This window comes from Citrobacter sp. Cu231 (assembly GCF_030332265.1).
Classification (GTDB): domain Bacteria; phylum Pseudomonadota; class Gammaproteobacteria; order Enterobacterales; family Enterobacteriaceae; genus Citrobacter; species Citrobacter meridianamericanus.
The window spans coordinates 57672-115342 of the sequence record NZ_JAOWIE010000032.1 but is presented as its reverse complement, the minus strand read 5'-3'; the positions used below and the strand labels follow the sequence as shown (position 1 = coordinate 115342).

Sequence of the window (57671 nt, the reverse complement as noted above, 5' to 3'; positions counted from 1 at the left end):
TTCGCGCCGCTGACGCCGATGATCAAAATAACCGAGGTCAGGATCAGGTTCTGTGCTTTGTTGTAATCAACTTTTGACTCGATTAGCACGCGAATACCGGAAGCACCAATCACGCCGTACAGCAGCAGAGATACGCCGCCCATGACCGGCAGTGGAATGATTTGGATCGCCGCAGCCAGTTTACCCACGCAAGAGAGCAGAATGGCGAAAATCGCCGCGCCACCAATAACCCAGGTACTGTAAACGCGGGTAATCGCCATAACGCCGATGTTCTCGCCGTACGTGGTGTTCGGCGTAGAACCGAAGAAGCCGGAGATCACCGTCGACAAGCCGTTAGCAAACATAGAACGATGCAAGCCTGGATCGCGAATCAAATCTTTTTTTACGATATTCGCCGTTACCACCAGGTGCCCGACGTGTTCAGCAATAACCACCAGCGCCGCAGGCAGAATGGTCAGAATAGCGACCCATTCAAAGCGCGGTGTGTAAAACGTTGGCAGAGCAAACCAGTGAGCCTGCGCTATCGGCGTGGTGTCCACGACGCCCATCACGAAGGAGAGCGCGTAACCGGCCAGCACCCCAATCAAAATCGGGATAATCGCCATAAAGCCACGGAACAGTACGGAACCAAATACCGTCACCGCCAGCGTCACCATTGAGATGATGATGGTTGTTGAGTCTGGCGCTTGTCCTTCAGCAGGCAGTAATCCCGCCATGCCCGCAGCGACCCCTGCCAGCTCCAGACCGATGACGGCAACGATTGCGCCCATAGCCGCAGGCGGGAACATTACATCCAGCCAGCCAGTACCGGCTTTCTTAACAATGAATGAAACCAGGCAGAAAAGGATGCCACACATAATGAAACCGCCCAGCGCCACTTCATACCCTAGCGGCAGCAGCAGCAGAACCGGGGAAATAAACGCGAAACTGGAACCGAGGTAAGCCGGAATTTTACCTTTACAAATAAAGAGATACAGTAACGTACCAATGCCGTTAAACAGCAGAACGGTAGCAGGGTTGATATGAAACAGGACTGGCACCAGTACCGTTGCGCCAAACATGGCGAACAGGTGCTGCAAACTAAGCGGGATTGTCTGTAAAAGCGGCGGTCTTTCACTCACCCCGATAGCACGGCGCGTCATAGTGTTTTCCTCTGAGTGTTGTTTGTTATTAGCGATTGGGTTGTTTTATTCAAAAAAAAGCCGACTCTTAAAGTCGGCTTCTTTTTATTTATTCATTTACTTGGTACCAAAAATCTTATCGCCGGCATCGCCGAGCCCAGGAATAATGTATCCGTGCTCGTTCAGTCCCTGATCGATGGAGGCGGTGTACAGCTCGACATCCGGGTGCGCTTTTTCCAGCGCCGCGATACCTTCCGGCGCGGCAACCAGTACCAGTACTTTAATGCTGCTGCAGCCTGCTTTTTTCAGCAGGTCGATGGTAGCGATAACCGAACCGCCGGTTGCCAGCATCGGGTCAACGATCAGCGCCATACGCTCATCAATGTTAGAAACCAGCTTCTGGAAGTATGGAACCGGCTCCAGCGTCTCTTCATTGCGGTACATACCTACCACGCTGATACGCGCGCTTGGAACGTTTTCCAGTACGCCTTCCATCATGCCCAGGCCCGCACGCAGAATTGGCACAACGGTGATTTTTTTACCTTTGATTTGGTCAACTTCAACCGGACCATTCCAGCCTTCAATGGTCACCTTTTCGGTTTCCAGACCAGCGGTTGCTTCATAAGTCAGCAGGCTGCCAACTTCCGAGGCGAGTTCACGAAAGCGTTTAGTGCTGATGTCGTTTTCACGCATCAGTCCCAGCTTGTGTTTGACGAGTGGGTGTTTGACTTCCACGATCTTCATACTCTTCTCCTTTCCTCAGACGAGTGGCAACCACAAAAAAAATCGCCGGATTATACCGCTTTTCGTCTCTGGCGCAACACTGCATACGCTTGATATGGATCAACCAAAATCGTTTGCGTCCGGATGATGAGTATAAAACAAGCCCCGCTTTGAGGTCGGGGCTTATTGTCAACACTATGAATTTTAAATATTTTCAGCGTTGCTCTGGATGACGTTTCGATACCAGGAAAAAGATTTCTTCGGCGAGCGTGCTAATGTCCCACTCCCGTCATTATTTTTATCAACATAGATAAAACCGTAGCGTTTTTTCATCTCCCCCGTCCCGGCCGAGACTAAATCAATACAGCCCCACGGGGTATAGCCCATCAGATCCACGCCATCTTCCACCACCGCTTTTTTCATTTCGCGGATATGCGCGGCCATATAGTCAATACGATAGGAATCATCCACCGAGCCGTCGGCCTGCTGCACGTCAATCGCACCAAAGCCGTTTTCTACAATAAACAGCGGCAGTTGATAGTGATCCCAGAACCAGTTCAGGGAATAGCGCAAACCGACCGGATCAATCTGCCAGCCCCAGTCCGACTTCTGCACGTACGGGTTAGAAACCAGGCTTTTCGACTCATCGTAATCCAGCTGTGGATTATCTGCCGTAGCCTGCGTCGCGAAAGACATATAATAACTAAAGCCAATGTAATCAACGCAGCCTTCAGTCAGTACCTGGCGATCTTCCTCGGTGATATCAAGTAAAAAGCCACGGCGTTCGAAATAGTTCATCAGATGCTGCGGATACTTGCCGCGCACGTGTACGTCAGTGAACCAGTAGCGGCAGTGCATGGCGTTCATCGCCATCATCATGTCATTCGGCGCACAGGTCAGCGGATAAATTGGGCACATCGCAATCATGCAACCAATTTGCAGCGCCGGATTTATCTCACGTGCGGCCTTTACTGCCAGCGCGCTCGCTACCAGCTCATAGTGCGCCGCCTGGTACATGACCGGTTCGCGATCTTCACCGGGCAGGTATTTCAGACCAGAGTTAGTAAAGGGCGCGAAGTCTTCGTGATAATTTGCCTGATTGTTAATCTCATTAAACGTCATCCAGTACTTCACTTTGTGCTGGTAACGAGTGAAAACCACCCGGGCAAAACGGACAAAAAAGTCGATCAGCTTACGGTTGCGCCAGCCGCCATATTCCGTCACCAGATAGTAGGGCATCTCGAAGTGCGACAACGTAATCACCGGCTCAATGCCATATTTCAGACATTCGTCGAACAGATCATCATAGAACTGCAGGCCAGCTTCGTTGGGTTGCGCTTCGTCGCCTAAGGGAAAAATCCGCGTCCAGGCAATAGAAGTACGAAAACATTTAAACCCCATTTCGGCAAACAGCTTTATGTCGTCTTTATAGCGATGATAAAAATCGATGGCATCGTGGTTAGGGTAATTTTTACCGGCAATGACACCGTCAGTAATTTCACGCGCCACACCATGCGCCCCCGCCGTCATGACATCGGCAACGCTAATTCCTTTACCGCCCTCCTGCCAGCCACCTTCCAGTTGATGAGCAGCGACAGCGCCACCCCACATGAAATCTGCTTTAAATCCTGACATCCCCTTCCCCTATCGTGATGAGTCTGCGCAAAACGCTCTATACCCGTCATACTTCAAGCTGCATGTGCGTTGGCTTTTCTCGCTCACTCCAGTTACGTACTTATGTACGCTCCTGGAGATTCGCTGCGTCGCCGCCTTCCTGCAACTCGAATTATTTAGGGTATAAATGAGGTTCGTAACAGAAAACAGAAACCGGTTTCAGTACGATACTGTGCATTCGGCTGGCAGGTTTCAAGCACAAGACTGTACCCGGTTTCATTTTCGTGGCGCAGTTCAAACAAATAGATAAATGATTGTAAAATGCTGAAAAAATCAGCAGATAAAACTTGATGCAGAGCAGGCTCGCAAACGTTTGCTTTCCCTGTTAGAATTGCGCCGAATTTAACTTTTACTGCAAGTAAACATGTGGGGAAGCAGGCAGTGACCGATAAAACCTCTCTTAGCTACAAAGATGCCGGTGTTGATATTGATGCAGGTAATGCTCTGGTTGATCGAATCAAAGGCGTAGTAAAGAAAACGCGTCGTCCGGAAGTTATGGGTGGTCTGGGTGGCTTCGGTGCGCTGTGCGCATTGCCGCAAAAATATCGTGAACCGGTACTGGTTTCCGGCACTGATGGCGTTGGCACAAAACTGCGTCTGGCAATGGATCTGAAACGTCACGACACTATCGGTATTGACCTTGTCGCTATGTGCGTGAACGATCTTGTCGTTCAGGGTGCTGAGCCGCTGTTTTTCCTCGACTACTATGCGACCGGCAAACTGGATGTAGATACCGCAGCCAGCGTCATTAACGGGATTGCCGAAGGTTGTCTGCAGTCTGGCTGTGCACTGGTCGGCGGGGAAACGGCAGAAATGCCGGGGATGTACCACGGCGAAGATTACGATGTGGCGGGCTTCTGTGTTGGCGTCGTCGAAAAATCAGAAATTATCGACGGTTCTAAAGTGGCTGACGGCGACGTACTGATTGCGCTCGGCTCCAGCGGTCCGCATTCCAACGGCTACTCTCTGGTGCGTAAAATTGTTGAAGTCAGCGGTTGTGACCCGGAAACCACCGAGCTCGAAGGCAAGTCGCTGGCCGATCACTTGCTGGCCCCGACCCGCATTTACGTAAAATCCATTCTGGAACTGATCGAGAAGGTTGATGTGCATGCCATTGCCCATCTGACCGGCGGCGGTTTCTGGGAAAATATTCCACGCGTTCTGCCAGACAACACGCAGGCCGTGATCGACGAATCTTCATGGCAATGGCCAGCCGTCTTCAACTGGCTGCAAACGGCGGGTAACGTTAGCCAGCATGAGATGTATCGCACCTTTAACTGCGGCGTAGGCATGGTTATCGCCCTGCCAGCTCCGGAAGTGGACAAAGCCCTGGCTTTGCTCAATGAGAAAGGTGAAAACGCATGGAAAATCGGTATCATCAAAGCTTCTGATTCCGAACAGCGTGTGGTTATTGAATGAAAAACATTGTGGTGCTCATTTCCGGCAACGGAAGCAATTTGCAGGCGATAATTGACGCCTGCGAACAGAAAAAAATCAATGGCACCATACGTGCAGTATTCAGTAACAAGGCCGATGCGTTCGGCCTTGAACGCGCACGCGAAGCGAATATTCCGGCGTACTCGCTGGAAGCCGCCCAGTTTGCCAGTCGCGAAGCCTTCGACCGTCAACTGATGCAAGAGATTGACGCCTGGGCACCCGATGTGGTGGTGCTGGCCGGTTATATGCGCATCCTCAGCCCGGCGTTTGTCGCACACTATTCTGAACGATTGCTGAATATCCACCCGTCTTTATTGCCGAAGTATCCAGGCCTGCACACGCACCGTCAGGTGCTGGAAAATGGCGATGAAGAGCATGGGACCTCCGTCCACTTCGTCACCGATGAACTGGACGGTGGACCGGTTATTCTCCAGGCCAAGGTTCCGGTATTTGAAGGCGACAGCGAAGATGATGTCACGGCACGGGTTCAGGCCCAGGAGCACACCATTTATCCGCTGGTGGTAAGCTGGTTTACCGATGGTCGACTGAAGATGCGTGATAACGCTGCATGGCTGGACGGCGTTCGTCTGCCGCCACAAGGCTACGCCGCCGACGAATAATAAAAAAACCTGTAAACCGGATCTCACCCTCCGGTCTACAGGCATAAATACCTTTTCCGGTTAACATCTCCGGTATTCATCTATGCTCCCCCTTTCTCTTTGCTATCAGACGGTTTATTGTCATATTTTTCTGGCACAGTTGGACATCTGAGAGCAATGCTCGCCATAATAAATCGGTAGTGTCCCGTGAATGAAACGGAGTAAAAGTGGTAATGGGTCAGGAAAAGCTATACATAGAGAAAGAACTCAGTTGGTTAGCGTTCAACGAACGCGTACTCCAGGAAGCTGCTGATAAATCAAACCCGTTGATCGAACGGATGCGTTTCTTAGGCATCTATTCCAACAACCTCGACGAATTTTACAAGGTTCGCTTTGCCGAACTGAAGCGCCGAATCATTATTAGCGAAGAACAGGGTTCAAACTCTCACTCCCGCCATCTGTTGGGCAAAATCCAGGCTCGCGTATTAAAAGCCGATCAGGAATTTGACGGACTGTACAACGAGTTGTTGCTGGAGATGGCGCGCAATCAGATTTTCCTCATCAACGAACGTCAGCTGTCGGCCAATCAACAGAGCTGGTTACGCCATTACTTCAAGCAATATCTCCGCCAGCACATTACGCCGATTCTGATTAATCGCGAGACGGATTTAGTTCAGTTTCTGAAAGATGACTACACCTATCTGGCGGTGGAAATTATCCGTGGCGATACAATCCGCTACGCGCTGCTGGAAATCCCTTCTGATAAGGTTCCCCGTTTTGTGAATCTGCCGCCGGAAACTCCGCGCCGTCGCAAACCGATGATCCTCCTGGACAACATCTTACGTTACTGCCTTGACGACATTTTCAAAGGATTCTTTGATTACGATGCACTGAACGCCTATTCGATGAAAATGACCCGTGACGCTGAATACGATTTGGTGCACGAGATGGAATCGAGCCTGATGGAGCTGATGTCATCCAGCCTGAAACAGCGTCTGACCGCAGAGCCTGTACGCTTCGTCTATCAGCGCGACATGCCCAATGCGCTGGTTGAGGTACTGCGTGAAAAACTGACGATTTCTCGCTACGATTCGATTGTGCCCGGCGGGCGTTACCATAACTTCAAAGACTTTATTAACTTCCCCAACGTTGGCAAAGCCAACCTGGTAAATAAACCGCTGCCACGTCTGCGCCACATCTGGTTCGACAACGAGAAATTCCGTAACGGATTTGATGCAATCCGTGAACGCGATGTACTGCTGTATTACCCATATCACACCTTTGAGCATGTTCTCGAACTATTGCGTCAGGCCTCCTTCGACCCAAGCGTACTGGCGATAAAGATCAATATCTACCGTGTAGCAAAAGACTCGCGCATCATTGACGCGATGATCCATGCCGCGCATAACAGTAAAAAAGTGACCGTGGTCGTGGAATTACAGGCGCGCTTTGATGAAGAAGCCAATATCCATTGGGCCAAACGTCTTACCGAAGCGGGCGTTCACGTTATCTTCTCTGCGCCGGGTCTGAAAATTCATGCCAAACTGTTCCTTATCTCACGTAAAGAAGGTGATGAAGTCGTGCGCTATGCGCATATCGGGACGGGCAACTTCAACGAAAAAACGGCGCGACTGTATACCGACTACTCGTTGCTTACCGCTGATTCGCGCATCACCAACGAGGTTCGCCGGGTTTTCAACTTCATCGAAAACCCGTATCGTCCGGTGACGTTCGATTATCTGCTGGTTTCTCCGCAGAACTCACGCCGTCTGCTGTACGCGATGATCGACAAAGAGATCGCTAATGCACAGCAAGGCCAGCCTTCTGGTATCACGCTAAAACTGAATAACCTTGTCGATAAAGGCCTGGTTGATCGTCTCTATGCGGCCTCAAGCTCAGGCGTACCGGTTAATTTGTTGATTCGCGGTATGTGTTCTCTGATCCCAAACCTGGAAGGTATCAGTGACAATATTCGCGTGATAAGCATTGTTGACCGCTACCTTGAACACGACCGGGTTTATATTTTCGAAAACGGTGGCGATAAGCAGGTATACCTCTCCTCCGCAGACTGGATGACCCGCAATATCGACTATCGTATCGAGGTCGCCACTCCGCTGTTGGACCCTCGTCTTAAGCAGCGCGTGCTGGATATTATCGATATCCTGTTCAGCGACACGGTGAAGGCTCGCTTCATCGATAAAGAACTCAGTAATCGCTACGTACCGCGCGGAAACCGCCGTAAAGTTCAGTCACAATTGGCGATTTACGATTACATCAAATCACTCGAGCAACCTGACTAACGCTATGCCAATACACGACAAGACTCCACGGCCGCAAGAATTTGCTGCGGTCGACCTTGGTTCAAACAGTTTCCATATGGTCATTGCCCGCGTGGTTGATGGCGCAATGCAGATAATCGGACGACTGAAACAACGCGTTCACCTGGCGGATGGCCTCGGCGAAGATAACAAACTGAGCGAAGAGGCAATGGAACGCGGATTAAGCTGCCTGTCGCTATTTGCCGAACGTCTGCAGGGCTTTCCCCCGTCAAGCGTATGCATCGTGGGAACCCATACTTTACGTCAGGCGCTAAATGCGACCGATTTTCTCAAGCGAGCAGAAAAAGTCATCCCCTACCCGATTGAGATTATTTCCGGTAATGAAGAAGCCCGACTGATTTTTATGGGTGTGGAACACACCCAGCCGGAAAAAGGCCGCAAGCTGGTTATTGATATCGGCGGTGGCTCAACAGAACTGGTGATCGGCGAAGATTTCGAGCCCAGGCTGGTCGAAAGCCGCCGTATGGGCTGCGTCAGTTTTGCCCAGATGTATTTCCCAGGCGGTGTCATCAACCGGGAAAACTTTCAGCGTGCCCGCATGGCAGCAGCGCAGAAGCTCGAAACCTTAACGTGGCAGTTTCGCATTCAGGGCTGGAATGTCGCAATGGGCGCGTCAGGCACGATTAAAGCGGCACACGAAGTGCTGCTGGAGATGGGTGAAAAAGACGGTTTTATCACCCCCGAACGCCTGGACAAACTGACATCTGAAGTGCTGAAGCATGCCTCATTTGATGCGCTCAGCCTGCCGGGGCTGTCAGAGGAGCGAAAGGCGGTATTTGTTCCCGGGCTCGCGATTCTGTGCGGCGTTTTTGACGCACTGGCGATCCGCGAACTTCGCCTTTCTGATGGCGCGCTACGCGAAGGCGTGCTGTATGAGATGGAAGGACGTTTTCGCCACCAGGACGTTCGCAGCCGTACCGCCAGCAGTCTGGCGAATCAGTACAACATCGACAGCGAACAGGCCCGGCGCGTGCTGGAAACGACGATGAAAATGTACGACCAGTGGCATACGCAGCAGCCAAAACTGGCCAATCCTCAACTGGAAGCGTTACTGCGCTGGGCAGCGATGCTGCATGAGGTTGGGCTGAACATCAACCACAGCGGTTTACATCGCCACTCTGCTTATATCTTACAAAACAGCGATTTACCGGGGTTCAATCAGGAACAACAGCTGATGATGGCAACATTAGTTCGTTATCATCGCAAAGCGGTGAAACTGGATGACTTGCCTCGCTTTACGTTGTTCAAGAAAAAACAGTTTCTGCCGTTAATTCAGTTGTTGCGCCTGGGCGTGCTGCTGAATAATCAGCGCCAGGCGACTACTACGCCGCCATCCCTGACTCTGATAACCGACGACAACCACTGGACCTTACGCTTCCCGCATGACTGGTTTAGCCAAAATGCGCTGGTGTTGCTCGATCTGGAAAAAGAGCAGCAATACTGGGAGGGCGTAACCGGCTGGCGTCTCAAAATTGAAGAAGAAAGCTCACCCGATATCGCCGCATAAACTCTCAGCAGGTGCCAGTTCAACTGGCGCCTGTTCTTCCAGCGTTTCATGCAATGGCAGGGGTTTTCCAATCAAATATCCCTGCATGTAATCAATTCCCAGCGAAATTACCGCACTGCGTATTTCTTCACTTTCAACATACTCTGCAACCACCTGCATTCTTTTCATCCGCGCTAGATGGCAAATAGAAGCCACAATTTGGTAGTCGAGGCTGTTCGAAACGATATTGCGTATAAAGCTGCCGTCAATTTTCAGGATATCGGCATTCACATTCTTCAGCCGCGCATAGCTGGCGTATCCGGTGCCAAAATCATCAATCGCAATCTGACAGCCCATAGATTGCAGCTGCAGTAACGTTGCCTGTGCCTGTTCCGCATTGGTTAAGGCGTTGCTTTCCGTAACTTCAAAGATCAACTGCCATGCTTCAACCTTGTACTTAACCAGTAGCTGGTTGATGTCATGCGGAAGTCGGGCGCGACATATCGACGTGGGTGACAAGTTAATGGCAAACCGACGGGCGGGCATTTTTTCCCGATTCTGCGCCATAAACTTCAGCGTATTTTCAATCACCCATAGATCAATACTGGACGACAAGCCAAACTCATGCGCGACCGGCAAGAAGCAATCAGGGGCGACGGTTTCACCGTCATCCCCCTCAAGACGTAGCAGGATTTCATGATAAACATCGCCGCGTACGCCAGAAATCGGCTGCGCCATCAGGAAAAAACGATTGTGCTCCAGCGCCTGCTGTAGACGATTCATCATCGCAACCTTATCTTTCAGATCACGTTGCAAGTGCATTACGCCCCGGCGCTGCAAGTTCTCTGGCGCATTGGTCGCCAGAGAAAGTTCGGCAATGGTGCTTAACTCACCCAGTAACAGATAGATATGGTTAACAGGAGAACGGACATAGCAAAAACTGATCCCCACCTGCGGCTGTAAAGGCATGCCATCCCAAATAAAACGGAACTGCTTGATATGCCTGTCCAGGGCCTCAATGCGCTCCTGATGAGACTCGGTGTTAAAACGCAAAACTAAGTCATTACCCGATAGCTGATAGACATGCTCATCCTGTTCCAACTGTGGCGTTATCCACTGTGAGAGTTTTTGCTTGTACTGGATACGCAGCATAATGCCGTAATTTTTTACCAGTAACTCCATGCCCGGAACACGCAAAAAGCAGAGTACTGACCATGGCGTTTTTTTCAAATCCCGGTTCAATGCGCGCAAATTTGGCAGATGCACCATCGGATCAAAGAATGCCAGACGATGATTGCGCCGGGTAACAAAGCGTTGGCGCGTTGCCAGTACGGCAATGAAGTTCACGATGAAGGAGAAAACAAGATAACTCGACGAGGTAATGGCAAGCTGGGTATCGTAGCCAGAATACCAGGGCATATAACGCTGGTAATAATGAATTGCGGTAATAAGTACGACAGACCATATCAGCGAAATAAATCTGTAGCCGTAACGCATTGCTCCCCAGAGCATGACGGGTAGCAACAGCGACAGCGTATAATTTGTGCTAAATATTGAGCTTTGTTCATTTAACGGCATACACAGTAATGCCATAAGTACAGCCAATATAATCAGCCAGATCGCAAACTCGGTTTTGGTAACTTTGTTATCAAACTGCTGCTTTAATTGAGAAAAATAGCCTCTGACATGCAAAGGGTTGCGGATCGTGCGAATAATAAAGTAGCACAAAGGAACCCCAACCAAATTCCCGACGAGCATGGCCTGATAGTTGATCAGCGTGCCAGTATTAAAGGGCATAACCCCCACCATGCCGGATTTACTCTCATAAACGCCCACAAACGCGGCAAACTGGAAGAGGATCAGAAACAGCGTCGCCGGGCAGAAGACCTGCCAAAACATGCGCTGAAACATCAGATGAGAGTCACCGTGAGATACGTTGTTCCGCCGGGGAGCAAATACTTTATACCCTCCCCAGCTCAGCACTATCGTAACAATAAAGTGCGAAATTATTGAGAGCGTTTCAAATAACCCAACCTGCGGATATTTGTAGCAGATAATGGAAATGATAATTCCCGGCAATGCCGCCCAGCCAAAAAATAGCATCAGGCTAATCATCAACGCCAAAGGCATGTAGAAAAGAATTACGGTCCCAGAACTAATATGGGCATAGGTATTAGCAGTGCTCAATATAGGCAACAGCAAAGATGGTAAGATGAGAGGTAACGCCCACCATCTATCTCTCATACCAATATAATGTTTTTTGAGTTTCATAGATGCTCAGTAGAATCCCGCACATCCTGCAGGGGGTATTCAGACAGGCATCCCACCTGACTCTAAACGATAAAGTTAAATACATTACGATGTCTCATCGATTTTAGTTATCATCAAACAGTGACGTTTGACATATATCAAAAAAAAGACTCTCATTAATCAATTATTACTCTTTTCATCGTTTCTTATCGTTAATTCATTATTAATGCAAATAATAATATTAATTTTCATAACATATGAGGATGAAACAACTGAAGCAATTTTACATAACGAAAAATTGACCATTGCCCCACAGTATGCCTTAATGTGAATATCGCCCTCAGTTGGGTACACTACAAGGAACCTTTTGTGAGCCAGGTTACCAGCCTACGCAAACGACATCGATTTAATAGTCGCATGATCCGGATCGTACTGCTTATCAGCTTTCTCTTCTTCTTCGGACGCTTCGTCTACTCCGCTATAGGTGCGTGGCAGCACCACCAGAACAAAAAAGAATCTCAGCAGATCACCCAGCCGCAACAGGCATCTCCTGCTCAAACCGACGTGCGCTGATCGCTCGCGCCTGTAGTATCTCAGCATTAAGATTCCTTACCGGATGGCTAATCGCCTGACATTTAACCATCCGGTAAGGGATTTAAGTGATGAAACAAAACGCTGCCTTACCCACCACTCGCACGGAGTTATCGGATGATAAACCGTGTTTTCGCACAAATGCACAATCTTTTAATCCCACTTCACCGCACCATTCGCGCTGATTTTTACGTTCCGATTGACTGGGTATAAAAAAACACACCGTGTTCAAATAGACGTCAATTAATATCGCCAAAAAATATCACAGATGAAAGCATTAATATTATGTATGGAATTAAATGCTTATTTGAATCATTACCATTTTAAATTCTACAGGGTTATACCATGAGTGGTTTTTCGTTATTTCCGAAAATAAGCAGCGGTCTTGAATGGATCGCTGGACACAGCGATGCGGTTATTCAATTCGGGTGGAATATCGTTGCCGCCGTAATTTTACTGCTTGTCGGTAAATTTGTCTCTCGCCTGCTCTCCAGTGGTCTGGAAAAGTTACTGTTAAAACGTAAAGTTGACCGAACCATTATCCAGTTCTTCACCGCGCTGGTACGTTACATTACCCTCGCTTTCGCCGTTGTTGCCGCGTTGGGTCGCGTCGGTATCGAAACATCCTCCATTATTGCCGTCATTGGTGCCGCCGGGTTGGCCATTGGGCTCGCGCTACAAGGATCGCTTTCCAACTTTGCCGCTGGCGTACTATTGGTCTCCCTGCGTCCTTTCCGCGCCGGAGAAGTGGTACAAATTGGCGCAGTCACCGGAACGGTGGAAAAGGTGCATATTTTCTCCACCACCCTGCTCACCGCCGACAGTAAAGAAGTGGTCATTCCAAACGGTAAGATCATCGCTGACAATATCATTAACTATTCCCGCCACCCTTTTCGTCGGATCGATCTGGTGATTGGCGTGGGCTATCAGACCCGGATAGCAGATGTTAAGCGCGTGATTAACCAGATTATCGAGCAGGATAGCCGCATCGATAAGCAACGTGGAGTAACCGTTCGTCTGGGCGAACTGGGCGCTTCAGCATTGAATTTTTACGTCCGCGTATGGGTACCCAACATCGAATACTGGAATACCTATTACGATCTGCTGGAAAACATTAAAGAAGCCCTGGACGCCAACCATATTGCCCTGCCGTATCCGCAGATGGATATCCGCGTGGAGAATGTGTCACCCCAATCTCCTCCCCAGCTACAGTTAGTTGATTAATAAGTTGTTCTCCGGTGTGAGCGCAATAAAAAACCCTCTGTTAAAGAGGGTTTGACATATTACCGTTCAAAAACCGCTAACGGAGAGAGATATTATTCCCACTCAATGGTAGCTGGCGGCTTACCGCTGATGTCATACACCACGCGGGAAATACCGTTAACTTCGTTGATGATGCGGTTAGAGACTCGGCCTAAGAAGTCATACGGCAGATGCGCCCAGTGGGCGGTCATAAAGTCGATGGTCTCAACAGCACGCAGGGAAACAACCCAGTCGTACTTACGGCCATCGCCCATGACGCCAACGGAACGCACCGGCAGGAACACGGTGAACGCCTGACTGACTTTGTTGTACAGGTCAGCTTTGTGCAATTCTTCAATGAAGATAGCATCCGCACGACGCAGCAGGTCGCAGTACTCTTTCTTCACTTCGCCCAGTACACGCACGCCGAGACCCGGCCCCGGGAACGGGTGACGGTACAGCATGTCGTATGGCAGGCCCAGCTCCAGACCAATCTTACGCACTTCGTCTTTGAACAGCTCACGTAGCGGTTCAACCAGACCCATCTTCATCTCTTTCGGCAGGCCGCCGACGTTATGGTGAGATTTAATGACGTGCGCTTTACCGGTGGCGGAAGCCGCGGATTCAATCACGTCAGGGTAGATAGTACCCTGCGCCAGCCATTTCACATCTTCCAGTTTCAGCGCTTCTTCGTCGAACACTTCAACGAATACGCGGCCGATGATCTTACGTTTCGCTTCCGGATCGTTCTCACCTTTCAGCGCGTCCAGGAAACGCTGTTCGCCTTCAACGTGAACGATGTTCAGTCCAAAATGGTCACCAAACATATCCATTACCTGCTGGGCTTCGTTCAGGCGCAGCAGACCGTTGTCAACGAACACACAGGTCAGGTTTTTACCGATCGCACGGTGCAGCAGCATCGCAGTCACGGAGGAGTCCACGCCACCGGACAGGCCGAGGATCACTTTATCATTGCCAACCTGCTCGCGAATGCGGGCAACGGCGTCATCGATAATTTTTGCCGGTGTCCATAGCGCTTCACACTGGCAGATATCGCGCACAAAGCGCTCCAGCATACGCATGCCCTGACTGGTGTGGGTCACTTCCGGGTGGAACTGCACGCCGTAGAAGCGTTTTTCTTCGTGCGCCATAATGGCGAACGGGCAGTTGTCGGTACTGGCGACAGTAACGAAACCTTCCGGGATAGCGGTCACTTTATCGCCATGACTCATCCATACGTCCAGCAGCGGTTTGCCATCGGCGGTCAGGGAGTCTTCAATACCACGCACCAGCGCGCTGTCGGTCTGAACCTCTACCTGTGCATAGCCGAATTCACGTTCGTTAGATCCTTCAACATGACCACCGAGCTGCATTGCCATAGTCTGCATGCCGTAGCAGACGCCGAATACCGGCACACCGGCATTGAAAACGTATTCTGGCGCGCGCGGGCTGTTTGCTTCGGTGGTGCTTTCCGGACCACCGGAAAGAATGATACCGCTTGGGTTGAATTCGCGAATTTGTGCTTCCGTAACATCCCATGCCCACAGTTCACAGTAGACGCCCAGTTCACGTACGCGACGTGCAACCAACTGAGTATACTGCGAGCCGAAATCGAGGATGAGAATGCGATGTTTATGAATATTGTCTGTCATTGACGCTAATTCCGAGGCAAGTGAAACAAATTCGCCCGGCATATAGCCGGGCGCGGAAACTTATCAGGAGCCCATGCGGTAGTTAGGGGACTCTTTGGTGATGGTCACATCGTGAACGTGACTTTCCTGAATACCCGCACCGCTGATGCGTACAAACTCTGCTTGAGTGCGCAGCGCGTCGATAGTACCACAGCCGGTCAGGCCCATACAGGAGCGCAGGCCACCCATCTGCTGGTGGATGATCTCTTTCAGGCGGCCTTTATACGCTACACGGCCTTCGATACCTTCCGGGACCAGTTTGTCAGCAGCGTTATCGCTCTGGAAGTAACGGTCGGAGGAGCCTTTGGACATCGCACCCAGAGAGCCCATACCGCGGTATGATTTGTAAGAACGGCCCTGGTACAGTTCGATTTCGCCCGGGGATTCTTCGGTACCCGCCAGCATGGAACCAACCATCACTGCAGCAGCACCGGCAGCGATTGCTTTCGCGATGTCGCCGGAGAAGCGAATACCGCCATCGGCGATAACCGGAATACCGGTGCCTTCCAGCGCTTCAACGGCGTCAGAAACAGCGGTGATCTGCGGTACACCTACGCCGGTCACGATACGAGTCGTACAGATGGAGCCAGGGCCGATACCGACTTTAACCGCGCTGCAGCCGGCTTCCGCCAGTGCGCGAGCGCCTGCGCCCGTTGCAACGTTACCGCCGATGATCTGCAGATCCGGATATTTAGCGCGAGTTTCACGAATACGCTGCAATACACCTTCAGAGTGACCGTGAGAGGAGTCAATCAGCAGTACGTCAACGCCCGCGGCAACCAGCGCGTCAACACGCTCTTCGTTACCAGCACCCGCGCCGACAGCAGCGCCAACGCGCAGACGACCATGCTCGTCTTTACAGGCGTTAGGTTTACGTTCTGCTTTCTGGAAATCTTTAACCGTGATCATGCCGAGCAGGTGGAAGCTGTCATCAACAACCAACGCTTTTTCAACGCGTTTTTCGTGCATTTTGGCAAAAACAACATCACGCGCTTCACCTTCGCGAACGGTCACCAGACGCTCTTTCGGGGTCATGTAAACGCTCACTGGCTGGCTGAGATCGGTCACAAAACGTACGTCGCGACCGGTGATGATGCCGACCAGTTCGTTATCTTCCGTCACAACCGGGTAGCCTGCAAAACCGTTACGCTCGGTCAGTTCTTTCACTTCGCGCAGCGTGGTGGTTGGCAGTACGGTCTGTGGGTCAGTTACCACGCCAGATTCGTGTTTCTTCACGCGGCGAACTTCTTCCGCCTGGCGCTCGATGGACATGTTTTTGTGGATAAAACCGATGCCGCCTTCCTGGGCCAGAGCAATTGCCAGGCGCGCTTCCGTCACGGTGTCCATTGCTGCGGAGAGCATAGGAATGTTCAGGCGAATGGTTTTCGTCAACTGGGTGCTGAGGTCAGCAGTATTCGGCAGAACGGTAGAATGAGCGGGAACGAGGAGGACGTCGTCAAACGTCAGGGCTTCTTTTGCGATACGTAGCATGGGCAATATCTCACCTGGGAGGTTATTAAATATTGCCGCGGCATTATACAGAGCGTAACCGATTGCATCCACACTTTTTTGCAAAAAAACCTTGCGCTCCTCTGTGGGCATGTTACTTTCGACTGAATAACCTGCTGATTTAGAATTTGATCCCGCTCACATGTTATCCTCTCAGACCACCTCAATTTTTACCGTAAGCCGCCTGAATCAGACGGTTCGTTTGCTGCTTGAGCAGGAAATGGGGCAAGTATGGATCAGCGGTGAAATATCCAATTTCACTCAGCCGTCCTCGGGTCACTGGTATTTCACGCTCAAAGATGACACCGCTCAGGTTCGCTGCGCGATGTTTCGCAACAGCAACCGCCGGGTAACGTTCCGCCCACAGCACGGGCAACAGGTACTGGTACGCGCCAACATTACATTGTATGAGCCGCGTGGGGACTACCAGATAATCGTCGAGAGCATGCAGCCAGCTGGCGAAGGCTTGTTGCAGCAAAAATATGAGCAACTGAAGGCCAAACTGCAGGCTGAAGGGCTGTTCGATCAGCAATTCAAAAAAACACTGCCCTCACCGGCCCACTGCGTCGGGGTTATCACCTCTAAAACCGGGGCTGCACTGCACGATATTCTTCACGTCCTGAAGCGTCGCGACCCTTCCCTGCCCGTTATTATCTACCCGACCGCAGTCCAGGGCGATGATGCGCCAGGACAAATTGTACGCGCCATTGAGCTGGCGAATGCCCGCAACGAATGCGACGTATTAATCGTCGGACGCGGCGGCGGCTCGCTGGAAGATTTATGGAGCTTTAACGACGAACGTGTAGCGCGAGCGATCTTTGCCAGCAACATTCCAGTAGTCAGCGCCGTCGGCCACGAAACTGACGTCACTATTGCCGATTTTGTCGGCGATCTGCGAGCGCCCACGCCATCAGCCGCGGCGGAGATTGTCAGCCGCAACCAACTTGAACTGCTGCGTCAAATTCAGCATGGTCAGCAGCGTCTGGAGATGGCGATGGACTACTATCTTGCCAACCGAACTCGTCGATTTACCCAGCTTTTTCACCGCCTGCAACAACAGCATCCGCAGTTGCGTCTGGCCCGCCAGCAGACCGTGCTGGAACGACTGCGTCAGAGAATGAACTTCGCACTTGAGAATAAGATCAAACAGGCGAATCAGCGTCAACAGCGCATACTACAGCGTCTGAATCAGCAAAACCTGCAGCCGCGTATCCACCGCACGCAAACACGTATTCAACAACTGGAATACCGGCTGGCGGAAAATATTCGCTCGCGCGTCAGCGAGCAGCGAGAACGTTTTGGCAATGCGGTCACGCATCTGGAAGCCGTCAGTCCGCTGGCCACGCTGGCACGTGGTTATAGCGTCACTACCGCGACAGACGGCAAAGTGCTGAAGCAAACCAAACAGGTGAAGGCCGGTGATGTGCTCACCACCCGACTGTCAGATGGTTGGGTAGAGAGCGAAGTGAAAGGCGTAACGGTGGCAAAGAAAACGCGTAAGAAAAAGCCGGATTAAACCGGCGCAAACTCCACGCGTTTCTTCGAAATCAGCCCATGGCCATTCTGACAGAAATAATCCACCGCGCCGCAGGCTTTTAACACTTGCAGTGGCAAATGGCATTCCGGACAACGCGCTTCCAGCTGAATATCTTTGTGACACTGCTCGCAGTGCGCCACACCGTTTTGTGGCTCCAGCTCTGCATGACAATCCGGGCATGTAATCGACATATCGTGTCCTTGTACAGAAAATGTATTCTTGTTTTTATTTTAACACCATGCGCGTAATGTGGCCCACGTAACTGCTGTTGTAACGTTAACAGGCACTCCACTTCTTCCGCACCGCATCGGTCATGGCTGATGATGTTCCCGTCGCGAAGATAAATCCGCAGACCTTTTGTCCGCCATCAGGTCCCGCATATTTGTTGAGCCAGATCGCCAGTGGATTTTCAACCACGGTACATGCGATGGGAAAGGCCTGGACTTGTTCAAACAACTCAAGATGATGCAGGGATTAGGTCGTGATAAACAAGGTATCAAAAGGCTGAGTAAGCAGTTCTTCGAAGGATGTGCAACGCGTCACGCCTGCAGGCTGTTTAGTGGAGCGAACATCAAAACCCGCTCAGCGTAGTGAATAACTAAAGAGGTTATGTAATGCAGGCAAGTATGCCGTTTCAACGACTGCGCCAAGGCCAACAAACCCAAACAGCATGTTCTTACCTCGAAAATTAAATGGCCGGGACACAACGTCTGCCCCGGCACAAACGAGGTGTTATCAGGCGCTGGTCACCGGTTTAGTTTGCGTATTCTCCAGCATGCGACGAATAGGAACAATGAGGACGATCAGTACTGCAGCGCAGATCAGCAGCGCAATCGAACAGCGCGCGAAGAGATCCGGCAGCATATCCAGTTGGTCAGCCTTCACATGACCACCAATCAGACCCGCGGCCAGGTTACCCAGCGCACTGGCGCAGAACCACAGACCCATCATCTGCCCACGCATTCTTTCCGGTGCCAACAGCGTCATGGTTGCCAGACCAATCGGACTCAGACACAGTTCGCCAAGCGTAAGCATCAGAATACTGCCCACCAGCCAGAATGGTGAAACGCCTGCCCCGCCGTTGCTCAGCACGTTTTGCGCCGCCAGCATCATCAGACCAAAACCTGCCGCCGCACACAGAATACCGATAACGAACTTGGTGATGCTGCTCGGACGAATGTTCATGCTCGCCAGCTTCGGCCACGCCCAGCTAAACACAGGTGCCAGCAGAATGATAAACAGCGCGTTGATTGACTGGAACCAAACCGCCGGGATTTCAAAATCACCGATCATACGATTAGTGTAGTCATTGGCGAACAGGTTAAACGAGGTTGGTTTTTGCTCAAACGCCGACCAGAAGAACGCGGCGGAGACCAGCAGGATAAAACAAACCAGCAGTCTGGCGCGCTCTTTACGATTCAGACCAGCAAAGATAAACAGGTAGATGAAGTAGAGAGCAACGGATGCGGCGATCACGTACACCAGCATGCTGGCAACCGCGACCGGGTTTATCACAATCACGCCCTGCGCAATCAGCGTAACGATAACCACCACGCCGACGGCCAGCGCCAGCAGCCACGCGCCCACGCCGTTACGTTTCACAACAGGACTATTCCAGGTGGAATCCAGACCGACTTCGCTATCGTAGCGCTTCATCGACGGAACGGCAAAAACACGGAAAATAATCAGCGCGACCAGCATCCCGATGCCACCAATACCAAAACCCCAGTGCCAGCCGTGGGTTTTAATCAGCCAGCCGGAGATCAGCGGCGCGATGAACGACCCCATGTTGATGCCCATGTAGAACAGCGAGAAACCGCCGTCGCGGCGCGCATCGCCTTTTTTATACAGCGTGCCTACCATGACCGAAATACAGGTCTTAAACAGACCGGAGCCGAGCACGATAAACATCAGGCCGATAAAAAACAGGTTGTTCCCCATGATGGCCGAGAGCGCAATCGACAGATGGCCGAGCGCAATCAGAATGGAACCGTACCACACTGCTTTTTGCTGACCGAGCCAGTTATCCGCCAACCAGCCGCCCGGCAGCGCGGCGAGGTACATTGTACCGGCAAAGATACCCACGATCGCCGAGGCGTTTTCACGCGCCAGCCCCATGCCGCCGTCATAAACGGTAGCCGCCATAAACAGGATCAGTAACGGGCGAATGCCATAAAACGAGAAACGCTCCCACATCTCTGTGAAGAACAGTGAGCCGAGCGGATAAGGATGGCCGAAGAAAGTTCGACTTTCTTTTTGATTAACAGAGGATTGCATAATTCTCCCGAAAGTTATGTCGTCGTGCGTGTAGACACCGCGATGTACGCCAGTCAGTTACGTATCTGACCGATTTTTTACATGCGGCGAAAATTTATTTAACCATTTGATAACCTAAGACTAGTTTTGTCTAGTACCAGACCCCGGACTTTAAGATGAAAACTCGACAAATGTCTACTTTCTTAGATTTAAACTTGGTAAAAAACGAATAGTAATTGACATCGCACGGGTTGAGGCTGGCGATGAATTAACGAAAAAAACCCGCGACAAGCGCGGGTTTTTATCAGCATCAAGCAACGATCACTTGCTTTTTTTAATATGCTTAATCAAACGCTTACGTTTACGCATCTGAGTGGGAGTCAACGTATTGCGTTTGTTAGCAAACGGGTTTTCTCCTTCTTTAAACTGAATGCGGATCGGCGTCCCCATCACGTTCAAAGATTTACGGAAATAGTTCATCAGATAGCGCTTGTACGAATCCGGCAGGTCTTTAACCTGATTGCCGTGGATCACCACGATTGGCGGGTTATAACCACCGGCGTGAGCATATTTCAGCTTAACGCGACGACCACGCACCAGCGGCGGCTGATGATCTTCTACCGCCATGGTCATGATGCGAGTCAGCATCGCGGTGCTAACGCGGCGGGTGGAGCTGTCGTACGCTTCACGGACCGATTCAAACAGATTACCGACACCGCTGCCGTGCAGCGCAGAGATAAAGTGTACGCGCGCAAAATCAATAAAGCCCAGACGGAAGTCCAGCGTCTCTTTGACCTGCTCTTTCACTTCCTGTGTCAGGCCATCCCACTTATTGACTACGATAACGAGTGAGCGTCCACTATTGAGGATAAAGCCCAGCAGCGACAGGTCCTGATCGGAAATACCTTCGCGCGCGTCAATCACCAGCATCACCACGTTGGCGTCTTCAATCGCCTGCAGCGTTTTGATAACTGAAAATTTTTCTACCGCTTCGGTAATTTTGCCGCGCTTGCGCACGCCTGCGGTATCGATGAGCACATATTCGCGTTCATCACGCTGCATTGGGATATAAATACTGTCACGCGTGGTCCCCGGCATGTCGTAAACCACCACACGATCTTCGCCGAGAATACGGTTAGTAAGCGTGGACTTACCTACGTTCGGACGACCAACAATCGCCAGTTTGATCGGCAGATCCTGCGGGTTGAAATCGTCTTCAGGCTCTTCTTCGCCGTTTTCTTTGGCTTCCAGTTGCGCCCAATATTCCGCGTCTTCGTCCACTTCTTCCTGCGGAGCAACGTCATCCATCCACGGCAGCAGAACATGTTCCAGCAGGCTAAGAACGCCACGACCATGAGACGCCGCGATCGGATAAATTTCGCCCAACCCCAGTGAGTAAAAATCAACAACCGCCTGGTCAGGATCGAGTCCGTCAGTTTTGTTGGCGACCAGGAACGTCGGTTTCTGGCGTGAACGCAGATGCTTCGCAATAGCTTCATCTGCAGGCATCAGGCCAGCACGCGCATCCACCATGAACAGCACAACGTCCGCTTCTTCAATAGCCAACAGCGACTGTTCCGCCATACGGGTTTCAACACCGTCTTCGGTGCCATCAATACCGCCGGTATCAATACAGATAAACTCGCGGCCTTCAATTTCCGCACGACCGTACTTACGGTCACGAGTCAGACCCGGGAAATCCGCAACCAGCGCATCTCGGGTGCGAGTTAGACGGTTAAATAACGTGGATTTGCCAACGTTAGGGCGCCCGACAAGCGCGACCACAGGTACCATGTTTAAAGCCTCATTTAAAAAATCATCAGACAACGGGCGCATTTTGCGCCGTTGTTAAAAACAGTAAAACGGCCCCTGCACCAGGAGCCGTTTTTCAAAGCGAGCGGCCGGGACGATTAACGCGTAATAGAGTACAGCGTACCGTCTTTCGCCTGGATCAGCAGTTTACCATCAGCAGAGACCGGCTCAGTCAGGAAACCAGAGCTGTCAACTTTCTGCTGGGCAACAAAACGGCCATCGTCAACGTTGATCCAGTGCAGGTAGCCTTCGCTATCACCCACAACCAGATTGCCGTTATACAATACCGGGGACGTCAGCAGACGGTGCAGCAGATCGCTTTGCGTCCACAGCGTCACGCCGCCGTCGGTGGTCAGCGCCAGTACGCGGTCGTTCTGGTCAACCAGGTAGATACGGTTACCGTCGACGATAAAATCATTCACCGAGCCCAGTTCACGTTTCCACATGATCTGACCGCTACGCAGATCCAGCGCCGTCAGGTTACCATTATAAGCCAGCGCGTAAACAACGCCATTGACGATAACCGGTGTGGTATCAACGTCGCTCAGACGATCGATTTCCGTTGGACCTGTCGCCTGCGAAATGCGTTGCTGCCAAATCATCTGGCCCTGCTGCATCAGCACGGCGCTTACGCGACCATTATCGCCACCGACAATGGCAGCGCCAAAAGCGGTCGCTGGCGCAGATTCTCCGCGCAGTGACAGAGAAGGCATATCGAGGTTAACGGTCCATTTGATGGCGCCGTCAGCTTCGTTCAAGGCTTGCAGTTGGCCGTTACTGGTGTGGATCAACACCATGCCATCGCTAACAACCGGACGAGACAGCGCTTCCCCGGCAACTTTCGTCTGCCATGCGGTGGTACCGTCGCTGGTGTTCAGCGCATAAACCTGCGCTTTCTCACTGCCGATATAAACATGCCCGCCGGACACGGTGACACCGCCAGAAAGCTGTGCTGATGCACGGGAGAACCAGCCGTCTTTCTCACCCAGATTAACAGACCAGACTTCTTTACCGTCGTCTGCATTCAACGCTTTCACGACACCGGCGCGTGAAGCTGCATAGACAACATTATCCGCCAGCGCAGGATGAAGATTGGAATAGAAATCACCAATACCGTTGCCTACAGAGGTGCTCCATGCAGTGGACGGAGTAAACTGGTTTTCAACCACCGGTAATGGGGACATCTTAACGACATCTTCTTCGCCACTAAACAGTGAACAGCCGCTCAATAGGGTAACAGAAAGCAGCCCTGGCAGAAGTAATTTACGCAATTGCATCGGGTCCCTCTCAGATGGACAAATTATTGATTTTCATCTGCATCATTTCGCTCAGAGCAGGAGAGGCATCGCTTTTCACGCCCGCTTCCCATGCGCTACGCGCGCCTTGTTTATCGCCTTTGCTCAGCAACGCTTCACCGCGCAGATCGGCAACAATGGCCGTCCACCCTTCACCCTTAATGGTGTCGAGCGTTTTCAGCGCGGTATCAGCCTGTTTAAGCTGAACCTGAACACGAGCCAGACGCAGGTTAATCACCGCTTTGAGATTTTCATCGCTGGTCGCAGCTAAGCCTTGTTGCAATTGGCTTGCAGCTTTCTCTAGTTCATTTTGGTCAACAAACTGTTGCGCCAGTTCCAGTGAAGCTAACGCGCCGTAAGTATTTTTGTTCTCTGCGGCAAATTTCTCTGCAGCAGGAATGCTATCCGGTTTACCCGCGCTAACCGCAGTCACCGTATTTTGATAAGCCAGAGAAGCAGAGCGTGCGGACTCTGTCTGATGGCTGGTCCAGTAACGCCAGCCAACCAGCGCGCCAACCCCTAAAATGATCCCAACAGCCAGCGCTTTGCCATTTTCAGCAAAGAAGCGTTTTACCGCATCAACCTGGTCGTTTTCGTTCTCGTAAATTTCCACGCTGTCCTTCTCCTTAGCCCAATAGAGTGCGCAAATGCGCGGCAACGCTATCCTGCGCTACTGCCGTTTGCTCACCAGAGCGCAAATCCTTCACTACAACAGTACCGTCAGCCACTTCGGACTCGCCCAGTACTAGTGCAACGCGGGCGCCCCACTTATCGGCGCGGGCAAACTGTTTCTTAAAGTTGCCGCCGCCGTGGTTTGTCATCAGTTTCACACCAGGAACTTCATCGCGCAGACGTTCTGCAAGTCGCATTGCCGCTGACTGCGTGTCTGCCCCTGAAGCGACCAGGTATATATCGACAACAGGATCTGCGTTAAATTCCGGATTAACTGCCTGAACTAACAAAACAAGTCGTTCAAGGCCCATAGCAAAGCCTACCGCCGGCGTTGCGCGGCCGCCAAGTTGCTCTACCAGACCGTCATAACGACCACCTGCACACACGGTACCTTGTGAACCCAGACTGGTGGTGACCCACTCAAATACGGTACGGTTGTAGTAATCAAGACCACGAACCAGACGCTGATTGACGGTGTAGGCAATACCTGCGGATTCCAGCAGTTTGCACAAGCCTGCAAAATGCTCGCGCGAGTCGTCATCCAGATAGTCGCCCAGCGCAGGCGCATCGTTGAGCAGTGCCTGTACTTCCGGGTTTTTGGAGTCGAGCACGCGCAACGGGTTGGTGTACATGCGGCGCTTACAGTCTTCGTCCAGTTTATCTTTATACTGTTCCAGATAAGCGACCAGCGCATCACGGTAGTTCGCACGTGCTTCAAGCGAACCAATGGAGTTCAGTTCAAGTCTCACATGCTGGGAAATACCCAGCGCACGCCACCAGCGGGCGGTCAGCAGAATGAGTTCAGCATCGATGTCCGGGCCTTGCAGGCCAAAAACTTCGCAACCCAACTGATGGAATTGACGATAGCGCCCTTTTTGCGGACGTTCGTGGCGGAACATCGGCCCGATATACCACAGACGCTGTTCCTGATTGTACAGGAGACCATGTTCGATGCCGGCGCGTACGCAGCCCGCAGTCCCTTCAGGACGCAACGTCAGGCTGTCGCCATTACGGTCCTCAAAGGTATACATCTCTTTTTCAACCACGTCGGTGACTTCACCAATCGCGCGTTTGAATAACGGGGTCTGCTCTACAATCGGCAAGCGGATTTCACTGTAACCATAGCTGCCGAGCACGTTTTTGAGAGTGCCTTCAATGCGCTGCCAGATGGCGGTTTCGCCAGGCAGATAATCGTTCATGCCGCGAATGGCTTGAATGTTTTTTGCCACGTTTATTCTCTTTATGAATATAAAAATGAACCCTCAGCGCTAACCCGAACAATGCGGGCGCCATGCGGGTTCAATCATACACGGGAAGCACGCCGCTTCCCATCACGTTGTTATTTTTCAAGCTGCTGCACGTCGATACGACGCGCTTCGTCCAGAATACTTGCTTTAGCACGAATGCGGGCTTCAAGCTGCGTAATCATGTCGTCGTTATCGAGTCTGTCCTTACGCACTCCGTCTTCATACAGACCGCTTTTCTTGTTACCGCCCGTCACGCCCAGCGTAGAAACCAGCGCTTCACCAGGGCCGTTTACCACGCAACCGATGATCGAAACATCCATTGGCGTAATGATATCTTCCAGGCGTTGCTCCAGCGCGTTCACCGTGCCGATAACGTCAAACTCCTGACGCGAGCAGGTTGGGCAAGCGATAAAGTTGATCCCGCGCGCACGAATGCGCAGCGATTTCAGGATGTCGAAGCCAACTTTGATCTCTTCCACCGGATCGGCAGCCAAAGAAACGCGCAGCGTATCGCCGATCCCTTCAGACAGCAGCAACCCTAAACCGATCGCGGATTTTACCGCCCCGCTGCGTGCACCACCGGCTTCGGTGATCCCCAGATGCAACGGCTGATCAATCTGTTTCGCCAGCAAGCGATAAGACTCTACGGCGAGGAAAACGTCAGACGCTTTAACGCTGACTTTGAATTGATCGAAGTTGAGGCGATCGAGGTGATCCACATGGCGCATAGCAGATTCCAGCAGCGCTTGCGGCGTCGGTTCTCCGTATTTTTCCTGCAGATCTTTTTCCAGCGAACCGGCATTAACGCCGATGCGGATCGGAATATTTTTATCACGAGCGCAGTCAACCACCATGCGAATGCGCTCTTCGTTGCCGATATTGCCTGGGTTAATACGCAGGCAATCAACGCCGTATTCCGCCACCTTCAGCGCGATACGATAGTCGAAGTGAATATCGGCAACCAGCGGGACATTAACCTGCTGTTTGATAAGCTTGAACGCCTCTGCTGCATCCATTGTCGGTACAGAGACACGAACAATGTCTGCGCCTACGCGTTCCAGCGCTTTAATCTGATTAACCGTTGCTTCCACATCTGTGGTACGCGTATTGGTCATCGACTGTACGGCGATGGGAGCGCCATCGCCGATCGGCACGTTCCCAACGTAAATTCGTGTCGATTTTCTACGTTGAATTGGAGCCTGGTTATGCATTAAAAAATCTCCCGCATTGCCGTCTGTTACTGAGCCGGTGATTGTTCGGCATTAACGGTCAGACGCGCAACCTGGTTAGTTCTGATAAAACGACTCAGGTCGACAGGTTTACCCTGGAACTGAATCTGCACTGCCGCCGGAGCGCCAATTTTCAGTTTGTACGGCGCCTGACCGGTCAGATTCAGATTGCCATCTTTACGCTGCATCCCGCTGAACAGTTTCTTACCGGTCGCATCGGTGACTTCCAGCCAGCAGTCGGCGGTAAAGTTCATTACCAGCGCGTTAGGATCGCCAGCCGGTGTTGTAACGCCCGCCTGGTCAGTCGGCAACGGTGCTGCGGCGGCCGGAGCGGTTGGCGCTGTGGTTGCGGTATCAACGTTAGCCTGAGAAGGTGCTACAACGGCGTTCTGTTGCGCATCAGCAGCCGGAGCCTGAGTCGCTGCGGCATCTTGTTGCGCTGGCGCCGCATCCGTTACCGCGCCATTTTCAGCAACCGACGTGGTATCCTGGCTTGCCGCAGCGCTGGTATCTAACGGTACATTCTGCGCACCCTCTTTACCGGCATTCAACTCAGCGGAGGATTGATCGGCCATGGTGGTGATCTCTTCCTGCTGCGCTTTATGGTTCTGCCACCACCAGGCACCTGTCAGTCCGACAACGACAAACAGTACCAGCCAGGTAAAGGTCATTAACCAGCCGTCGCGTTTCTTACGACGCTTACCGAGCGAAAAGCTCTGCATCGGCGCGACTTTAGCAGGACGAATCGGAGCCTGTTTTTCCAGCCCTGGCAACAGTTCTTCTTCAGGAATATGCACCAGACGCGCATAAGAACGGATATACCCGCGCAGGAATGTTGAAGCGAGATCGGCTGGCGCCTTATCTTCTTCAATATCGCGTACCGTGGAGACCTTCAGGCAAAGTCGCTCCGCGACTGCCTGCTGGCTGAATCCGAGTTGTTCACGGGCATTGCGCAGACGAACGCCGGTGGAGAGTGCTTCATTTTTGTCGTGCGTGGCTTCAGTATTCATTCGCTACAGCTGCGTAATATTTGGGTTCTGATGCCGGCGAGCCATAATGCTCACCCACACCGCGAAACATCTGGTCAGTTAACCTTCGTCAGACAGTATAAAACCGTCAGACCATCAATGACAAAACAGCGTAAACCTGAGGGTTAAACGCTTGTTGCGCCGTTACATACTGCCTTAAAGTCGACAAAAACGCACCGTTATTATTGACCTGACGACAACAACAAAGAACCTCATCTGGCTTACGTTGCACTACGGTACATGAATTATACCGTAGTGCACTCAACATCAAACGGTCTTGATGTCGATAGCGTCGCCCTGCATACGCTTACGCAGAGTACGCTTGGTACGGTCGATAACGTCGCCCGCCAGCTGACCGCAGGCTGCATCAATGTCATCGCCACGTGTTTTACGCACGATGGTGGTGAAACCATAGCTCATCAACACTTTGGAGAAACGATCGATGCGGCTGTTAGAGCTACGACCATACGGCGCGCCCGGGAACGGGTTCCACGGGATCAGGTTGATCTTACACGGCGTATCTTTCAGCAGCTCGGCCAACTGATGCGCGTGTTCAGTGCCATCATTGATGTGATCCAACATCACATATTCAATGGTTACACGACCCTGGTTAGCGTTGGATTTCTCCAGATAACGACGGACGGCGCCAAGGAACGTTTCGATATTGTACTTTTTGTTGATAGGCACAATTTCGTCACGAATTTCATCGTTCGGCGCATGCAGAGAAATCGCCAGCGCGACGTCGATCATATCGCCCAGCTTATCCAGCGCAGGCACAACGCCCGAGGTGGAGAGCGTAACGCGACGCTTGGACAGCCCGAAACCAAAGTCGTCCAGCATGATTTCCATCGCTGGCACCACGTTGGTCAGGTTGAGCAGAGGCTCGCCCATCCCCATCATCACCACGTTGGTGATAGGACGCACGCCCGTTGCTTTCACCGCGCCGACGATTTTCGCCGCACGCCAGACCTGACCAATGATTTCCGACACCCGCAGGTTACGGTTAAAGCCCTGTTGCGCTGTAGAGCAGAATTTACACTCTAATGCACAACCGACTTGTGAAGAAACACACAGGGTAGCGCGATCGTCTTCCGGGATATACACGGTTTCTACGCGTTGATCGCCAACCGCAATGGCCCATTTGATCGTACCGTCAGAGGAACGCTGCTCTTCCACCACTTCCGGGGCGCGAATTTCAGCCACTTCTTTCAGCTTGTTACGCAGCACTTTATTGATGTCAGTCATGTCATCAAAGTTGTCGCTGCAATAGTGATACATCCACTTCATGACCTGATCGGCACGAAACGGTTTTTCGCCCATTTCTTTGAAGAATTCGCGCATTTGCTGACGGTTCAGATCCAGCAGGTTAATTTTTCCATTTTTATTTGGAACCGCAGGAATGACGACTTCAGAGGTGTTAACTAATTCAGACATAATTTTTTCCGGCCTCGTTGTTACACGTTGTGGCCCGTGGAGGGTTAAAAAGAAACGCCCCGGCAAGCGATCTGCTCTTCCGGGGCGTTGCATTGTACAAAGTCTGGCGCAGGGATGCCACGTTTGCACGAAGCATTAGCGAAAATAATATGTAAATCGCTAATTCATCTCCAAAGGATTTCGCGTCGCAGGAAGGCGGCAAGTTCGAGCATCTCCGGGAGCATAGAAAACTATGTGACCGGAGTAAACGAACGCAGCCAACGCATCTGCGACGTGAAAGACGCGGGAGATTAGCGAGTACGAGGGCAAACCTCGCCTTCCCCAAAGAAATAAGCGATTTCGCGCGCCGCTGACTCAACGGAATCGGAACCGTGGGTACCGTTCTCAGTAAAGCTGTCAGCGTAATCTGCGCGCAGAGTGCCTGCCAGCGCATTTGCCGGGTTAGTTGCGCCCAGCAGATCGCGGTGGCGCTGTACGGCATTTTCGCTTTCCAGAACAGAAACAACGATCGGACCAGAGGTCATGAACTCAACCAGACCGTCAAAAAACGGCTTGCCATCATGCTCGGCGTAGAAGCCGCGCGCCTGCTCAACGGTCAGGTGCAGCATTTTAGTACCGACAATTTTGAACCCTGCAGCTTCAAAGCGCGCAAAGATGCTCCCAATAACGTTTTTTGCCACCGCGTTTGGTTTGATGATGGAAAAAGTACGTTCAATAGCCATGATTACCTCTGAAAAAGATGTTTTGTTGTGGTTTACCTGGCGCGGATTATAAAGAGCATCCTGGCAATTGACTATTGACGAAGATAACATTTCTTTAAAATAAGATGAATTTTAGCAACAAACAGTAACCAATTGGTCTACTGCAATGAAAATCTCACCGTCGCCACCTGTCCGGCATCATCCATCACCAGCAATTGATAATCCCCTTTGTTCGCCAACCGTAGCGTCAGGCGACGTCCTCGTTCATCCAGCCGTTCACCGTTAAGAAACCACCAACGTTCGCCTGTCCCGCCGCTGGTTTGTACCGGCAATGAGGCCTGCGCAGAACCGGGTAAACGCCTTACAATTGCGCCATCGCGAACGCCTGTCAACTGCAGCGGCAGTGAAACATCCTGTCCCAGTGGCGGACACGTGGCTGAGACCGGCGGTAGCCTTGCCCCACGTCGCTCTGACTCCGGTAACCACGGCTCCAGTGGCAAAGGCCAGACGATTAGCGTTTGCTCGTGCGCCTGCGGGCAATCCGCCGCCACACGTTGACCTTCATCGTCCAGCCAGACAGGGAAACGAATGCCACTCACTCCTTCCTGTTCGGGCAATAACAACGTTGGCGGCTGGCTATCGTCCAGTAGCCAGGTAGACAGACGGCGTCGGCAGTTGCTGTCACCGGGGGCAAGAGATTGCCCGCCCGGCCAGCACACCACACCGCGACTCACGGATTCAGGGCGTGGATCTTCCGGCTGATTTGTCCCGCGAGAGAGCAAAAGATTGTTGACCTGATTGAGCAACGGCACGGCACTGGCGAAACCAAACTGACCCACGACCGGCGTACCGTCGGGCCTGCCGGTCCAGATTCCAATCACATAACGAGCGTTAACGCCAATCGCCCATGCGTCGCGATAGCCATAGCTGGTGCCCGTTTTCCACGCCAGAGGGGCCACCCGGCTCAGCGCGTTATCCGGCAACGGCTGCCCTTCATCGGCCATAATGCGGCGAATAATCCACGCCGCGCCCGCCGACATCAGCGGACGCTCCAGCAGCGGATCGTCTGGCTGTAGGCGCAGTTTTCCCGCTTTCCCCTGGCGGGCAAAGGCGCTGTAAGCCGCTGCCATATCCTCAAGCTTTGCTCCCGCACCGCCCAAAATCAGCGACAGATTCGGTGCGGCCCCGGCGGGTAGATACAGCGATAAGCCAACGTTACGTAAGGATGCGGCAAAACGCTTCGGGCCATAGGCTTCGAGTACCTGCACAGCGGGTAAATTCAGCGAGCGCACCAACGCTTCACTCATACTCACCGGGCCATGAAAACCACTGTCAAAATTTCCTGGTCGATAATCCCCGGTTCGACGCGGTACATCCTGCAATAACGAAGCCGGATGGATGAGTCCGTCATCCAGCGCCAGACCATAAACAAACGGCTTTAGCACCGAGCCCGGCGAACGGATCGCATTCACCATATCCACATGACCAAAACGGGAGTCGTCATTCATATCTACCGACCCCACCCAGCCACGCACGCTCATATCGGTGTGATCGACCACGATCATCGCCAGCGAACTGCGCGCAGGTAAGCGTCCTTTCCAGTTTTGCGCCAGTTCTTCCAGTTGGCGCTGTAATCCGGCATCAAGGGTAGTCACGATTTTATCGCTTCGGCTTTTTCCCAGCATCATGCGCGAGAATAACGGCGCTAACTGCGGCATTTGTCTGGGCGCCAGCCAAACTGGTTCTTCGCGTGATTCCTGCACCTGCCTGACTGACCAAATGCCCTGCGTTGCCATGCGTTCCAGCACTTTATTGCGCGCCACTTCAGCACGGTCCGGCCAACGATCCGGTCGTAGGCGGCTCGGTGCCTGCGGCAGGACTGCCAGCAGCGCGGCATCGGAATAACTCAATTGTGCAGGCGATTTCCCCAGATAGGCCCAGCTTGCCGCCCCCACGCCCTGTAGCGTACCGCCAAACGGCGCACGGTTGAGATACAGCGTCAGGATGTCGCGCTTGGAGAGATGCCATTCCAGTTGCAATGCGCGCCAGAGTTGGCGGAACTTGCCGCCGAAGGTGCGGGGATGGGGATCGAGCAATCGTGCAACCTGCATGGTGAGCGTGCTGCCGCCAGAAATCACACGCCCTGAGGAGAGGTCCTGCCATGCCGCGCGCAGCACTGAAAAAGGATTAACGCCAGGATGTTTCCAGAACCAGCGGTCTTCGTAGTTGATTAACGCCTCGAGATACCGGGGTGACACTTCATCAATTGTCACCGGATAACGCCAGATGCCGTCTGCATCGGCGAAGCGCCAGAGCGGCGTACCATCATAGGCCACCACGACACGCGCCGGATCGACTTCGTGAAGCGGCAGCGGCCAGATTTTATCTGCTGCCCAAACCGCCACCACAAACAATAGCGTAGCGGCTACCAGCCAGTGCCAGCAGCCGCGCTTACCCAACACGCGCATCATTTACGGTCTGACAATCAAAAGTCCCTCTGTCGCACCGGTCGCGCGCCACTGCGGAACATACATTGATTCCACCTGCGGGACAGGAACCTGGTAGGTCCCCGGCGTTACCGCCCTCGCCAGATACACCAGCGTAACCGGTTGTCCTTCGTTAACCGCCACCGCGGCGACAAAGCGATCATCACGGAACTCAACATGCTGGATATCCGCCTGCTGCATCTGATTGAGCAGATTCGCCACTTCGCTGCCGCTATCCTGCAGGCTGGCGCTGCCGTTGGCCAGATTCTGGTTTTCAAGTTCCAGGCCCGCAGGCAGTAAGTCGACCACCAGCGCATCCGGTACGTTCTGACTGGCTTTCACCTCCAGCCAGACCAGCACCAGCTCGCCGCTGCGCAGAGAATCCAACGATTTGCTGTTCCCGTCGAGTCCCAGGATCTGACGCTCAATGTGCAGCACATTACTGGCAGGCGTCGGCGAGGTTTGCGGGTAACCACTCACATCCAAACGCAGCCACAGCGGCAGGCTACCTGTATTGGTCACGCTCAGCGTAGACAGCGCGTCGGCATCCAGATTACGCGTCTGTGATTTCTCTGCGGCTAACGGTTGTTCAGAGAATGACGTTTGCGCCTGCCATGAGCCAGGCAAGTCCTGCAACGTATGTGCGGCAAGGAACAGCGCATTATTTTCCTGAGTAGAGAGCCAACGCTGCCCAAAGGCCTGTTCTGACAAGGTGTTCAGCAACGTATTTTGCACCTCAGGTTTAAGTTTGTTTTCTTCCAGCAATGCCAGCATCAGCGCGTTGTCGCGAAGTTGACTGCCGTAATCCGCCATCCACTGATGCGCATCGCGGCGTGGTGTATTCAACGCCAGCGTCAGCGCCTGTTCACTGCGGTTAGCATCGCCCATGTTTTTCAGCGCGATCCCCAATTGTAACAACGGTAAACCCGAAGCCGCCTGCGTACGACGCTCCCAGATTTCACGCAGCGCACCTAGCGGGGCTTTCTGCTGACGAGCCAGTACCAGCGCGGAGTAGGCCTGGACGGCAAACCGGCTCGCTGAAGCGTCGTCGGTATAACGAATCGACATCATGCCCGGATCCTGCAAGTAGCGCAGCAATCGCTCATTGCCCCGGTTAATGACCTCTGTCGGAACGCTATAGCCTTGTTCATTCGCCCGAACGAGGAAATCCATCACATACGCGGTCAACCAGTACTCTTCCGACCCGTTCTTATCCCACAGTGCGAAACCGCCGTTATCACGTTGCATTTGCAGTAAACGAGAGATACCAATCTCTATTGCCGCGCGGCGTTTTTCATCGCTGTCGCCCGCGATACCTAATGCCTTCATCTGCGCGGCGTTGGTGTATAATGACGGGAATAACCCGCTCGCCGTTTGCTCGAGGCAACCGTAAGGATAAGCTTTCAGTTCACGGATGTAGCGCGCCAGATTCAACGGCGGTTTACCGCTGAACAGCAGTTGTCCCTGCATCGTCGCTGGAGAGAAGCTCATCAGTTCTTCGCCCGGAAGCTGCCAGGTTGCACCCGGCTGAAGTGCGACACCGTTGTTGATGGTTTGCGCCGGGAACGCCGGACGCACGCCAATCTTCCACTGCTTATGCTGAACCGGCAGCGTTTCGCCCGGTAACGTCAGACCGCTAATCTGCGCCTGAATTTCGCCATCGCCAAAACCCTCTCGTGCACGTACCGGAACAAACAATGTTGTCCGTACGCCCGGTGCCAGATTTACCGGCGCGGGATCTTGCCCCATCAGCTCCAGTAAACCGCTGGCCACGAGCTTAATGTCCAGCGTTTGTGGTTTGTCAGTCAGGTTGGTCACGTCCATCGTCAGGCGCGACGTATCCCCCCCAGCCAGAAAGCGCGGCATGTTCAGTTCAGCAATCACCGGCGCGGCGACAATCACTTTGCTTTCACTGCTGCCAAAATCATCCGCCGTCCAGCCTTGCGCCATAACCCGCAACTCGCCGTTGAAATCACCAATCGGTAATGTCACCGTACCTTCGCCCTGGTCGTTAAGCATGACTGGCAATGCCTGTTGCGCCACAATATTAACGTGATTGACTGGAGGTTTGCCGCCGCGTTTTAACTCATCGCCATCACCACCAAAGCGCAGCGCCGCCAAACGTCCTTGCCCTTCTATCACCTGGCCGTAAATATCATAAATATCCGCGCCATAGCGTTTTTGCCCGAAAAACGCCTGCCACGGATCCGGCGTGGCGTAATCGGTAATGTTCAATACCCCGCTGTCAACGGCAGAGACCAGTACGTTAACCTGTTTAGGCACGTCGCCATTTTTAACGCTGGCTTTAATCTTGACGGTCAACGGCTGATTTGGCCGTATTTTCGCCGGGCTTTCCAGCGCCAGCCCCAAACGACGGTTTTCATCACCTAACGGTAAATGCAGAAGGCCGACAGCCCTTTTGGGCGTTGCCGAGCGAGACTTATCGCCCGGACGAACCACCAGTGCGCTGAGATACAAATCGTGGCGGTTCCAGGTTTTATCGACCGGAATGGAGATATCAAGCCCCTCTGCCGGCACGTTTATCTCTTGCCACCATAGCGGGCCTTCGCTGGACTCCACCATCGCATAACCTTTGCCGGCGGCGGGTGCGGCAATGTGCAGCTTTATGGTATCACCGGGACGATAACTGGGTTTATCCAGTTTCAGGGTCACACGATCAGGACGCACTGACCCGCTGCCGTCGCTGTTATCCTGCCAGCTATAACCGGCCCAGAAGCGCACGCTGCTCACCGCATCATTCGGAGCTTTCACTTCCAGACGGTAAGCACCCCACTCAACCGGGAAGCTGACTTTACCGGTTTCATCGGCCTTAAGATCCAGGGTCTGCTCTCCCTCAATCAGATCTTTTTGATCGAACTGTGATTGCCACCCCTCGCCTTCAGACCAGTTCCAGTAATAATCACGACGTTCACGGATCAAGCGCACCTGCAAACCGGATACCGCTTTTTTCTCGCCTTGTGCGTTGGCATACACAATATCAAACGCGGCATTGCTGCCTTCATCAACGATGGGCTGATTCACGGTGGTATCGGTGCGGTAGTCATAAACGGCTTTCGCTGCAAACTGCGGACGAATACCCGGCAGCGTATCCGCAGGCCAGATGGCCTGTTCAACCCGACGCGTCACCGGGCGACCACCTGACTCCAGCAGGCTGGCTTGCAGAATGACCTGTAACGGGGAATGCGCCTCCTGCCACTGGCTGTTAGTGATTACTTCGCCGCGTCCGTGGTCATCCAGCGTGAGCTGAACTTCATCGAGGCTACGGGAAAGGTTTTCTTCAGCGATATTCCCAAACTGGAACCCCGGCAATGCCTGCACCGCATCCCGCAATGGTCGCAGATAAAGCTGTCCTTGCAGAGCATTGCCGTTGGCGGGCGCGCCATACAGGTAATAGCCCACCGCAGAGAACTTCACTTCATCAGTTGGCGCCACCGGCATCTTACTGGCGGTGAGGTTAAGCGCCATCCGCTCCGGCATAAAATCTTCGACATGGAAATCCCACATCCGTGACTGGTTGTCACCAGTATTGGCACGAATATGCCACATGCCGGTTGGTGCGCTGCTGTCCAGCGGCCAGCTAAAGCGGTACAAGCCGTTTTCCGGTTGGCTAACTACCGAGCGTAAAACCTGTCCGTCGGGTTTAACGACTTCCAGCTTCACCGGCTGGTCGGGTAACGTTTTGCCGTCGCTGTCACGCAGTAATCCGTTGAGGATCACCGTTTCGCCGGGGCGATAGAGGTCACGAGGACCAAACATAAAGAACTGTTTGCTGTATCCCGGCGCGCCAGCGATATCAAACTCAGCCAGATCTAACGCCGGGAGCTTCAGGTCCAGCAGCGTGGTTTGTCCGTCTTTGCGAGCCAGCAATAAGGCAGCGTCTTTATCATTCTCCAGCTTTACATGTCCTTGCGCATCGCTGGTCGCCTGCGCCAGCGTCTGCCCTTTTTCGTTGAGTAACGTGACCTCAATACCCTGCTGCGCAGCGCCATTTTCCAGACTCTGCGTAAAGACATCCAGTTGAGTGTGGTAACGGTGCACAGACACGCCAATATCACTGAGAGTAAACAGCGTAGCGGCATTGCTGTAGTTGTATTTTCCAGCCTGATTCATAACCGCAATGTAAACTCCCGCCTGCTGCAGCGGTTTGATATCGCTAAGCGGTAGCAGCAGTTTCTCGCGGGTGTTACGCGCAGGATTAAGGTCAAAGCGCCCGGTATAAACCAGTTCAGCCATCTTCAGCAGATTGTCAGACTCCCAGTTAGACAGCGAGTTGCGGTATTCCCACTGGCTGACAAACGCACCGAGCGATTCAGGCTTAACGCGAAAGAAGTTCACATCCACGCTATTAACGTTAAGGGCCATCACCGGCAGCCCTTCAATCACTTTGCCTGGCAGCAGCGAGCCACGACTGGCGAAGCCTACGCTTGGCTGGACATCGCGGGTGGTAATGTTTTTTTCATAGTCGATAGCGAACGTTGCTTTATTCAGCGCCAGCAACTCACGCTCGATGCTCACCACCAGTTCGCGATTAGGTTCGAGATGGCGTAAGCGTAGCTCTTTCAAATTTGGCGCCAGTTCCCAGGCTCCATCCACTTTGCCGCTTTTTTTATCAACCACGTGTAGTACGCGAGAAAAATCTTGTTCAGGATCGAGAGGAATAGAAAAAGTCAGCACCAGGGTCGCCGCACCATCCAACTGGACTTCTGAGGCATCCAGCAGCGTCAGCGGCTTGCCCTGGCTTTGCTGCATCAGCTTATGTAATTGCGCCGGATCTTTTGCCAACGTGGTCTGTGGGGCGGGCGTATCATTTTTTGCCGCCATCGACGGCTTATCGTTATTATCGCACCCCGCCAACGCCAACATCAGCAGACAGGCCACTACGTGTAATTGTTTCATTTTTCATCCCTGGCCTGAGTGGCCCGTTAGCTACGTAGAACAACTATTATGCGTCAGATTTCAGGCGGTGGAAGTCAGTAATGAGATGTTGTTGTCTGAATTTTCGTGATTAATGTGGGTCCACCTGACAAATCAGCCTCTTTTACTTGTCGCTTTACGGTAAACAGCCGACAATTTGCCGAAACCTGGTAAAAATGGAGATGCCTATGACCACCGCCTTCTTTGTCGCTGCCGACTGGCTTGTCGAACACATTGACGATCCGGAAATACAAATTATTGATGCCCGGATGGCTCCTCCAGGACAGGAAGAACGCGATGTTGGCGAGGAGTATCGCGCCGGCCATATCCCTGGCGCGGTCTTTTTTGATATCGAAGCGCTCTCCGACCATACTTCTGCGTTGCCGCATATGCTGCCACGTCCGGAGGCTTTCGCCGTAGCCATGCGCGAGCTGGGTGTACATCAGGATAAACACCTGGTCATCTACGATGATGGCAATCTGTTTTCTGCCCCGCGAGCCTGGTGGATGCTGCGCACGTTTGGCGTCGAAAATGTCTCCATTTTGGCAGGCGGTTTTGCGAGCTGGCAGCGTGATGCGTTACCGTTGCAGAAAGGGAACGTTGATTTGCCCGAAGGCGAGTTTGACGCTGCGTTTACGCCAGAGGCCGTAGTGCGGGTGACCGATGTCCTGCTGGCCAGTCATGAAAAAACCGCACAGATTGTCGATGCTCGCCCGGCAGCGCGTTTTAACGCCGAAGTTGATGAGCCGCGACCAGGCCTCAAGCGTGGTCATGTGCCCGGAGCGCTTAACGTACCGTGGACCGAACTGGTTCGTGACGGCGAACTGAAAACCACCGAAGAGCTGGATGCTATCTTCTTCAGCCACGGCGTGAGCTTTGACCGCCCAATTATCGCCAGCTGTGGCTCAGGCGTAACGGCTGCCGTGGTGGTGCTGGCACTTGCCACGCTGGGTGTGTCCAACGTCGCGTTGTATGACGGCGCATGGAGCGAGTGGGGTGCTCGCAACGATTTACCGGTAGAACCGGTATTATAAAGCTGGAAATGCCGGATAGCGCTTCGCTTATCCGGCTTACAATTTAGATAATCCGATTCTGTTTAAAGTCGCGCAGGAAACCGCCCCAGCGGCGTTCGTAGAACGGTGCGATGTGCTCAGTGATAAAGTGGCTCACGCCCTTCTCACCTTTGACCACCTGGCAGATATCAATCGGTTCATCACCTGGCAACGTATCAGTCGCCACGCTGCCCGCGACATGAATGATCTCTTCAATATCACCGTCGGCTTCAATGCCAATCAACAGGTTGGGTTGGGCATCCGGACTTTCTTTGATTGAGCAGAGAAATGCCCGTTTTACCGGTTTAATGGTTTTAAACAGCGTGGTCAGCGAGTCAATCATCTGCGCCGGAGGTTCAGCGACTTCAGAGAGGATCAGCGATTCACCGCCTTCCAGTACTTCCTGGGTACTGAGCGGATTCCCTTCATCTCCCATCAGCAGGCTTATTTCACGCGGCATAAATTCTTTGCCGGTCGGCAGTTTCGCGTTGAGAAACAGCGTTTCGCCAAGCGTCATTTCAAACAACGTGCGCACTGGCATGACAACAAATGCCTGCTCCTCTTCAACCACCTGCTGCAAGGCTTCCAGAGAGGTGAAGAACGGGATCACGGTCGTGCCATCTTCTTTTTCCCAGTGCTGAAGGTCGAGCGCACTATCTTCAACCACCGTCTCACCTTCTGCGGCAGTACCTGGCACCCAGACGGTAGACTCCAGTAAAGTACGGAAAAATGCCGGACGATGTGCAGGCTCTGTCGCCGCTTGCTCCAGCAGGATTTCTAATTCGTTTTTCGTTTCGGACATAAGGATCACAAATTGGGTAAATACATGTAGGCCGGATAAGCGTAGCGCCATCCGGCCATACAATCATGAATTATGCGGTCAACAGATTCGCGATAGTACGCACACCTAAACCGGTTGCGCCCGCAGCCCACTGCTCAACCGGCGCTTTGCGATAGGTTGCAGAGCAGTCGATGTGCAGCCAGCCCTGCTGATAGTTTTCCACGAAATGGGACAGGAAGCCCGCCGCAGTGCTTGCACCCGCCGGATAAGCCGCGCTGCCGGTATTATTCAGCTCGGCAAAGTTAGACGGCAACTGGCTACGGTGGAACTCTGCCAACGGCAGACGCCAGAACGGCTCGTTTTCTTGCGCCGCACTTGCCAGCAGACGGGCAGCCAGTTGATCATCAAAGCTAAACAGCGCGTGGTAATCGTTGCCCAGTGCCGTTTTTGCCGCACCGGTCAGCGTGGCAGCATCAATGATCAATTCTGGTTTTTGCGCGCTGGCGTCGATCAGGCCATCGGCCAGCACCAGACGCCCTTCAGCATCAGTATTCATCACTTCAACTTTTTTACCGTTGCGATAGTGAATAATATCGCCGAGCTTAAAGGCGTTACCGCTGATCAGGTTATCCGCGCAGCACAGATACAGCTTCACGCGCTTGTTCAGACCACGGGTGATGGCGAACGCCAGCGCGCCGGTCACCGTTGCCGCGCCGCCCATATCAGACTTCATCGAGTCCATAAATGCGCTTTGCTTGATGCTGTATCCGCCGGAGTCAAAGGTAATTCCCTTGCCAACCAGACAGGCATAAACCGGAGCTTCTTTATCGCCAGTTGGATTGTAATCCAGTGCCAGCAGCACCGGAGGACGTTCGGAGCCACGACCTACGGTATGCAATCCCATGTAGTTCTGCTCGCGCAGATCTTCGCCTTTAGTGATCCGATAAGAGATGTTATCGCAGGCAACAGAACACAGCAGGTCTACTGCGCGTTGCGCCAGCTGTTCCGGGCCCAGCTCTTCTGCCGGGGCGTTAATGGTATCGCGCACCCAGTCAATAATCTTCAGACGGTTATCCAGCTCTTTGCGCTGTGTCTCGTCCAGAGCAGCCCACTCAACGTTGCGGGTGCCTTTTGGTCCTTTGTAGCCCTGCCAGAACGCCCAGCTACGTTCGGTATCCCAGCCTTCACCTTCCAGTTGGACATGTTTAATACCCAGGCCGTCAATTTTACGGGCAGCGCGCTGGATAAGGCCGAGGTCATCTTTTCCGTTCAGGTGCAGGGTAATGCCGTCATTATTAATGCTGTATGTCGCCTTTTCACCCCAGCGGGCGTCGGCGGGTTGCGTGGAAAGCGTAATTTTCATGGCTTCTGTCATTTTATTTATCCTTATTTTCGCGCATACAGGAAAACGGGCCACCCGTGGGCAGCCCGTTGACTTATTCGGCTTCGTCCAGCCAGACCAGCAAAATGGCCTCAAGGATTTTTTCGTTCGATGCCTGTGGATCATCATCGAACTCTTCCAGGTCACAGATCCACTGGTGCAGATCGGTGAAACGAACGGTCTTAGGGTCGAGATCGGGGAACGCGTCGTACAGCGCCTCGCCAATTTCACGGCTATCGGTCCACTTCAGTCCCATACTACCCTCTGTTAATGCTCACGTGCATGATTGATTGTGTAACGTGGGATTTCGACCACTAAATCGTCCTCGGTGACGCGCGCCTGACAGCTTAAACGGCTCTCCGGCTCCAGTCCCCAGGCTTTATCCAGCATATCGTCTTCTTCTTCTGTGCTTTCCGGCAAAGAATCAAAACCTTCACGTACGATGCAGTGGCAGGTTGTGCAGGCACAGGATTTTTCACAGGCGTGTTCAATCTCAATACCGTTACGCAGGGCAACGTCAAGAATGGTTTCGCCGGTCTCAGCTTCCAGAACTGCGCCATCGGGACAGAGATCCTGATGAGGCAAAATAACAATCTTTGGCATATTAAACCTCGTCCACGGAATGGCCCTTCAGCGCGCTACGGACGGATTTGTCCATGCGGCGAGCGGCGAATTCCTGGGTTTGTTTGTCTACGTTTTTAATGGCTTGTTCTATCGCGTCAACATCGTCACCCTGTGCAACCTCGCTCAAATGCGCGGCGGCGGTGTCGATAGCCTGACGTTCTGCGGCGCTTAACAGCGCGGCATCAGCGTTCAGCGCACCGGATAAACTCTCCAGCACGCGTGCCGCTTCGACTTTCTGTTCTGCCAGCATACGCGCTTTAACGTCCTGCTCGGCAAAACTCATCGAATCCTGAATCATGGAGGCGATTTCACTGTCGGTCAGACCGTAGGACGGTTTAACCTGAATTGAGGACTCAACGCCGGTAGATTTTTCCATCGCGGTGACGCTGAGCAGGCCATCGGCGTCCACCTGGAAGGTCACGCGGATATGCGCGCCACCCGCCGGCAACGCCGGGATACCGCGCAGCGCAAAACGCGCCAGGGAACGGCAGTCCTGCACCAGCTCACGCTCGCCTTGCATCACGTGAATGGACATCGCGGTTTGGCCATCTTTAAAGGTGGTAAAATCCTGCGCGCGCGCCACCGGAATCGTGGTGTTACGTGGGATCACTTTCTCCACCAGACCGCCCATGGTTTCAAGACCAAGCGACAGCGGGATAACGTCCAGCAGCAGCATTTCGCTGTCCGGTTTATTTCCGACCAGAATATCTGCCTGGATTGCCGCACCAATAGCGACCACTTTGTCCGGGTCGATAGAGGTCAGCGGCGTACGGCCAAAAAATTCACCGACGCGTTCACGCACCAGCGGCACGCGTGTTGAACCACCGACCATCACCACTTCCAGCACATCCTGCGGCTCAACGCCCGCATCTTTCAGCGCGCGACGGCAGGCCAACAGCGTACGCTTAACCAGTGCGGAAATGAGTTCATTAAAGGTTTCACGGGTGATTTCACCCTGCCATCCCGCCACGTTAACCGTCACAGAATCGGCGTCGCTAAGCGCGATTTTCGCGGCAATCGCGGCATCCAGCAGCTCGCGCTGTACGCGGTTATCACTGCGATCGGCAACACCCGCCTGCTCGCGAATGTAATCTGCCAGCAGATGGTCAAAGTCGTCGCCGCCGAGCGCGGAATCACCGCCGGTCGCCAGCACTTCGAACACGCCGCGACTCAGGCGCAGAATAGAAATATCAAACGTGCCGCCGCCAAGGTCATAGACGGCGATCACGCCTTCCTGACCTGAGTCCAGGCCATAGGCGATCGCCGCAGCTGTCGGTTCGTTCAGCAAACGCAATACGTGCAGACCCGCCAGACGCGCGGCGTCTTTGGTCCCCTGACGCTGTGCATCGTCAAAGTAAGCCGGAACGGTGATCACCACGCCGTCCAGTTCTCCGGACAGCGATTCGGTTGCCCGCGCGGCCAGCGCTTTCAGAATGTCAGCGGAGACGCGCACCGGATTAAGCAAACCGGCAGCGGTTTCAATCATCGGCAAGCCATTTTCGCTTGCCTGGAAGGTATAAGGTAAATGCGGGTAACGCGCCTGGATATCCGTCAGAGAGCGGCCCATCATGCGTTTTACCGAACTGACGGTGTTTGCCGTATCCAGCGCGGCATTGGCGCGGGCATCGTAACCGACAGAGTAGCCCTGTTGCTGATAGTGAACCACTGACGGCAACAGGTGGCGACCTTCATGGTCTGCCAGCGTTTCGGCCTGGCCGCTGCGTACGGTCGCAACCAGGGAGTTGGTGGTGCCTAAATCGATACCTACCGCCAGACGACGCTGGTGCGGTGCGGCGCTCAGACCAGGCTCACTAATTTGTAATAAGGCCATTTTCGCTTCCGGAAATTAAAAATCGAGCAGTTTTTCTTCGAGTTGTTCTGCACTGCTTCGCAGTTTATCGAGAAAACGCAGTTTACGCACGGTATCTGCCGCCGCGTCCCACGTCTCGCTATCCAGTTGTTCCACCATCAATTGATGGCGTACGTTATACATTTCGCTAACGCGTTGCATAAACGTATCCAGACGTTGACTGTCTTTTGCCTGTTCAATTTCGTCCAGCTCTTCGCGCAGCTCCAGCTGTTCCATCAGGAACGCGGTGTCGCGCACCGTGTGTTGCTCGCTACGGATATCAAAGCCGTGTAAAGACAGTAAGTATTCCGCGCGCATCAAAGGATGACGCAGCGTTTGCCAGGCCTGGTTGATCGTGGCGGACTGCGAAACCGCAGCAAGTTGTTCCGCCTGGGAACCGCTGGCGAATTTATCAGGATGATACTGACGTTGTAGATCCTGAAAACGTAGGCTCAGCGCCTGAGTATCGAGCTGATAACGGGCCGGTAAGCCAAAGAGGGTGAAGTAGTCCATAACATTCTCAGGGTAGCCTGTTAGAACAAACCCCACACGTAGCAAAGCCACGGTGGGGTTTTCGGGTGACGCACGTTATACGTGGAAGCTTTCGCCACATCCACATTCGTCTTTCACATTCGGGTTAGTAAACTTAAACCCTTCGTTAAGACCTTCTTTGACGAAGTCTAACTGCGTACCGTCGAGGAATTGCAGGCTCTTACCGTCGACCACAACTTTAACGCCTTTGTCTTCAAACACGGTATCTTCAGCCGCCGGCTCGTCAACAAATTCCAGTACATAGGCCATACCTGAGCAGCCGGAGGTTCTCACGCCCAGACGCAGACCAAACCCTTTACCGCGGTTTGCCAGGAAGGTATTTACACGCGCTGCTGCACTGTCGCTTAAGGTAATCGACATAATAAAACCTCAACTCTTAATTATTTTGCTTCACGTTTGCTTTTGTAATCCGCAATCGCGGCTTTAATTGCGTCTTCAGCCAGAATAGAGCAGTGAATTTTCACCGGTGGCAGTTCAAGCTCGTCGGCGATATCGGTGTTTTTAATCGCCTGTGCTTCGTCCAGAGATTTCCCTTTCACCCATTCGGTAACCAGAGAGCTGGAGGCAATAGCGGAACCGCAGCCGTAAGTCTTGAAACGCGCGTCTTCAATGATACCTTCATTGTTGACTTTAATCTGCAACTTCATCACGTCGCCACAGGCCGGTGCACCCACCATGCCGCTGCCCACGTTCTCGTCGCTGTTGTCAAAAGAGCCCACGTTGCGTGGATTCTCGTAATGATCGATTACTTTTTCGCTGTAAGCCATGATGAATTCTCCTTATTGGTGCCGAATTAGTGATGTGACCATTCAATACTGTTCAGATCCACGCCCTGTTTGAACATTTCCCACAGTGGGGAAAGGTCACGCAGACGGCCGATGGAGTTGCGAACCAGATTGATGGTGTAGTCAATCTCTTCTTCGGTAGTGAAACGACCTAAAGAGAAACGAATTGAGCTGTGTGCCAGCTCGTCGGTCATCCCCAGCGCACGCAGCACGTAGGATGGCTCCAGGCTTGCAGAAGTACATGCAGAACCGGAGGATACTGCCAAATCTTTCAGTGCCATAATCAGCGATTCGCCTTCAACATAGTTGAAGCTGACGTTGAGAATGTTCGGTGCGCCCTGCTCGAGATCGCCGTTAAGATACACTTCTTCCATATCTTTCACGCCGTCCCACAGACGGTTACGCAGGCTGCGCAGGCGCGCCATCTCTGTTTCCATCTCTTCTTTGGCGATACGATATGCTTCACCCATACCAACGATCTGGTGCACAGGCAGTGTACCGGAACGCATGCCACGCTCGTGACCGCCGCCGTGCATCTGGGCTTCAATACGAATACGCGGTTTACGACGCACGTACAGCGCACCGATACCTTTCGGGCCATAGATTTTGTGACCGGAGAAGGACATCAGGTCGACTTTCAGCTGGCTCAGATCGATAGGCAGTTTGCCCACGCTCTGGGTTGCATCGACGTGATAGATGATGCCGCGCGCACGGCACATTTCGCCGATAGTCGCGATATCCTGCACCACGCCGATTTCGTTATTCACGTGCATGATGGAGACGAGAATGGTGTCGTCACGCATTGCCGCTTCAAGTTCTTTCAGGTCGATAATGCCGTTACGCTGCGGGGCGAGGTAGGTGACTTCAAACCCTTCGCGCTCCAGCTGGCGACAGGTGTCCAGCACGGCTTTGTGTTCGGTTTTGCTGGTGATGATGTGCTTGCCTTTTTTCTGATAAAAGTTGGCTGCACCTTTGATCGCCAGGTTGTCGGATTCGGTCGCACCGGAGGTGAAAACAATCTCACGCGGGTCGGCACCCACCAGGTCAGCAATCTGATTACGGGCGATATCAACCGCCTCTTCAGCATGCCAGCCAAAACGGTGTGAACGGGAAGCTGGGTTACCAAAGTTTCCGTCCAGGGTCAGACACTGCATCATTTTCTCGGCAACACGCGGGTCCACCGGCGTGGTTGCGGAGTAATCGAGATAAATCGGTAATTTCATTGCTCTATAAACTCCGTACATCGCTTCAATGCAAGGAATCAGGCAACCGGCTGGATGTACGACCGAGTTAACGGGGCGTCTGGCACCCCGGCCTGATTCTAATATCTTATTATCTTTACCCTAAATAGTTCGTGTTGCAGCAAGGCGGCAAACTTGAGAGTGCCCAGTCACTTACATCATGTAAGTGACTGGGGCGAGCAAGTGCGGCTAACGCAGTTGCGGCACGAAATATAACGGGCAAATTATGCGCGTAACTTAACGTCGATCGCGTCTTGTGCACGATTAGTGCGTGGAGCGTCATGTGTGTGCTGGCGACCAGACACATCCAGGACTTCCTGATTATTCACCAGTTCGCCCAACGTAATGTTGTTGAGGAAGCCGGTCAGACGATCGCTCAGATCGCGCCACAGCGCGTGGGTCAGGCATTTATCGCCGCCCTGACAACCGCCTTTGCCCTGGCAACGAGTCGCATCTACTGACTCGTCCACAGCGCTGATAACTTCACCTACTGCGATGCTGCCGGCATCTTTACCCAGCAGATACCCGCCACCTGGCCCACGTACGCTGGAAACCAGACCGTTTTTACGCAAACGGGAAAACAGCTGCTCCAGATATGACAGGGAAATTCCCTGACGTTCAGAAATATCAGCCAACGGTACCGGGCCCGTTTCGGAGTTGAGCGCAACGTCCAACATTGCGGTCACGGCATAACGCCCTTTTGATGTCAGTCTCATGTCTTACTTAGCCTCAAACTCGCCCCTGCCCGGGGTTTTTTATTGTAAAATGGGGGTATTGCATAGCAGGGGCAAGTCTGACATTCCCGACTAAATCAGTCAACTATTTACTTGACTAATTTAGTCAGGTATTTAACCTTCAGTGCCATTTTTACTTGCCGGAGGCGTTACGTTTACTTGCCTTTATTCTGTTGCTCAATTGAAGCTAAAATTCCGCGCAAAATGTTCAGCTCCTGGCTCTCAGGACGTGCGCGCGTAAACAGACGGCGCAGCTTGTTCATCACCTGTCCCGGATGCCCTTCGCGGATAAACCCGGTCGACAGCAGCGTTTGTTCCAGATGACCGTAAAAACGCTCTAAATCATCGACCAGCGGGTACTCAGCGTCTTCGTATTCTGCGGTCTTCTCGCTTTCCTGCGTCGTCAGCCAGGCCATGCGCACTTCATAAGAAATGACCTGTACCGCCATCGCCAGATTCAGCGAACTGTATTCCGGGTTCGCGGCAATAGCGACGTGGTAATGGCACTTCTGCAGTTCTTCATTCGTCAGGCCAACGCGTTCACGACCAAACACCAGCGCCACGGGCGAATTCGTCGCTTCAGAGACGCTTTTTAAGCCGCATTCGCGCGGATCCAGCATCGGCCACGGCAGCGTACGGGAGCGCGCGCTGGTGCCTACCACCAGGCTGCAACCTGCCAGCGCTTCATCGAGAGTATCGACGATCTGCGCGCTGCCGATCACATCGCTGGCACCTGCCGCCAGAGCGATGGCCTGGGAATCCGGTTTAACCAGTGGATTTACCAACCACAGATTGGTTAAACCCATGGTTTTCATTGCGCGGGCTACAGAGCCCATGTTGCCAGTGTGAGAGGTTTCCACCAGCACAATTCGAATATTTTGCAGCATTGTATTTCTTCGGCTAAAGATTATTCGACCATATTATCATAAAACGAAGACATATTCCGAACTCGCTGCTATACTCTGCGCCGTTTTCCCGTTCTTTAACATCCAGTGAGAGAGACCGATGCATCCGATGCTGACCATCGCCGTGCGCGCAGCGCGCAAGGCGGGTAATGTAATTGCCAAACACTACGAAACCCCCGACTCTGTAGAAACCAGCCAGAAAGGCAGCAATGATTTCGTGACTAACGTCGATAAAGCCGCCGAAGCGATCATTATCGAAACTATTCGCAAATCTTACCCACAGCACACCATCATCACCGAAGAAAGCGGTGAGCACGCTGGTGAAGATCAGGATGTTCAATGGGTTATCGATCCACTGGATGGCACTACTAACTTCGTAAAACGTCTGCCGCACTTCGCGGTATCCATCGCAGTACGCATTAAAGGCCGTACTGAAGTCGCCGTTGTTTACGATCCAATGCGTAACGAACTGTTCACCGCAACTCGCGGCCAGGGCGCACAGCTGAACGGCTATCGTCTGCGTGGCAGCACCGCCCGCGATCTGGACGGCACCATCATCGCCACCGGTTTCCCGTTCAAAGCGAAGCAGCACGCTGCTTCTTATATGAAAATTCTTGGCAAAATGTTTACCGAGTGCGCTGACTTCCGCCGCACGGGTTCTGCTGCGCTGGATCTGGCTTATGTGGCCGCTGCGCGCGTTGACGGTTACTTCGAAATTGGTTTGAAACCCTGGGATTTCGCCGCAGGTGAGCTGATTGCGCGTGAAGCCGGCGCACTGGTTTGCGACTTCACCGGTGGTCATAACTACCTGGCGACCGGCAACATCGTTGCAGGTAACCCGCGCGTTGTTAAAGCCATGCTGGCTAACATGCGTGACGAACTGAGCGATGCGCTGAAGCGTTAATCTGCTGTGGTGCCGGATGCGACGCTTTCGCGTCTTATCCGGCCAACAAGTCATACCATTCCGCTCACTAACCTAAAACGGTCTTATCCCTCGCCCTACCGGCACCGCGCTCATCCACATCACTACCGCAGCAACAATAAGCACTGCACCACCGGCTAATGCCAGCGTTGTCCAGCCAATCTGTCGCCACAGCACCGGCGCTTTATGTCCGCTAAGTCTCACCGCCAGTGAGCGAAAACTGTGTACCAGCAGAGCCAGTGACGTAATCGTCAAAGAGGTTCCTGCCGCCATCGCCAACGCCGACGCCATGCCCCAGCTAAAGACGCCAACCACTTTACTGAACAGCAGCACCATAATTGCACCAGAGCAGGGACGCATGCCCATGGAGAGAATAATCATCAGCCGCGCGCGCCAGTCATCTCCGCTTTGCAGTTGTTCCGGCTTGGGCAAATGCTGATGCCCACAACCGCAGCCCTCGTGATGCACATGGTACGGCGTAAAGGCGGTGAATTTCGGCCGACGCAGCAGCTGGCGCAATTTCTTCAGCGCACGGACGCACAATAAAACGCCCAACATGCCAACCAGCGCATAACTTCCCTTCTCCAGCCAGAAATTGCTCATATGCAGCTGCCGGGCAGGCAGTTGAAGCACCGTGAGGACTACAACCACCAGTCCTATTGCCACCAGCCCCTGCAATAGTGAAGACGCCAGCGTCAGCCCAATGCTCGACTTGAGCTTCGACGGATGCGTCGCAAGCCAGGTCGTGATGACAATTTTGCCGTGCCCCGGCCCCAATGCGTGCAATACCCCATAAAGAAAGCTAAACAGCAGCAGAGATCCGCCCGCACGAGTGGGATTCGCGGCAACCGCTTTCAGCAACCCGCTCATCTGCTGGTTAACGTCGCGCTGCCAGACGACACTTTGCATCATTACCTGAGGCCAGGCTTGCCATAGCCACAGCCCCCCGCCTGTCGCCAGCAACAAAAAGACCGCCAGCGGCCATAGCGTGAGCCAACGGCGTCTGGCTGCGCGTTGTTGATAAACTACTGACATTGCAGCGTCACCGTCTGTGCAAACTGTTTACCCAATTCCATATCCTCCGGCGGAGCGTCTTCTTTATCCAGCGACTGCGCAAAGCTCAGCATGTGTTCATTCGGCGTCGGCGTATGCATTGAAATATGGCATTGCTGGCTTATAGTCTGCGAAAGCCGGGCGTCGCTGTCTTTGTCATAGCTCATATCGACGTAGTAGGTCGGATCGAAGGTTGAAATAGTATATTTTTGACCGCTCAGTGGTTGAGCTTCGGCCAGCGGCAGAACGAACGTCAGCACCGCCTGGTGTTCTTCACGCTCCATGCCATATTCCGTCGGTCTGTTTTTAAACTTTACCTTTTTCCCATCGTGCCACACTTCGGTGAAATAGTGCTGCCCGAGAACGTTGGCCATCACTTCCGCCGCCAGTTTCTTCCAAATTTCATCGCCAGGTTTAGCATTCCCCGCGTCGTAAAGCAGATCCGCCGACGTGATTTCATCCATCGTCCAGCGCATTTTCAGCGCGACGAACCGATCATTCTCGCTCACGACTTCGGTTTTCAGATGAATAAAGCTGTGGGGATGCGCACCTGCGCCAAAGGACAGGACAGCGAGAAACAACGTCATAATGATACGTTTAACGCCTTGCATGAGTTCTCCACGTTAAAAATCAACACCGCCACAAATAATGATGCCGTATTTGGCGCAAGTGTGCCGAGGATACCATCGAACGAAAAAAAGTTGAGCACCCTTTTCCGGTATCGATTCAGTTCTCAATTTCGATAATTTATTCTTCATCAATGTCAGCCTAAATCCCTTTTTTACGCCACAACTTAAGTTAAATGAAAATAGAATGTTAATTAATGGTTTAATTTTAATGTTTTTTTAACTTTAAATTCATTCGCATCAATAAAAATCCGCTCAATTTTAACCAAAATCTAACTGTTTATTTTCCATAAATTAACAATAACGGATATAGATCACATTCATCAAACTTGTGGTTCATTCCCTCTTCCATTCGTTGTTAACTTCACGCCGTGACATGTCCTGCCCCCTACAAAAGGTACAACTATGAAATTCAAACTCGCATTACTCAGTGCAACCCTGGTTTCTGCATGCATGTTGTCCGGCACGTCCTTTGCGGCGGAAAAATATGAAATTGCTGTGGTTGCCAAAGTCACCGGTATTCCCTGGTTTAACCGCATGGAAACCGGTGTTAACGAAGCAGCAAAAAAACTGGATGTGAACGCTTACCAGACCGGTCCGTCTACGCCGGATCCGGCACAGCAGGTCAAAGTGATTGAGGATCTGATCGCCAAAAACGTCAACGCGATCATCGTGGTACCGAACGATGCCAAAGTTCTTGAGCCAGTACTGAAAAAAGCGCGCGATAAAGGCATTGTGGTCCTGACGCACGAATCCCCGGACGAGCAAATCGGTCAGTGGGATATCGAAACCATCGATAGTGAAAAATACGCACAAGCCAACGTCGATGAGCTAGCAAAAAACATGGGCGGCAAAGGGGGTTATGCCATCTATGTTGGTTCGCTGACGGTCCCGCTGCATAACGCGTGGGCGGATTATGCAATCAAGTACCAGAAAGAAAAATATCCGGAAATGTTCGAAGTCACTTCACGTCTGCCGGTTGCGGAAAGCATCGATAAATCCTACGCCACGACGCTGGATCTGATGAAAACCTATCCGCAGATGAAGGGGATTATTGGTTTCGGCTCGCTGGGTCCAATCGGTGCGGGTCAGGCTGTACAGAAAAAACGCGCCAAAGATAAAATTGCCGTCGTCGGGATCGCCATGCCAGCACAAGCTGCGCCTTACCTGATGCGCGGTGATATCAAAAAAGCGCTGCTGTGGGATCCAAAAGATGCGGGCTATGCGCTGGTAACGGTCGCCGATCAGCTGTTGCAGGGCAAAGAAGTCAATGCCGATCTGAGTATCGACGGTTTAGGGAAAGCCGATATCGACACGGAGAAGAAAGTGATCCGCTTTAATAAGATCCTCGAAGTCACCAAAGACAACGCACAATCACTTGGTTTCTAAGGCTTTAGCCAACACCAGGGAACCTTAACGCCGACCGTCTGGTCGGCGCTATCAACCAAACTAACACTCAGCGTCCGTCAGGGCGCTCGCAGGGGTATTGTCCATGACAGACACCACCGCATTTATCACTCTTGAGAATATCAGCAAACAATTCCCGGGCGTGCTGGCGCTGGATAACGTGAATCTGACGCTGAGAAAAGGCGAAGTTCACTGTCTGGCGGGTCAAAACGGCTGTGGTAAAAGCACCATTATTAAAGTGATCTCCGGGGTTTATCACCCGGAAAAAGGCGCGCAGATTTTACTCGACGGAAAATTGTTCCATCACCTGACGCCGCAGCTCTCTTCCCATTATGGCATTCAGGTTATTTATCAGGACCTGTCGTTGTTCCCGAATTTTAGCGTCGCGGAAAATATCGCGGTCAACCGTTATCTGCCTGGTGGCGATATCTGGGTACGTCGTGGCGCCATGAAGCAGCAGGCGTTGGCCGCCATGAAGCGTATCGGTGTGAACATCGATCCCGACAAAAAAGTTGAAAAACTCTCGATTGCCGACCGACAGCTGGTCGCCATTTGCCGGGCGATTGCCGCCGATGCACGTCTGGTCATTATGGATGAACCCACCGCCTCGCTGACCCGTCAGGAGGTCAATGGCCTGCTGAAGGTGGTTAACGAACTGAAAGCGGCTGGCATTTGCGTGGTGTTTGTCAGCCATCGCCTGGATGAAGTAATGGAAGTCGCTGACCGCATCAGCGTGATGCGCGACGGCAAACTGGTGGGCACGTACCCTGCCAGCGAACTGGACAGCCACGAGCTGGCTTTCCTGATGACCGGACAACGCTTCCACTACAGCCCGCTGCCGGAGAAATCATTCGACGATCGAGAACCCCTGCTTGAGCTGCGCAACCTCAGCCGCAGAGGCAAATACCAGAACATTAATCTGTCGCTGCATGGCGGCGAGATTGTTTCCATTGTCGGCCTGCTGGGCGCCGGGCGTACCGAGCTTTGTTTGAGCCTGTTCGGCATGACGCACCCGGAAAGCGGCGAGATGCGTATTAACGGTCAGCCGGTCACGCTTCGTAATAACCACGACGCCATTAAGCACGGGATCGGCTACGTCTCAGAAGATCGCCTGACGCAGGGGCTGATCATGGAGCAGTCGATTTACGACAACACCATTGTCACGGTGTTTGATCAACTGCACACCGGTAGCGGCTTGCTCGATCATCGTAAAGCGCAAAAGCTGGTCGCCGATTTAATCCGCGAACTGAATATCAAAGTGTCCGATCCGCACCTGCCGGTCAAAACGCTTTCCGGCGGCAATGCCCAGCGTATCGCCATTGCCAAATGGGTGGCAACCAATCCGCGCATTCTGATCCTCGACTCCCCGACTGTTGGCGTGGATATCGCCAACAAAGAGGGTATTTACCAGATCGCCCGCGATCTGGCGGAACAAGGTATGGCGGTGCTGATGATTTGCGATGAAATTCCGGAAGCGTATTACAACAGCCACCGCGTGCTGGTGATGCGTCGCGGCAGGCTGGTGGCGGAATTTAATCCTCATCACTGCCGTGAAGAGGAGATTGCTGAAGTGGTCGAGGTAATCAATGAATAAGATGCATCTCTCCCGTTTAATCGGGCAACATGAATTCTGGCTGGGCCTGCTGGTCGTGGCGCTGGCGGTTGGGCTAAGTGTCAGCACCGATGAGTTCCTCTCGCTCGGCAATCTGACAGATGTGGCCACCAGCTACGCGATTCTCGGCATTCTTGCCTGCGGGTTGTTTGTGGTGTTGATTTCCGGCGGGATCGACATCTCATTTCCGGCGATGACCGCAATTGCCCAGTATGCGATGGCCAGTTGGGTGATCGGCCACGGCGGCAACTTCGCACTGGCGTTAACCATTGCGATTGCGGTGGGGCTGCTTCTTGGACTGATTAATGGCTTCCTGGTCTACTGGCTGCGCGTTCCGGCAATCATCATTACCATCGCCACGCTTAACGTCTACTACGGCCTTCTGGTTTACACCACCAAAGGCACCTGGCTGTACGGTTTCCCTGACTGGTTTATGAACGGCATTAACTGGTTGTCGTTCACCGCGGCAGATGGCTACGACTACGGCCTGACCCTGCCTCTGCTGTGCCTGGCGGCGGTGATCGTCTTTACCGCTGTGCTGATGAACTATACCCGTCTTGGCCGTCAGGTTTACGCCATGGGCGGCAATCGCGACGCAGCGTCACGCCTCGGTCTGAACCTGCTGAAGCTGCATTTCTACGTGTATGGTTACATGGGGATTCTGGCAGGCATTGCCGCCGTGGTTCAGGCGCAAATTACCCAGTCAGTTGCGCCCAATTCGCTGCTCGGTTTTGAGCTGACGGTGCTGGCGGCGGTCGTACTCGGCGGAACCAGCATGAGCGGCGGACGCGGTACGTTGACCGGAACCCTGCTCGGCGTTGTCCTGCTCGCCTTCTTACAAAATGGTCTGACGCTGCTCAGCGTCTCCTCTTACTGGCACACCGTGTTCAGCGGCGCCATTATCCTGGTCAGCATTAGTGCCACGGCCTGGAACGAAAAACGCAAACTGGCAAGGGAGCTTTGAGATGAAAACAATCGCCAGATTTTTACCCGGTGATGCCATCATTCGTCTGCAATGCGTCATTATTGTGGTCGTTGCCCTGGTCTTCTCAGCCCTGCTTGGCAGCCGCTTTTTTAGCGTCGCTAACTTCCAGTCGATAGGCTCACAGTTACCGATCCTCGGCATGCTGGCCCTCGGAATGGGTATGACCATGCTGACCGGCGGCATTAACCTGTCAATTATTGCCGGAGCGAACGCCTGCTCGCTGGTGATGGCAGCGATTATCGTCACCCAACCGGATAACCCGCTGTTTCTGGTGCTGGCGCTGCTGGCAGGCGCTGCCGTGGCGGTGGCTATCGGTACGCTCAACGGCACGCTGATTGCCTGGGTCGGCGTCTCACCGATTCTCGCCACCCTCGGCACGATGACACTTATCTCCGGGCTGAATATTCTGCTCTCCAACGGGACGGTGATTTCGGGTTTCCCGACTGCCATTCAGTATCTTGGCAACGCCACGATTGCGGGTATTCCGGTGGCGCTGTTGCTCTTTTTCCTGGTGGCAATCCTGCTATGGGTACTGCTGGAGCACACCACGCTGGGGCGCAGTCTTTATCTCGTCGGCTCCAATGAACAGGCTACCCGCTACAGCGGCGTGAATACCGTGCGGGTACAAATTTCCGTGTACGTTATTTCAGCCCTGCTCGGCTGGGTCGCCGCCATTCTGATGATGGCGAAATTCAACTCGGCAAAAGCCGGATACGGTGAGTCCTACCTGCTGGTCACCATCCTTGCCTCCGTACTCGGCGGCATCAATCCGGATGGCGGCTTCGGACGCATTATCGGCCTGGTATTGGCGCTGATTGTGCTGCAAATGCTGGAAAGCGGCCTTAACTTGCTGGGGGTTAGCAGCTATCTGACGATGGCGCTGTGGGGCGCGGTGCTGATCCTCTTTATCGCATTACAGAATCGTAAAGCCTGATTTCAGGAGAAAAAATTATGGCAAGTTACTTTATTGGTGTGGATGTCGGAACCGGAAGCGCCCGCGCTGGCGTGTTTGATCTCAACGGCAGAATGGTCGGTCAGGCCAGTCGGGCCATCGAAATTTACCGTCCGCAGGCCGATTTTGTTGAGCAGTCTTCCGATAACATCTGGCAAGCAGTGTGTAACGCGGTTCGCGATGCGATTAACCAGTCGGATATCAACCCTATCCAGGTGAAAGGTCTGGGCTTTGACGCGACCTGTTCACTGGTGGTGTTGGATAAAGAAGGTAAACCGCTGACCATCAGCCCGTCCGGGCGCAGTGAACAAAACATCATTGTGTGGATGGATCACCGCGCGATTACCCAGGCCGAACGCATCAACGCCCTGCATCATCGGGTGCTGGACTACGTTGGCGGCATTATTTCGCCGGAAATGCAGACGCCAAAGCTGCTGTGGCTGAAGCAACATATGCCCAATACGTGGGCCAATGCAGGTTATTACTTTGACCTGCCCGATTTCCTGACATGGCGCGCAACGGGCGATGACACGCGCTCATTGTGTTCAACAGTGTGCAAATGGACCTACATGGGCCATGAAGACAAATGGGATGCCAGCTATTTCCGCCAGATTGGGCTGGAAGACTTGCTGGAACATGACGCCGCCAAAATTGGCCGTTACGTGAAAACTATGGGCGAACCGCTTGGTCACGGGCTGTCAGCACGCGCCGCCAGCGAAATGGGGCTGATACCCGGAACCGCGGTCAGCGTCTCGATCATCGATGCCCACGCCGGTACGCTCGGCACGCTTGGTGCCTGCGGTGTTTCCGGCGAGGTGGCTGATTTCGATCGCCGCGTCGCACTGATTGGCGGCACCTCCACCGGGCACATGGCGATTTCCAAAGAGCCACGTTTTATCGGCGGTGTCTGGGGGCCTTACTACTCAGCAGTACTGCCGGAGTACTGGCTCAACGAAGGTGGACAGTCAGCAACCGGGGCGTTAATCGACCACGTAATTCAGTCGCATCCCTGTTACGAAACCTTGTTGACCCAGGCGAAGTCTCAGGGGCAAACCATTTATGAAGTACTGAATGCGCTGCTGCGTAAAATGGCCGGAGAGCCGGAAGATATCGCCTTTCTGACCCGCGACATGCACATCTTGCCCTATTTCCACGGCAACCGCTCGCCGCGTGCCAACCCCACACTCACGGGGGGGATCACCGGACTGAAACTGTCGCGCACGCCGGAAGATATGGCGCTACAGTACCTCGCGACCATCCAGGCTATTGCGCTGGGAACGCGCCATATTATTGAAACGATGAATCAAAGCGGCTATACCATCGATACGATTATGGCCAGCGGCGGCGGAACGAAAAACCCGATCTTCGTCCAGGAGCATGCCAACGCCACTGGCTGCGCCATGCTACTGCCTGAAGAGAGCGAAGCCATGCTGCTGGGCGGCGCCATGATGGGGACTATCGCCGCAGGCGTATTCGACACCTTCCCGGAAGCGATGTCGGCAATGAGCCGGATTGGTAAAACGGTCACCCCGCAGACCAATCGCATCAAGCAGTACTACGATCGCAAATATCGGGTGTTCCACGAGATGTATCAGGACCATATGAAATACCGCCAGTTGATGCAGGAGGACGCATGAGTGATTCATGGTCTCAGGCCAGCGGCGTATTCCAGCTCTATAGCGATGCCCTTGCGGGTCTGCGGCAGCATTTGACTGAACCGCTCTGGCAGTCGCTGATGGCGGAGTTGCGCGGTTGTGAGGGTAAAATCGTCGTTACCGGCGTCGGTACATCCGGTATTGCGGCGCGTAAAGTCGCGCATATGCTTGCCTGCGTGGAACGTCCGGCGATTTATCTCAACGCGACGGATGCAGCGCATGGCGATTTGGGCTTCTTACGCGCTAACGACCTGGTGATTATGCTGTCGCGTGGGGGAAATTCGGATGAACTCACCCGACTGCTGCCAGGGCTAACAGCGAGGAATGTGCCAATCCTGAGCGTGACTGAAAACGCCGATTCGGCCATCGCTAAAGCGTCGAGGTTGGTGATATCCACCGGTGTCCAGCGAGAGGCTGACCCGTTGAACATGTTGGCTACCACCTCTATTTTACTGGTGCTGGCTATCTTTGACGCCGCCTGTGCCTGTCTGATGAGCGAGAGCGGCTACTCAAAGGAAACGCTGCTGGCGGTCCATCCGGGCGGCGATGTGGGATTAACGCTAAGTCGTGGGCGGTAACGCCAGACAGCTGTTACGGAGGTAATGAATTTGTTGCCTCCGTCGTATTACTACGTTCACCTAAAGTTTTCACTTCTCTGAAACGATACTCCCTGTGAACGTGTTAAGGGTATCAGCGCTTCAGAGAAATGACACTGCTGAGGTGAACGGAACCCTTTCTCTGCGAGAGCATGTTCATACCACCCTCCGCCAGCATTCCCCCCTCTGGCATTTTTTATATCTCAACAAAAGATAAAACAGTGAAAAAGCGGATTAACGCGCAGCGTTCCACTCCCGCTATCTGATCCCCACGTGAAAAATTCTGTGACGCCCTCCAGCATTCCTGGTGGAAAGCATTCCATTCCCCAAATCTATGAGCAAACTTTAGCTATTCTTATCAAACATACTTACGGGAGATCCTACAGATGATGTCAACGCTTGCTCCGCCATCTGTACTTTCCGCTCCCCAGCGCCGTTGCCAGGTACTGCTGACGCTTTTCCTGCCCGGCCAAATCGCTACGGCTCAAACCTTTACCAGCCTCAATGGCGTTGATGATGCCACGGTCCAGGAAGATATTATTGGCGCAGGACTCGAAATCCAGCGTTATCATCGACTCGCGATTACCATCGCGCAACATGGTGGCTATACGATCGAAGGAACGCCGCTCAATCAGCGCCTGTGTCTGTTGCAGTGGCTGCGCCGT

47 protein-coding genes and 1 pseudogene (2 of these 48 cut by a window edge) are annotated in these 57671 nt (G+C 53.0%); 16 read left to right on the top strand and 32 right to left on the bottom strand.

Going from position 1 to position 57671, the window contains the following annotated elements; all coding sequences use genetic code 11:
* From uraA to OGY15_RS07015, 3 genes are all read right to left on the bottom strand, one after another.
* Window positions 1-1142, bottom strand: the 5' portion of a protein-coding gene (uraA, locus tag OGY15_RS07025) for a uracil permease (RefSeq protein WP_003037932.1). Its footprint begins 148 nt before the window's first position; 1142 of the gene's 1290 nt are visible here — the first part of the coding sequence; it begins with the start codon at window positions 1140-1142; its stop codon lies beyond the left edge, outside the window.
* A gap of 96 nt (window positions 1143-1238) precedes the next feature.
* The gene (gene upp / locus OGY15_RS07020; RefSeq protein ID WP_003037929.1) at window positions 1239-1865 is read right to left on the bottom strand and encodes a uracil phosphoribosyltransferase; all 627 of its coding nucleotides are present in this window, start codon (window positions 1863-1865) and stop codon (window positions 1239-1241) included.
* Window positions 1866-2048: 183 nt separating this feature from the next.
* A complete protein-coding gene (locus OGY15_RS07015) occupies window positions 2049-3479 on the bottom strand; it encodes a 6-phospho-beta-glucosidase (RefSeq protein ID WP_252837829.1) in 1431 nt (476 codons plus the stop codon).
* 420 nt (window positions 3480-3899) lie between these two features.
* Here OGY15_RS07015 and purM point away from each other — a divergent pair, with 420 nt between their 5' ends.
* From purM to ppx, 4 genes are all read left to right on the top strand, one after another.
* Window positions 3900-4937, top strand: coding sequence for a phosphoribosylformylglycinamidine cyclo-ligase (purM, locus tag OGY15_RS07010; RefSeq protein WP_003838485.1), 1038 nt, complete (start codon window positions 3900-3902; stop codon window positions 4935-4937).
* A complete protein-coding gene (gene purN / locus OGY15_RS07005) occupies window positions 4934-5575 on the top strand; it encodes a phosphoribosylglycinamide formyltransferase (RefSeq protein ID WP_101741993.1) in 642 nt (213 codons plus the stop codon). Before purM ends, purN begins: the two co-directional genes overlap by 4 nt.
* A gap of 212 nt (window positions 5576-5787) precedes the next feature.
* The gene (ppk1, locus tag OGY15_RS07000; protein ID WP_003037917.1) at window positions 5788-7854 is read left to right on the top strand and encodes a polyphosphate kinase 1; all 2067 of its coding nucleotides are present in this window, start codon (window positions 5788-5790) and stop codon (window positions 7852-7854) included.
* A gap of 4 nt (window positions 7855-7858) precedes the next feature.
* Entirely contained in the window at window positions 7859-9400 is a 1542-nt protein-coding gene (ppx, locus tag OGY15_RS06995) for an exopolyphosphatase (RefSeq protein WP_187258609.1), read from the top strand.
* Here ppx and OGY15_RS06990 read toward each other — a convergent pair.
* Window positions 9380-11650, bottom strand: a complete 2271-nt coding sequence (locus OGY15_RS06990) for a bifunctional diguanylate cyclase/phosphodiesterase (RefSeq protein ID WP_210904484.1) — start codon at window positions 11648-11650, stop codon at window positions 9380-9382. The two genes, ppx and OGY15_RS06990, sit on opposite strands and share 21 nt — an antisense overlap.
* Window positions 11651-11998: 348 nt before the next feature.
* On the opposite strand from OGY15_RS06990, the gene OGY15_RS06985 reads away from it, so the two are divergent.
* The gene (locus OGY15_RS06985; RefSeq protein WP_151217646.1) at window positions 11999-12202 is read left to right on the top strand and encodes a YfgG family protein; all 204 of its coding nucleotides are present in this window, start codon (window positions 11999-12001) and stop codon (window positions 12200-12202) included.
* A 363-nt stretch (window positions 12203-12565) separates the two neighbouring features.
* Window positions 12566-13444: a small-conductance mechanosensitive channel MscS gene (mscS, locus tag OGY15_RS06980; RefSeq protein ID WP_286538873.1), complete on the top strand. Its 879-nt coding sequence runs from the start codon at window positions 12566-12568 to the stop codon at window positions 13442-13444.
* Between the two features lie 92 nt (window positions 13445-13536).
* Here the strand turns inward: mscS and guaA are convergent, their stop codons facing one another.
* Window positions 13537-15114, bottom strand: a complete 1578-nt coding sequence (gene guaA, locus OGY15_RS06975; RefSeq protein ID WP_286538872.1) for a glutamine-hydrolyzing GMP synthase — start codon at window positions 15112-15114, stop codon at window positions 13537-13539.
* A 63-nt stretch (window positions 15115-15177) separates the two neighbouring features.
* Window positions 15178-16644, bottom strand: a complete 1467-nt coding sequence (gene guaB / locus OGY15_RS06970; RefSeq protein WP_187253548.1) for an IMP dehydrogenase — start codon at window positions 16642-16644, stop codon at window positions 15178-15180.
* Between the two features lie 160 nt (window positions 16645-16804).
* On the opposite strand from guaB, the gene xseA reads away from it, so the two are divergent.
* Complete coding sequence (gene xseA / locus OGY15_RS06965) at window positions 16805-18178, top strand: exodeoxyribonuclease VII large subunit (RefSeq protein WP_252837832.1); 1374 nt, start codon at window positions 16805-16807, stop codon at window positions 18176-18178.
* Here xseA and OGY15_RS06960 read toward each other — a convergent pair.
* The 13 genes and pseudogenes from OGY15_RS06960 to OGY15_RS06900 all read right to left on the bottom strand — a co-directional run bounded on the left by OGY15_RS06960 (window position 18175) and on the right by OGY15_RS06900 (window position 37276).
* Entirely contained in the window at window positions 18175-18390 is a 216-nt protein-coding gene (locus tag OGY15_RS06960) for a zinc ribbon domain-containing protein (protein WP_286538871.1), read from the bottom strand. The genes xseA and OGY15_RS06960 overlap by 4 nt on opposite strands.
* Window positions 18391-18580: 190 nt before the next feature.
* Window positions 18581-18871 (bottom strand): annotated as a pseudogene (locus OGY15_RS06955) (oxidoreductase); the annotation flags it as partial.
* A 63-nt stretch (window positions 18872-18934) separates the two neighbouring features.
* On the bottom strand, window positions 18935-20476 hold the full coding sequence (locus OGY15_RS06950) for a peptide MFS transporter (RefSeq protein ID WP_151217651.1): 1542 nt from the start codon (window positions 20474-20476) through the stop codon (window positions 18935-18937).
* A 300-nt stretch (window positions 20477-20776) separates the two neighbouring features.
* A complete protein-coding gene (gene der / locus OGY15_RS06945) occupies window positions 20777-22249 on the bottom strand; it encodes a ribosome biogenesis GTPase Der (protein WP_079939511.1) in 1473 nt (490 codons plus the stop codon).
* Window positions 22250-22365: 116 nt separating this feature from the next.
* Window positions 22366-23544: an outer membrane protein assembly factor BamB gene (gene bamB, locus OGY15_RS06940; protein ID WP_151217652.1), complete on the bottom strand. Its 1179-nt coding sequence runs from the start codon at window positions 23542-23544 to the stop codon at window positions 22366-22368.
* Window positions 23545-23554: 10 nt separating this feature from the next.
* Window positions 23555-24175, bottom strand: a complete 621-nt coding sequence (locus OGY15_RS06935) for a YfgM family protein (RefSeq protein WP_286538870.1) — start codon at window positions 24173-24175, stop codon at window positions 23555-23557.
* Window positions 24176-24188: 13 nt separating this feature from the next.
* Window positions 24189-25463, bottom strand: a complete 1275-nt coding sequence (gene hisS, locus OGY15_RS06930) for a histidine--tRNA ligase (protein ID WP_151224082.1) — start codon at window positions 25461-25463, stop codon at window positions 24189-24191.
* Between the two features lie 110 nt (window positions 25464-25573).
* Complete coding sequence (gene ispG, locus OGY15_RS06925; RefSeq protein WP_016154000.1) at window positions 25574-26692, bottom strand: flavodoxin-dependent (E)-4-hydroxy-3-methylbut-2-enyl-diphosphate synthase; 1119 nt, start codon at window positions 26690-26692, stop codon at window positions 25574-25576.
* A gap of 26 nt (window positions 26693-26718) precedes the next feature.
* Window positions 26719-27720, bottom strand: coding sequence for a cytoskeleton protein RodZ (gene rodZ, locus OGY15_RS06920; protein WP_151217655.1), 1002 nt, complete (start codon window positions 27718-27720; stop codon window positions 26719-26721).
* Window positions 27721-28005: 285 nt separating this feature from the next.
* On the bottom strand, window positions 28006-29172 hold the full coding sequence (gene rlmN / locus OGY15_RS06915) for a dual-specificity RNA methyltransferase RlmN (protein WP_003037713.1): 1167 nt from the start codon (window positions 29170-29172) through the stop codon (window positions 28006-28008).
* A 290-nt stretch (window positions 29173-29462) separates the two neighbouring features.
* Window positions 29463-29894, bottom strand: a complete 432-nt coding sequence (gene ndk, locus OGY15_RS06910; protein WP_003037710.1) for a nucleoside-diphosphate kinase — start codon at window positions 29892-29894, stop codon at window positions 29463-29465.
* Window positions 29895-30031: 137 nt separating this feature from the next.
* Window positions 30032-32344, bottom strand: a complete 2313-nt coding sequence (pbpC, locus tag OGY15_RS06905; protein ID WP_286538869.1) for a peptidoglycan glycosyltransferase PbpC — start codon at window positions 32342-32344, stop codon at window positions 30032-30034.
* On the bottom strand, window positions 32345-37276 hold the full coding sequence (locus OGY15_RS06900; RefSeq protein ID WP_286538868.1) for an alpha-2-macroglobulin family protein: 4932 nt from the start codon (window positions 37274-37276) through the stop codon (window positions 32345-32347).
* Window positions 37277-37482: 206 nt separating this feature from the next.
* On the opposite strand from OGY15_RS06900, the gene sseA reads away from it, so the two are divergent.
* Window positions 37483-38328: a 3-mercaptopyruvate sulfurtransferase gene (sseA, locus tag OGY15_RS06895; RefSeq protein ID WP_187258602.1), complete on the top strand. Its 846-nt coding sequence runs from the start codon at window positions 37483-37485 to the stop codon at window positions 38326-38328.
* 43 nt (window positions 38329-38371) lie between these two features.
* On the opposite strand, the gene sseB is transcribed toward sseA, so the two are convergent.
* The 11 genes from sseB to trmJ all read right to left on the bottom strand — a co-directional run bounded on the left by sseB (window position 38372) and on the right by trmJ (window position 47180).
* Window positions 38372-39148: an enhanced serine sensitivity protein SseB gene (sseB, locus tag OGY15_RS06890; RefSeq protein ID WP_286538867.1), complete on the bottom strand. Its 777-nt coding sequence runs from the start codon at window positions 39146-39148 to the stop codon at window positions 38372-38374.
* Window positions 39149-39218: 70 nt separating this feature from the next.
* A complete protein-coding gene (gene pepB, locus OGY15_RS06885) occupies window positions 39219-40502 on the bottom strand; it encodes an aminopeptidase PepB (protein ID WP_187253557.1) in 1284 nt (427 codons plus the stop codon).
* 61 nt (window positions 40503-40563) lie between these two features.
* Window positions 40564-40764, bottom strand: coding sequence for a Fe-S cluster assembly protein IscX (gene iscX / locus OGY15_RS06880; protein WP_003037694.1), 201 nt, complete (start codon window positions 40762-40764; stop codon window positions 40564-40566).
* Between the two features lie 11 nt (window positions 40765-40775).
* Entirely contained in the window at window positions 40776-41111 is a 336-nt protein-coding gene (gene fdx / locus OGY15_RS06875) for an ISC system 2Fe-2S type ferredoxin (protein WP_003037690.1), read from the bottom strand.
* A gap of 1 nt (window position 41112) precedes the next feature.
* Window positions 41113-42963 (bottom strand): Fe-S protein assembly chaperone HscA, encoded by a 1851-nt coding sequence (hscA, locus tag OGY15_RS06870; protein ID WP_151217659.1) that lies wholly within the window; start codon window positions 42961-42963, stop codon window positions 41113-41115.
* A gap of 15 nt (window positions 42964-42978) precedes the next feature.
* Window positions 42979-43494, bottom strand: coding sequence for a co-chaperone HscB (hscB, locus tag OGY15_RS06865; RefSeq protein ID WP_005120410.1), 516 nt, complete (start codon window positions 43492-43494; stop codon window positions 42979-42981).
* A gap of 75 nt (window positions 43495-43569) precedes the next feature.
* Window positions 43570-43893 (bottom strand): iron-sulfur cluster assembly protein IscA, encoded by a 324-nt coding sequence (gene iscA, locus OGY15_RS06860; protein ID WP_003037681.1) that lies wholly within the window; start codon window positions 43891-43893, stop codon window positions 43570-43572.
* Between the two features lie 20 nt (window positions 43894-43913).
* Window positions 43914-44300 carry a Fe-S cluster assembly scaffold IscU gene (gene iscU / locus OGY15_RS06855; RefSeq protein WP_002913991.1) on the bottom strand — a complete coding sequence of 129 codons (387 nt, stop codon included), beginning with the start codon at window positions 44298-44300 and terminating at the stop codon, window positions 43914-43916.
* Window positions 44301-44326: 26 nt separating this feature from the next.
* Window positions 44327-45541 carry a cysteine desulfurase gene (gene iscS / locus OGY15_RS06850; RefSeq protein WP_151217660.1) on the bottom strand — a complete coding sequence of 405 codons (1215 nt, stop codon included), beginning with the start codon at window positions 45539-45541 and terminating at the stop codon, window positions 44327-44329.
* 242 nt (window positions 45542-45783) lie between these two features.
* Entirely contained in the window at window positions 45784-46275 is a 492-nt protein-coding gene (gene iscR, locus OGY15_RS06845; RefSeq protein WP_003037674.1) for a Fe-S cluster assembly transcriptional regulator IscR, read from the bottom strand.
* 173 nt (window positions 46276-46448) lie between these two features.
* Entirely contained in the window at window positions 46449-47180 is a 732-nt protein-coding gene (trmJ, locus tag OGY15_RS06840; protein ID WP_286538866.1) for a tRNA (cytosine(32)/uridine(32)-2'-O)-methyltransferase TrmJ, read from the bottom strand.
* Window positions 47181-47298: 118 nt separating this feature from the next.
* Here trmJ and suhB point away from each other — a divergent pair, with 118 nt between their 5' ends.
* A complete protein-coding gene (gene suhB / locus OGY15_RS06835) occupies window positions 47299-48102 on the top strand; it encodes an inositol-1-monophosphatase (RefSeq protein ID WP_003037670.1) in 804 nt (267 codons plus the stop codon).
* A 72-nt stretch (window positions 48103-48174) separates the two neighbouring features.
* Here the strand turns inward: suhB and OGY15_RS06830 are convergent, their stop codons facing one another.
* Window positions 48175-49155, bottom strand: a complete 981-nt coding sequence (locus OGY15_RS06830) for a nickel/cobalt transporter (RefSeq protein ID WP_286538865.1) — start codon at window positions 49153-49155, stop codon at window positions 48175-48177.
* A complete protein-coding gene (locus tag OGY15_RS06825; protein WP_137375884.1) occupies window positions 49146-49784 on the bottom strand; it encodes a DUF1007 family protein in 639 nt (212 codons plus the stop codon). Before OGY15_RS06825 ends, OGY15_RS06830 begins: the two co-directional genes overlap by 10 nt.
* A 420-nt stretch (window positions 49785-50204) precedes the next feature.
* Here OGY15_RS06825 and OGY15_RS06820 point away from each other — a divergent pair, with 420 nt between their 5' ends.
* From OGY15_RS06820 to csiE, 7 genes are all read left to right on the top strand, one after another.
* The gene (locus tag OGY15_RS06820; protein WP_003037665.1) at window positions 50205-51188 is read left to right on the top strand and encodes an autoinducer 2 ABC transporter substrate-binding protein; all 984 of its coding nucleotides are present in this window, start codon (window positions 50205-50207) and stop codon (window positions 51186-51188) included.
* Window positions 51189-51291: 103 nt separating this feature from the next.
* Entirely contained in the window at window positions 51292-52800 is a 1509-nt protein-coding gene (locus OGY15_RS06815) for a sugar ABC transporter ATP-binding protein (protein ID WP_110249053.1), read from the top strand.
* Window positions 52793-53782 (top strand): ABC transporter permease, encoded by a 990-nt coding sequence (locus OGY15_RS06810; protein WP_151217664.1) that lies wholly within the window; start codon window positions 52793-52795, stop codon window positions 53780-53782. The genes OGY15_RS06815 and OGY15_RS06810 overlap by 8 nt, the downstream gene beginning before the upstream one ends.
* Before the next feature lies 1 nt (window position 53783).
* Window positions 53784-54737 carry an ABC transporter permease gene (locus OGY15_RS06805; protein WP_286538864.1) on the top strand — a complete coding sequence of 318 codons (954 nt, stop codon included), beginning with the start codon at window positions 53784-53786 and terminating at the stop codon, window positions 54735-54737.
* 17 nt (window positions 54738-54754) lie between these two features.
* Window positions 54755-56392 (top strand): FGGY-family carbohydrate kinase, encoded by a 1638-nt coding sequence (locus tag OGY15_RS06800; RefSeq protein ID WP_149692231.1) that lies wholly within the window; start codon window positions 54755-54757, stop codon window positions 56390-56392.
* Window positions 56389-56988 carry a KpsF/GutQ family sugar-phosphate isomerase gene (locus OGY15_RS06795; protein WP_286538863.1) on the top strand — a complete coding sequence of 200 codons (600 nt, stop codon included), beginning with the start codon at window positions 56389-56391 and terminating at the stop codon, window positions 56986-56988. The genes OGY15_RS06800 and OGY15_RS06795 overlap by 4 nt, the downstream gene beginning before the upstream one ends.
* Window positions 56989-57392: 404 nt before the next feature.
* Window positions 57393-57671, top strand: the 5' portion of a protein-coding gene (csiE, locus tag OGY15_RS06790) for a stationary phase inducible protein CsiE (RefSeq protein ID WP_286538862.1). Its footprint extends 999 nt past the window's final position; 279 of the gene's 1278 nt are visible here — the first part of the coding sequence; it begins with the start codon at window positions 57393-57395; its stop codon lies off the right edge, out of view.

Excerpts from the sequence above, each read along its gene's own strand:
- OGY15_RS06795 (WP_286538863.1), top strand. The coding sequence starts at position 56,389 with ATGAGTGATTCATGGTCTCAGGCCAGCGGCGTATTCCAGCTCTATAGC.
- ppx (WP_187258609.1), top strand. The coding sequence starts at position 7,859 with ATGCCAATACACGACAAGACTCCACGGCCGCAAGAATTTGCTGCGGTC.
- iscA (WP_003037681.1), bottom strand. The coding sequence starts at position 43,893 with ATGTCGATTACCTTAAGCGACAGTGCAGCAGCGCGTGTAAATACCTTC.
- pepB (WP_187253557.1), bottom strand. The coding sequence starts at position 40,502 with ATGACAGAAGCCATGAAAATTACGCTTTCCACGCAACCCGCCGACGCC.
- OGY15_RS06815 (WP_110249053.1), top strand. The coding sequence starts at position 51,292 with ATGACAGACACCACCGCATTTATCACTCTTGAGAATATCAGCAAACAA.
- OGY15_RS06960 (WP_286538871.1), bottom strand. The coding sequence starts at position 18,390 with ATGTCGATTACATGCCCGGATTGTCATGCAGAGCTGGAGCCACAAAAC.
- ndk (WP_003037710.1), bottom strand. The coding sequence starts at position 29,894 with ATGGCTATTGAACGTACTTTTTCCATCATCAAACCAAACGCGGTGGCA.
- guaB (WP_187253548.1), bottom strand. The coding sequence starts at position 16,644 with ATGCTACGTATCGCAAAAGAAGCCCTGACGTTTGACGACGTCCTCCTC.
- trmJ (WP_286538866.1), bottom strand. The coding sequence starts at position 47,180 with ATGCTGCAAAATATTCGAATTGTGCTGGTGGAAACCTCTCACACTGGC.
- hscB (WP_005120410.1), bottom strand. The coding sequence starts at position 43,494 with ATGGACTACTTCACCCTCTTTGGCTTACCGGCCCGTTATCAGCTCGAT.
- OGY15_RS06990 (WP_210904484.1), bottom strand. The coding sequence starts at position 11,650 with ATGAAACTCAAAAAACATTATATTGGTATGAGAGATAGATGGTGGGCG.
- OGY15_RS06825 (WP_137375884.1), bottom strand. The coding sequence starts at position 49,784 with ATGCAAGGCGTTAAACGTATCATTATGACGTTGTTTCTCGCTGTCCTG.
- sseB (WP_286538867.1), bottom strand. The coding sequence starts at position 39,148 with ATGTCCGAAACGAAAAACGAATTAGAAATCCTGCTGGAGCAAGCGGCG.
- fdx (WP_003037690.1), bottom strand. The coding sequence starts at position 41,111 with ATGCCAAAGATTGTTATTTTGCCTCATCAGGATCTCTGTCCCGATGGC.
- OGY15_RS06800 (WP_149692231.1), top strand. The coding sequence starts at position 54,755 with ATGGCAAGTTACTTTATTGGTGTGGATGTCGGAACCGGAAGCGCCCGC.
- sseA (WP_187258602.1), top strand. The coding sequence starts at position 37,483 with ATGACCACCGCCTTCTTTGTCGCTGCCGACTGGCTTGTCGAACACATT.
- rlmN (WP_003037713.1), bottom strand. The coding sequence starts at position 29,172 with ATGTCTGAATTAGTTAACACCTCTGAAGTCGTCATTCCTGCGGTTCCA.
- iscX (WP_003037694.1), bottom strand. The coding sequence starts at position 40,764 with ATGGGACTGAAGTGGACCGATAGCCGTGAAATTGGCGAGGCGCTGTAC.
- bamB (WP_151217652.1), bottom strand. The coding sequence starts at position 23,544 with ATGCAATTGCGTAAATTACTTCTGCCAGGGCTGCTTTCTGTTACCCTA.
- iscR (WP_003037674.1), bottom strand. The coding sequence starts at position 46,275 with ATGAGACTGACATCAAAAGGGCGTTATGCCGTGACCGCAATGTTGGAC.
- OGY15_RS07015 (WP_252837829.1), bottom strand. The coding sequence starts at position 3,479 with ATGTCAGGATTTAAAGCAGATTTCATGTGGGGTGGCGCTGTCGCTGCT.
- OGY15_RS06820 (WP_003037665.1), top strand. The coding sequence starts at position 50,205 with ATGAAATTCAAACTCGCATTACTCAGTGCAACCCTGGTTTCTGCATGC.
- purN (WP_101741993.1), top strand. The coding sequence starts at position 4,934 with ATGAAAAACATTGTGGTGCTCATTTCCGGCAACGGAAGCAATTTGCAG.
- iscU (WP_002913991.1), bottom strand. The coding sequence starts at position 44,300 with ATGGCTTACAGCGAAAAAGTAATCGATCATTACGAGAATCCACGCAAC.
- ppk1 (WP_003037917.1), top strand. The coding sequence starts at position 5,788 with ATGGGTCAGGAAAAGCTATACATAGAGAAAGAACTCAGTTGGTTAGCG.
- suhB (WP_003037670.1), top strand. The coding sequence starts at position 47,299 with ATGCATCCGATGCTGACCATCGCCGTGCGCGCAGCGCGCAAGGCGGGT.
- hscA (WP_151217659.1), bottom strand. The coding sequence starts at position 42,963 with ATGGCCTTATTACAAATTAGTGAGCCTGGTCTGAGCGCCGCACCGCAC.
- OGY15_RS06805 (WP_286538864.1), top strand. The coding sequence starts at position 53,784 with ATGAAAACAATCGCCAGATTTTTACCCGGTGATGCCATCATTCGTCTG.
- OGY15_RS06900 (WP_286538868.1), bottom strand. The coding sequence starts at position 37,276 with ATGAAACAATTACACGTAGTGGCCTGTCTGCTGATGTTGGCGTTGGCG.
- der (WP_079939511.1), bottom strand. The coding sequence starts at position 22,249 with ATGGTACCTGTGGTCGCGCTTGTCGGGCGCCCTAACGTTGGCAAATCC.
- ispG (WP_016154000.1), bottom strand. The coding sequence starts at position 26,692 with ATGCATAACCAGGCTCCAATTCAACGTAGAAAATCGACACGAATTTAC.
- upp (WP_003037929.1), bottom strand. The coding sequence starts at position 1,865 with ATGAAGATCGTGGAAGTCAAACACCCACTCGTCAAACACAAGCTGGGA.
- mscS (WP_286538873.1), top strand. The coding sequence starts at position 12,566 with ATGAGTGGTTTTTCGTTATTTCCGAAAATAAGCAGCGGTCTTGAATGG.
- OGY15_RS06950 (WP_151217651.1), bottom strand. The coding sequence starts at position 20,476 with ATGCAATCCTCTGTTAATCAAAAAGAAAGTCGAACTTTCTTCGGCCAT.
- OGY15_RS06810 (WP_151217664.1), top strand. The coding sequence starts at position 52,793 with ATGAATAAGATGCATCTCTCCCGTTTAATCGGGCAACATGAATTCTGG.
- OGY15_RS06830 (WP_286538865.1), bottom strand. The coding sequence starts at position 49,155 with ATGTCAGTAGTTTATCAACAACGCGCAGCCAGACGCCGTTGGCTCACG.
- rodZ (WP_151217655.1), bottom strand. The coding sequence starts at position 27,720 with ATGAATACTGAAGCCACGCACGACAAAAATGAAGCACTCTCCACCGGC.
- xseA (WP_252837832.1), top strand. The coding sequence starts at position 16,805 with ATGTTATCCTCTCAGACCACCTCAATTTTTACCGTAAGCCGCCTGAAT.
- iscS (WP_151217660.1), bottom strand. The coding sequence starts at position 45,541 with ATGAAATTACCGATTTATCTCGATTACTCCGCAACCACGCCGGTGGAC.
- pbpC (WP_286538869.1), bottom strand. The coding sequence starts at position 32,344 with ATGATGCGCGTGTTGGGTAAGCGCGGCTGCTGGCACTGGCTGGTAGCC.
- guaA (WP_286538872.1), bottom strand. The coding sequence starts at position 15,114 with ATGACAGACAATATTCATAAACATCGCATTCTCATCCTCGATTTCGGC.